Source organism: Duganella sp. BJB476 (assembly GCF_003416895.1).
Lineage (GTDB): Bacteria > Pseudomonadota > Gammaproteobacteria > Burkholderiales > Burkholderiaceae_D > Rugamonas.
In genome coordinates this window covers 1-53404 of sequence record NZ_QVIO01000002.1, presented here as the reverse complement: position 1 = coordinate 53404, position 53404 = coordinate 1, and the positions used below count along the sequence as shown (strand labels likewise).

72 protein-coding genes and 1 pseudogene (1 of these 73 cut by a window edge) are annotated in these 53404 nt (G+C 60.7%); 62 read left to right on the top strand and 11 right to left on the bottom strand.

Annotation, left to right across the window (positions count from 1 at the left end; genetic code table 11):
- The 8 genes and pseudogenes from D0T21_RS09665 to D0T21_RS09635 all read right to left on the bottom strand — a co-directional run.
- Positions 1 to 279 carry the beginning of an SUMF1/EgtB/PvdO family nonheme iron enzyme gene (locus tag D0T21_RS09665; RefSeq protein ID WP_116994383.1) on the bottom strand. Its footprint begins 456 nt before the window's first position, so the window shows 279 of its 735 coding nt (coding positions 1-279); the start codon lies at positions 277 to 279; its stop codon lies off the left edge, out of view.
- A 411-nt stretch (positions 280 to 690) separates the two neighbouring features.
- Positions 691 to 1575 (bottom strand): annotated as a pseudogene (locus tag D0T21_RS09660) (recombination-associated protein RdgC); the annotation flags it as partial.
- 191 nt (positions 1576 to 1766) lie between these two features.
- On the bottom strand, positions 1767 to 2036 hold the full coding sequence (locus D0T21_RS09655) for a hypothetical protein (protein WP_116994381.1): 270 nt from the start codon (positions 2034 to 2036) through the stop codon (positions 1767 to 1769).
- Between the two features lie 130 nt (positions 2037 to 2166).
- A complete protein-coding gene (locus D0T21_RS32040) occupies positions 2167 to 2316 on the bottom strand; it encodes a hypothetical protein (RefSeq protein ID WP_158567991.1) in 150 nt (49 codons plus the stop codon).
- Between the two features lie 73 nt (positions 2317 to 2389).
- Complete coding sequence (locus D0T21_RS09650) at positions 2390 to 3289, bottom strand: hypothetical protein (protein WP_116994380.1); 900 nt, start codon at positions 3287 to 3289, stop codon at positions 2390 to 2392.
- Positions 3290 to 3662: 373 nt separating this feature from the next.
- Positions 3663 to 4388 (bottom strand): hypothetical protein, encoded by a 726-nt coding sequence (locus D0T21_RS09645; RefSeq protein ID WP_116994379.1) that lies wholly within the window; start codon positions 4386 to 4388, stop codon positions 3663 to 3665.
- Between the two features lie 192 nt (positions 4389 to 4580).
- Complete coding sequence (locus D0T21_RS31650) at positions 4581 to 5447, bottom strand: hypothetical protein (RefSeq protein WP_147328076.1); 867 nt, start codon at positions 5445 to 5447, stop codon at positions 4581 to 4583.
- Between the two features lie 924 nt (positions 5448 to 6371).
- A complete protein-coding gene (locus D0T21_RS09635; protein WP_116994377.1) occupies positions 6372 to 6872 on the bottom strand; it encodes a helix-turn-helix transcriptional regulator in 501 nt (166 codons plus the stop codon).
- An 89-nt stretch (positions 6873 to 6961) separates the two neighbouring features.
- Between D0T21_RS09635 and D0T21_RS09630 the strand changes: the two genes are divergently transcribed.
- From D0T21_RS09630 to D0T21_RS09580, 12 genes are all read left to right on the top strand, one after another.
- Entirely contained in the window at positions 6962 to 7222 is a 261-nt protein-coding gene (locus tag D0T21_RS09630) for a helix-turn-helix transcriptional regulator (protein ID WP_116994376.1), read from the top strand.
- On the top strand, positions 7219 to 7557 hold the full coding sequence (locus tag D0T21_RS09625) for a hypothetical protein (RefSeq protein WP_116994375.1): 339 nt from the start codon (positions 7219 to 7221) through the stop codon (positions 7555 to 7557). Before D0T21_RS09630 ends, D0T21_RS09625 begins: the two co-directional genes overlap by 4 nt.
- A gap of 74 nt (positions 7558 to 7631) precedes the next feature.
- Positions 7632 to 7937 carry a hypothetical protein gene (locus D0T21_RS31645; RefSeq protein ID WP_147328075.1) on the top strand — a complete coding sequence of 102 codons (306 nt, stop codon included), beginning with the start codon at positions 7632 to 7634 and terminating at the stop codon, positions 7935 to 7937.
- A gap of 49 nt (positions 7938 to 7986) precedes the next feature.
- Complete coding sequence (locus D0T21_RS09615; protein ID WP_116988729.1) at positions 7987 to 8166, top strand: hypothetical protein; 180 nt, start codon at positions 7987 to 7989, stop codon at positions 8164 to 8166.
- 60 nt (positions 8167 to 8226) lie between these two features.
- Positions 8227 to 8925 (top strand): phage regulatory protein/antirepressor Ant, encoded by a 699-nt coding sequence (locus D0T21_RS09610; RefSeq protein ID WP_147328074.1) that lies wholly within the window; start codon positions 8227 to 8229, stop codon positions 8923 to 8925.
- A gap of 77 nt (positions 8926 to 9002) precedes the next feature.
- Complete coding sequence (locus tag D0T21_RS09605; protein ID WP_116994372.1) at positions 9003 to 9224, top strand: hypothetical protein; 222 nt, start codon at positions 9003 to 9005, stop codon at positions 9222 to 9224.
- A gap of 42 nt (positions 9225 to 9266) precedes the next feature.
- Complete coding sequence (locus tag D0T21_RS09600; protein WP_116994371.1) at positions 9267 to 9512, top strand: hypothetical protein; 246 nt, start codon at positions 9267 to 9269, stop codon at positions 9510 to 9512.
- A 35-nt stretch (positions 9513 to 9547) separates the two neighbouring features.
- A complete protein-coding gene (locus D0T21_RS09595) occupies positions 9548 to 9841 on the top strand; it encodes a hypothetical protein (protein WP_116994418.1) in 294 nt (97 codons plus the stop codon).
- Positions 9838 to 9960: a hypothetical protein gene (locus tag D0T21_RS32720; protein WP_301546332.1), complete on the top strand. Its 123-nt coding sequence runs from the start codon at positions 9838 to 9840 to the stop codon at positions 9958 to 9960. Before D0T21_RS09595 ends, D0T21_RS32720 begins: the two co-directional genes overlap by 4 nt.
- A gap of 83 nt (positions 9961 to 10043) precedes the next feature.
- Positions 10044 to 10226, top strand: a complete 183-nt coding sequence (locus tag D0T21_RS09590) for a hypothetical protein (RefSeq protein WP_116994370.1) — start codon at positions 10044 to 10046, stop codon at positions 10224 to 10226.
- A gap of 104 nt (positions 10227 to 10330) precedes the next feature.
- A complete protein-coding gene (locus D0T21_RS09585) occupies positions 10331 to 10681 on the top strand; it encodes a hypothetical protein (RefSeq protein ID WP_147328073.1) in 351 nt (116 codons plus the stop codon).
- Positions 10678 to 12906 carry a DNA cytosine methyltransferase gene (locus tag D0T21_RS09580; protein ID WP_116994368.1) on the top strand — a complete coding sequence of 743 codons (2229 nt, stop codon included), beginning with the start codon at positions 10678 to 10680 and terminating at the stop codon, positions 12904 to 12906. The genes D0T21_RS09585 and D0T21_RS09580 overlap by 4 nt, the downstream gene beginning before the upstream one ends.
- Before the next feature lie 5 nt (positions 12907 to 12911).
- Here the strand turns inward: D0T21_RS09580 and D0T21_RS09575 are convergent, their stop codons facing one another.
- Positions 12912 to 13223 carry a hypothetical protein gene (locus tag D0T21_RS09575; RefSeq protein WP_116994367.1) on the bottom strand — a complete coding sequence of 104 codons (312 nt, stop codon included), beginning with the start codon at positions 13221 to 13223 and terminating at the stop codon, positions 12912 to 12914.
- A 33-nt stretch (positions 13224 to 13256) separates the two neighbouring features.
- On the opposite strand from D0T21_RS09575, the gene D0T21_RS09570 reads away from it, so the two are divergent.
- The 45 genes from D0T21_RS09570 to D0T21_RS09380 all read left to right on the top strand — a co-directional run bounded on the left by D0T21_RS09570 (position 13257) and on the right by D0T21_RS09380 (position 46951).
- On the top strand, positions 13257 to 13691 hold the full coding sequence (locus tag D0T21_RS09570) for a hypothetical protein (protein WP_116994366.1): 435 nt from the start codon (positions 13257 to 13259) through the stop codon (positions 13689 to 13691).
- Between the two features lie 50 nt (positions 13692 to 13741).
- Entirely contained in the window at positions 13742 to 14041 is a 300-nt protein-coding gene (locus tag D0T21_RS09565; RefSeq protein ID WP_229211426.1) for a DUF1064 domain-containing protein, read from the top strand.
- Between the two features lie 135 nt (positions 14042 to 14176).
- Positions 14177 to 14563 (top strand): hypothetical protein, encoded by a 387-nt coding sequence (locus D0T21_RS09560; RefSeq protein ID WP_116994365.1) that lies wholly within the window; start codon positions 14177 to 14179, stop codon positions 14561 to 14563.
- Between the two features lie 65 nt (positions 14564 to 14628).
- Entirely contained in the window at positions 14629 to 14961 is a 333-nt protein-coding gene (locus D0T21_RS09555; RefSeq protein WP_147328072.1) for a hypothetical protein, read from the top strand.
- Positions 14951 to 15796: a hypothetical protein gene (locus D0T21_RS09550; protein ID WP_116994363.1), complete on the top strand. Its 846-nt coding sequence runs from the start codon at positions 14951 to 14953 to the stop codon at positions 15794 to 15796. The genes D0T21_RS09555 and D0T21_RS09550 overlap by 11 nt, the downstream gene beginning before the upstream one ends.
- Positions 15783 to 16556 carry an ATP-binding protein gene (locus D0T21_RS09545; protein ID WP_229211425.1) on the top strand — a complete coding sequence of 258 codons (774 nt, stop codon included), beginning with the start codon at positions 15783 to 15785 and terminating at the stop codon, positions 16554 to 16556. The genes D0T21_RS09550 and D0T21_RS09545 overlap by 14 nt, the downstream gene beginning before the upstream one ends.
- Positions 16557 to 16632: 76 nt before the next feature.
- Complete coding sequence (locus D0T21_RS09540; protein WP_116994362.1) at positions 16633 to 17709, top strand: site-specific integrase; 1077 nt, start codon at positions 16633 to 16635, stop codon at positions 17707 to 17709.
- A gap of 72 nt (positions 17710 to 17781) precedes the next feature.
- A complete protein-coding gene (locus D0T21_RS32205) occupies positions 17782 to 18345 on the top strand; it encodes a dATP/dGTP diphosphohydrolase domain-containing protein (RefSeq protein WP_199539635.1) in 564 nt (187 codons plus the stop codon).
- Positions 18342 to 18599, top strand: coding sequence for a hypothetical protein (locus D0T21_RS09530; RefSeq protein WP_116994361.1), 258 nt, complete (start codon positions 18342 to 18344; stop codon positions 18597 to 18599). Before D0T21_RS32205 ends, D0T21_RS09530 begins: the two co-directional genes overlap by 4 nt.
- Entirely contained in the window at positions 18596 to 19177 is a 582-nt protein-coding gene (locus D0T21_RS09525) for a hypothetical protein (RefSeq protein WP_199539634.1), read from the top strand. The genes D0T21_RS09530 and D0T21_RS09525 overlap by 4 nt, the downstream gene beginning before the upstream one ends.
- 236 nt (positions 19178 to 19413) lie before the next feature.
- A complete protein-coding gene (locus D0T21_RS09520) occupies positions 19414 to 19752 on the top strand; it encodes a hypothetical protein (protein ID WP_147328071.1) in 339 nt (112 codons plus the stop codon).
- A 260-nt stretch (positions 19753 to 20012) separates the two neighbouring features.
- Complete coding sequence (locus D0T21_RS09515) at positions 20013 to 20429, top strand: hypothetical protein (protein ID WP_116994359.1); 417 nt, start codon at positions 20013 to 20015, stop codon at positions 20427 to 20429.
- A gap of 109 nt (positions 20430 to 20538) precedes the next feature.
- Positions 20539 to 20871, top strand: coding sequence for a hypothetical protein (locus D0T21_RS09510; protein ID WP_199539633.1), 333 nt, complete (start codon positions 20539 to 20541; stop codon positions 20869 to 20871).
- Positions 20872 to 20904: 33 nt separating this feature from the next.
- Positions 20905 to 21069, top strand: coding sequence for a hypothetical protein (locus tag D0T21_RS32200; RefSeq protein ID WP_199539632.1), 165 nt, complete (start codon positions 20905 to 20907; stop codon positions 21067 to 21069).
- A 180-nt stretch (positions 21070 to 21249) separates the two neighbouring features.
- The gene (locus D0T21_RS31640) at positions 21250 to 21474 is read left to right on the top strand and encodes a hypothetical protein (RefSeq protein ID WP_158567990.1); all 225 of its coding nucleotides are present in this window, start codon (positions 21250 to 21252) and stop codon (positions 21472 to 21474) included.
- A 9-nt stretch (positions 21475 to 21483) separates the two neighbouring features.
- Positions 21484 to 23202 carry a hypothetical protein gene (locus D0T21_RS09505; protein ID WP_147328069.1) on the top strand — a complete coding sequence of 573 codons (1719 nt, stop codon included), beginning with the start codon at positions 21484 to 21486 and terminating at the stop codon, positions 23200 to 23202.
- 22 nt (positions 23203 to 23224) lie between these two features.
- On the top strand, positions 23225 to 23629 hold the full coding sequence (locus D0T21_RS32195; RefSeq protein ID WP_199539631.1) for an HNH endonuclease: 405 nt from the start codon (positions 23225 to 23227) through the stop codon (positions 23627 to 23629).
- Complete coding sequence (locus D0T21_RS31635) at positions 23626 to 24165, top strand: hypothetical protein (protein ID WP_147328068.1); 540 nt, start codon at positions 23626 to 23628, stop codon at positions 24163 to 24165. The genes D0T21_RS32195 and D0T21_RS31635 overlap by 4 nt, the downstream gene beginning before the upstream one ends.
- Positions 24166 to 24395: 230 nt before the next feature.
- Complete coding sequence (locus tag D0T21_RS09495) at positions 24396 to 24893, top strand: phage terminase small subunit P27 family (protein WP_116994356.1); 498 nt, start codon at positions 24396 to 24398, stop codon at positions 24891 to 24893.
- An 8-nt stretch (positions 24894 to 24901) separates the two neighbouring features.
- Positions 24902 to 26605: a terminase large subunit gene (locus D0T21_RS09490; protein WP_116994355.1), complete on the top strand. Its 1704-nt coding sequence runs from the start codon at positions 24902 to 24904 to the stop codon at positions 26603 to 26605.
- Between the two features lies 1 nt (position 26606).
- The gene (locus D0T21_RS32035) at positions 26607 to 26762 is read left to right on the top strand and encodes a hypothetical protein (protein WP_158567989.1); all 156 of its coding nucleotides are present in this window, start codon (positions 26607 to 26609) and stop codon (positions 26760 to 26762) included.
- Positions 26763 to 28343: a phage portal protein gene (locus D0T21_RS09485; RefSeq protein WP_116994354.1), complete on the top strand. Its 1581-nt coding sequence runs from the start codon at positions 26763 to 26765 to the stop codon at positions 28341 to 28343.
- 74 nt (positions 28344 to 28417) lie between these two features.
- A complete protein-coding gene (locus tag D0T21_RS09480; protein WP_229211424.1) occupies positions 28418 to 29377 on the top strand; it encodes a S49 family peptidase in 960 nt (319 codons plus the stop codon).
- 146 nt (positions 29378 to 29523) lie between these two features.
- Positions 29524 to 30822: a phage major capsid protein gene (locus D0T21_RS09475; RefSeq protein WP_116994352.1), complete on the top strand. Its 1299-nt coding sequence runs from the start codon at positions 29524 to 29526 to the stop codon at positions 30820 to 30822.
- A 54-nt stretch (positions 30823 to 30876) separates the two neighbouring features.
- Entirely contained in the window at positions 30877 to 31323 is a 447-nt protein-coding gene (locus D0T21_RS09470) for a hypothetical protein (RefSeq protein ID WP_116994351.1), read from the top strand.
- Positions 31324 to 31369: 46 nt separating this feature from the next.
- Entirely contained in the window at positions 31370 to 32218 is an 849-nt protein-coding gene (locus D0T21_RS09465) for a phage head-tail connector protein (protein ID WP_116994350.1), read from the top strand.
- Entirely contained in the window at positions 32218 to 32559 is a 342-nt protein-coding gene (locus tag D0T21_RS09460) for a phage head closure protein (RefSeq protein WP_116994349.1), read from the top strand. The genes D0T21_RS09465 and D0T21_RS09460 overlap by 1 nt, the downstream gene beginning before the upstream one ends.
- A complete protein-coding gene (locus D0T21_RS09455) occupies positions 32552 to 33061 on the top strand; it encodes an HK97-gp10 family putative phage morphogenesis protein (RefSeq protein ID WP_116994348.1) in 510 nt (169 codons plus the stop codon). Before D0T21_RS09460 ends, D0T21_RS09455 begins: the two co-directional genes overlap by 8 nt.
- On the top strand, positions 33058 to 33456 hold the full coding sequence (locus D0T21_RS09450) for a DUF3168 domain-containing protein (RefSeq protein WP_116994347.1): 399 nt from the start codon (positions 33058 to 33060) through the stop codon (positions 33454 to 33456). Before D0T21_RS09455 ends, D0T21_RS09450 begins: the two co-directional genes overlap by 4 nt.
- Positions 33453 to 33860, top strand: coding sequence for a hypothetical protein (locus D0T21_RS09445; protein ID WP_116994346.1), 408 nt, complete (start codon positions 33453 to 33455; stop codon positions 33858 to 33860). Before D0T21_RS09450 ends, D0T21_RS09445 begins: the two co-directional genes overlap by 4 nt.
- The gene (locus tag D0T21_RS09440; RefSeq protein WP_116994345.1) at positions 33860 to 34078 is read left to right on the top strand and encodes a hypothetical protein; all 219 of its coding nucleotides are present in this window, start codon (positions 33860 to 33862) and stop codon (positions 34076 to 34078) included. Before D0T21_RS09445 ends, D0T21_RS09440 begins: the two co-directional genes overlap by 1 nt.
- Complete coding sequence (locus D0T21_RS09435) at positions 34075 to 35235, top strand: hypothetical protein (RefSeq protein ID WP_116994344.1); 1161 nt, start codon at positions 34075 to 34077, stop codon at positions 35233 to 35235. The genes D0T21_RS09440 and D0T21_RS09435 overlap by 4 nt, the downstream gene beginning before the upstream one ends.
- A 109-nt stretch (positions 35236 to 35344) precedes the next feature.
- On the top strand, positions 35345 to 35743 hold the full coding sequence (locus D0T21_RS32405) for a hypothetical protein (RefSeq protein WP_229211422.1): 399 nt from the start codon (positions 35345 to 35347) through the stop codon (positions 35741 to 35743).
- A gap of 68 nt (positions 35744 to 35811) precedes the next feature.
- A complete protein-coding gene (locus tag D0T21_RS32400) occupies positions 35812 to 36105 on the top strand; it encodes a DUF1799 domain-containing protein (protein ID WP_307720715.1) in 294 nt (97 codons plus the stop codon).
- 45 nt (positions 36106 to 36150) lie between these two features.
- Positions 36151 to 41637, top strand: a complete 5487-nt coding sequence (locus tag D0T21_RS09425) for a phage tail length tape measure family protein (protein ID WP_116994342.1) — start codon at positions 36151 to 36153, stop codon at positions 41635 to 41637.
- Positions 41634 to 42698 (top strand): hypothetical protein, encoded by a 1065-nt coding sequence (locus D0T21_RS09420; protein WP_116994341.1) that lies wholly within the window; start codon positions 41634 to 41636, stop codon positions 42696 to 42698. The genes D0T21_RS09425 and D0T21_RS09420 overlap by 4 nt, the downstream gene beginning before the upstream one ends.
- Complete coding sequence (locus D0T21_RS31630; RefSeq protein WP_147328067.1) at positions 42699 to 43523, top strand: hypothetical protein; 825 nt, start codon at positions 42699 to 42701, stop codon at positions 43521 to 43523. It abuts the gene before it with no gap.
- Positions 43523 to 43975 carry a hypothetical protein gene (locus D0T21_RS09415; protein WP_116988828.1) on the top strand — a complete coding sequence of 151 codons (453 nt, stop codon included), beginning with the start codon at positions 43523 to 43525 and terminating at the stop codon, positions 43973 to 43975. Before D0T21_RS31630 ends, D0T21_RS09415 begins: the two co-directional genes overlap by 1 nt.
- 71 nt (positions 43976 to 44046) lie before the next feature.
- A complete protein-coding gene (locus D0T21_RS09410; RefSeq protein ID WP_116988830.1) occupies positions 44047 to 44580 on the top strand; it encodes a hypothetical protein in 534 nt (177 codons plus the stop codon).
- Complete coding sequence (locus tag D0T21_RS09405) at positions 44580 to 44906, top strand: hypothetical protein (RefSeq protein WP_116988832.1); 327 nt, start codon at positions 44580 to 44582, stop codon at positions 44904 to 44906. Before D0T21_RS09410 ends, D0T21_RS09405 begins: the two co-directional genes overlap by 1 nt.
- Positions 44903 to 45361 carry a glycoside hydrolase family 73 protein gene (locus D0T21_RS09400; protein WP_116988834.1) on the top strand — a complete coding sequence of 153 codons (459 nt, stop codon included), beginning with the start codon at positions 44903 to 44905 and terminating at the stop codon, positions 45359 to 45361. The genes D0T21_RS09405 and D0T21_RS09400 overlap by 4 nt, the downstream gene beginning before the upstream one ends.
- Before the next feature lie 45 nt (positions 45362 to 45406).
- The gene (locus tag D0T21_RS09395; RefSeq protein ID WP_116994340.1) at positions 45407 to 46015 is read left to right on the top strand and encodes a hypothetical protein; all 609 of its coding nucleotides are present in this window, start codon (positions 45407 to 45409) and stop codon (positions 46013 to 46015) included.
- On the top strand, positions 46012 to 46296 hold the full coding sequence (locus D0T21_RS09390) for a hypothetical protein (RefSeq protein WP_116994339.1): 285 nt from the start codon (positions 46012 to 46014) through the stop codon (positions 46294 to 46296). The genes D0T21_RS09395 and D0T21_RS09390 overlap by 4 nt, the downstream gene beginning before the upstream one ends.
- Positions 46293 to 46667, top strand: coding sequence for a DUF1353 domain-containing protein (locus D0T21_RS09385; protein ID WP_116994338.1), 375 nt, complete (start codon positions 46293 to 46295; stop codon positions 46665 to 46667). The genes D0T21_RS09390 and D0T21_RS09385 overlap by 4 nt, the downstream gene beginning before the upstream one ends.
- Before the next feature lie 65 nt (positions 46668 to 46732).
- Positions 46733 to 46951, top strand: a complete 219-nt coding sequence (locus D0T21_RS09380; RefSeq protein ID WP_116994337.1) for a hypothetical protein — start codon at positions 46733 to 46735, stop codon at positions 46949 to 46951.
- Between the two features lies 1 nt (position 46952).
- On the opposite strand, the gene D0T21_RS09375 is transcribed toward D0T21_RS09380, so the two are convergent.
- Together D0T21_RS09375 and D0T21_RS09370 are read right to left on the bottom strand one after the other, a co-directional pair.
- Positions 46953 to 47171, bottom strand: a complete 219-nt coding sequence (locus tag D0T21_RS09375) for a hypothetical protein (protein WP_147328066.1) — start codon at positions 47169 to 47171, stop codon at positions 46953 to 46955.
- 8 nt (positions 47172 to 47179) lie between these two features.
- Positions 47180 to 47872, bottom strand: coding sequence for an SOS response-associated peptidase (locus tag D0T21_RS09370; protein ID WP_116994335.1), 693 nt, complete (start codon positions 47870 to 47872; stop codon positions 47180 to 47182).
- Between the two features lie 814 nt (positions 47873 to 48686).
- Between D0T21_RS09370 and D0T21_RS09360 the strand changes: the two genes are divergently transcribed.
- From D0T21_RS09360 to D0T21_RS31620, 5 genes are all read left to right on the top strand, one after another.
- Positions 48687 to 49892, top strand: a complete 1206-nt coding sequence (locus tag D0T21_RS09360) for an integrase arm-type DNA-binding domain-containing protein (protein ID WP_116990028.1) — start codon at positions 48687 to 48689, stop codon at positions 49890 to 49892.
- A gap of 884 nt (positions 49893 to 50776) precedes the next feature.
- Positions 50777 to 51394: a YdeI family protein gene (locus tag D0T21_RS09355; RefSeq protein WP_116994075.1), complete on the top strand. Its 618-nt coding sequence runs from the start codon at positions 50777 to 50779 to the stop codon at positions 51392 to 51394.
- Between the two features lie 513 nt (positions 51395 to 51907).
- A complete protein-coding gene (locus D0T21_RS09350) occupies positions 51908 to 52282 on the top strand; it encodes a YajD family HNH nuclease (RefSeq protein WP_116994076.1) in 375 nt (124 codons plus the stop codon).
- 96 nt (positions 52283 to 52378) lie between these two features.
- Positions 52379 to 52690, top strand: a complete 312-nt coding sequence (locus D0T21_RS31625; protein ID WP_147328065.1) for an ABC transporter — start codon at positions 52379 to 52381, stop codon at positions 52688 to 52690.
- 73 nt (positions 52691 to 52763) lie between these two features.
- Positions 52764 to 53123: a hypothetical protein gene (locus tag D0T21_RS31620; RefSeq protein ID WP_147328064.1), complete on the top strand. Its 360-nt coding sequence runs from the start codon at positions 52764 to 52766 to the stop codon at positions 53121 to 53123.
- Positions 53124 to 53404 lie beyond the last annotated feature (281 nt).

The following is a 53404-nucleotide window of genomic DNA, read 5'->3' as shown; positions in this document are numbered from 1 at the left end:
GATGTCGATAGCCAGGGCCAGATACTGGCGCTCGGTGATCAGCGTCAGGCCAGCGCCTGCGGCTGCCGCCACGGCGTCGTGGTAGTTGATCTCGACCCACGGCGCGGCGCTGGCGGAAATCGTCGGCGTGCCGTCTTCGCCTTTGCTGGTCAGGTAGGTAGCCACCTGAAACGATGGCTCAACGCTGCCGTCAGGAAAGGTTACGGCGGGTACGGTGGCGAACAGGGCCGCAACGGCGCTGGCCAGGGCGGTGGTTTCTGCAGAAGTTGCTGTATTCATGATTCTCCTCGGTTGGTACTGCAATAAATTCGGTTATGCGGGTTGGGAGGTGCCTAGGCCTTGACCGTTCACGGTGCGCTGTGCGCGCACCGGCTCGTCGCCAGCGGCAGGCTTCTCGCTCGGCTCCAGAATCTCGACGGCGGCCACCAGAAGCATCTGGCTGGCAGTGGATCCAGCCGGCCGCGCCTTCGCCAGTTCCAGTGCTGCCTTGACCGCGCTTTCGCCGGTGGCTGCCATGCGCTCGTGCACGTGCACGATGTAGGGCTGCACGCTCTGCGTGTAGAGTTCATTCAGCACTTCACGGTGCAGGGCGCGGACCTTGTATAGTTCGGCGCTGAGGCCGACGGCGCGTTCGAGCTTTTTCTGGCTGCGGGTAGCCGGAGTCGACTTCTGCTCGCCCGGATCGGACATCGTCGCCGCGCCGCCCAGCGCATGGACTAGGTCGGCCAGCAGCTTGGCCGTCTCGCCGGCGAACAAGGCGAAGTCGCCATCGAAGCGCTCGGCGTCGTCCTTGGCATAATCCTTCTCCTTCAGTACGTCGAGCAACTTCAACGACTTGACGGCCAAGCCCTGGTCCAGCACGAAGCTGATCTTGCTGTCCCACGTCATGGCCAGGCGGATGCACTGTTTGCCGGCGGCGATGTGGCGGCCCAGTTCCTCGGCGTTCAGCGTGTGGCGCTTCCACTGCACCTGCGCCTTGCTCTCGCCGGTCGCCTGCAGGGTGGCGTCCATGTCGACCGTGAAGCCGGCTGGCGCCTCATCCGATTGCAGCCAGTCGGTCATCACGCCCACCGGCGAGCGCTGAACGCGCAGGCTCTCGACCGGAAACTTGTCGATCGTCTTCAGTAGCAGCTTGATCGCGGTATCGGCCTTTCCGGCGCCGGCGGCGTCGACCACCAGCCAGGCGTTCTTCGGATCGATCCAGACCCAGGTGCTGTCGCGCGTTGAGAACGCACGCGGCAGCAACTCGTCGGCGACCCGCTCGCGCAACTCCTTGTAGGCCTTCTTGCCAGGGCAGAAGCCTTGTGCCTCTTCCATCTCGGCGGCGCGCGCTTTCGTCACCTGGTTGATGACTGCCGCCGGCAGCACCTTGGATTCGGTCGTCAGCTTCAGCAGGAACTGGCCGTTGACGACGTGCACCAGGTCGCCGTCGGCGCGCGGCGGCGCCCAGCCCTCGCGCAGTAGTTCGTTGCTGGCAGCCGGCGCGAACGCGGCTTGCGCAAGCATGCGGTTGAGGGACTCAGCTGATGCCAGGAAGCCGGGCAGGCGGTAAATTTGTAAATTTCTAAACATCATCTGTCCTATCAATAACCGCGCCGCGGCGCTTTGAGAAATTCATTTGAAATCGGCATTCTGGAGTGCATTTCATTTTTGTTTTGTGTCAAGGCGGAGCCTGCGCATCGCGGCAAGCGCTTTCGGTATCTGCATGGGCCATGTAGGCGTAGCTTAGGCCGACGAACAACAGCATTGCGGCGACGGTCAACCATTCACGAAATCGCATGCTCATCTCCTTTTTCTGCGCGCATCAGGGTGAGTCGGTCGCGCTTACGCTGGATGGCGCCTTCAATCTCAGCGCGGATCTGCGCTGGTGACATGCCCAGGCCTTCGAGGATGATCGCGAAGGTGCGCAGTTCATGGCTGCTCATGCGGTCGTTTTCGTAAAACAGGCTGACGACACGCCAGAGTGCCTTTTCGGCCAGCGTCGGGTTGTCAGCTTCCAGCAGCATCGTCATCAGGTTGCGTTCAATGGCGCTCATGGCATCACCGGCGGTATTGCGATGTCGACCAGCCACTGTGACAGCAGCACCAGCAGGCAGACGGCGCCGATCATCAGGCGAGGGTGGCGGCTAGTCCAGCAGCAGGGATCGCCGAAGAGGAAGCGCGCGATCACGCTGCCACCGCGTGGTTGTTGCGCAGCAGGTTCCAGCCAAGTTGCTGGCGGAACTGCTCCGGCGACAGCGGCGGTGTACCGGCCGCGCGGTGCTGCGCCATCAGGTCACGGACTTGTTGCTTGGTGGGGTGCGTCGTTTGCGTCATGAACTTCTCCAAAGAGAGGGAAGGGCGCCGCCGCTGCGCGGTGGCTTGTGCCCTGTGACCCGGGGCCAGAGACCTACGCGGGTTTGGTGCAGCGGAAGCCGACGAAGTCGAGCGAGTCGCGCGGGACCGAGTAGCCGAGATAGAACACGCCGGCGCGGTCGCCGCCGTCCCAGTAGCCGCCACGGATGAGCGCACGGCCAGACCAGTCGCAATCGCCATCAGTGCGGTAGCCCATGCCCTTTTCTTTCGATGCGTACGGCGCGGTGGTCAGCGAGATTGAATCTGACTTCATGCGGCCTGCGACCAGGCCGCGCTCGTCGCCCTGCACGTCGTCATGCGTCCAGGTGTAGATGTTCCCGGCTACACCGTAGACACGCTCCCCGCCCGGCAGCACATGCCAGTTGCGCTCGTCGTCGTTGGCCTTGTGGTCGGCGGCCTGGGCGCTGCTCACGGTGCCACGGCGCAGGCCCTGATACACGGTGCCTTCGCCGACATTGCCGCTGGTCCAGTTTTCCGGCTGCAGGCAGATCAGGTGGCGGACGGCCAGCTCTTGCGTTTCGCGGGCGACCTGCATACCGGCTTCTACGGCGGCGGTGCCGGCCTGTTCGAAATTCACGTTGACCCATGGCTTTGAGCTGATGTCGTGGACCAGCTTGCCGACGGCATCTTTGCTGGCTGGGTAGCGGGCGTACCAGAACGCTTCCACCACCAAGCCGCCCGGCAGCGTCGTTTTCGGGATCAGCACGAAATGCTCGTTGGACAGCAGACCCAGCGTCGACAGCAGCGCCGGCGTGCCGGTGACCACGCGTTGCTCGGCGTCCAGAACGATCAGATGCGCGCCGGCGGCGTTCGCGTACATGGTGAAGCCGCGCCATGCGTCGGCGACAGCCAGGCCAGCGACGGTGCGGCCGCCCAGCTGCGCGCTGAACGTGCGCTCTTCGGTGATGGTCAGTGCTGCGGATGCTTTGGGCATTTGAGGCTCCGGGTTCGGTTGTGGGGTGCTGTGGTACTGGAAAGGCCCGCTCGAGGCGGGCAGTGGGCGGATATCGGCGGCGATCAATTGATTACCGGCAGGCGCGACGACTTCCAGATTTCGTAACCGATGAAGACGAATCCGATGAAGTACATGATGGTGATGGCGTAGTACATAGCTGCCTCCAGATCAGCCGAGCGAAGCCGGAATGGCCACGGTCGAGAAATCGAACAGCGGAACAACGTCACCAGCTGCTGCTGCAGTGGCGGACAGGGCTCTGATTTCAGCTGCGGACATTTCGTTCTCCTCGACTTTGGTTTAGCGTGGCCGCCGCTCTGCGGTGGCCTATGACCTGGCACCGGGGGCCAGAGACCTATGCGGGTTTGGTGCAGCGGAAGCCGACGTCGCCGTACGAGTCGCGCGGGTGCGCGTAGCCGAGAAGGAACACGCCGGCGACGCCGCCGTCGAGCCAGTAGCCGCCACGGATGAGCGCATTGCCAGACCAACCGTCGCCGGCCGAAGGTCGCCAGCCCATGCCACGCTTCATCGAAGGGAAGGGCGCTGCCGCAATCGACAGCGAGTCGGCCTGAAACTCATCCTTAATCAAGCCCTTTTCGTCGCCCTGTACGTTGTCGAAGACCCAACTGTAGGCATTGCCGGCGACGTCGCAGATGCGCTCGCCGTTCGACAGGGTGAACCAGCGGTCTTCGTCTGCATCATCGGGCACGACGTCGCCTGCTTGCGCTTCGTCGAAGTCGCCATTGCGCAGGCCTTGCTTCAGGTTGCCTTCGTGGACGGCGCCGCCTGTCCAGTTTACGGCCACGCTGGCGATGTCGATGGCCAGAGCCAGGTACTGGCGTTCAGTGATCAGCGCCAGGCCGGCGCCGGCGGCGGCCGCCACGGCGTCGTGGTAGTTGATCTTGACCCATGGCGCGGTGCTGGCGGAAATCGTGGCCGCGCCGTCTTCGCCCTTGCTGGTCAGGTAGGTCGCCACCTGGAACGATGACTCGATGCTGCCGTCTGGGAAGGTGACGGCCGGTACGGTGACGAAAAGCTTTTGTTCGATCGATGCTGCGGGGTCTTGGACTACTGCGTTCATCGTGTTCTCCATCGTGGTTGGTGTGTCGATGAAGTGAACTATACGCGAACGGATAGATAAGTCAATACGCGAATGGATAGATGTGGATAATTTTTTGCGAGGGCTGTGAGACCTAGTTGCTCCCTAATTACCGGCGTAAAAAAAGCCCGCGTTTGCGGGCTGGGAATTGGGGATAGGGCTAAAGACGGTCGACTAAAATTCCGTAGTGTCCAGAATTCTTCCGGTAGTGGTGTCATAAAGCACTATCTTTGATAGGTGAATCACAATCGCATCTCCTGAGTAAATTAGCTCAGTCGGGCTATCAATTGTTGGCTTCATGTATTCGCCATAATGAACCAAGAATGGTTGCTTAATTGGGCCGACGTATAGCACCCCAATACTATCCTTCAGCGTTCTTGCGTAGATCGCCGGAACCTTGAAGCTGAAGCTTGTTGGGAGGGCTACCCTTCTTGTGATCGAATCGACATTGGCGAAGGCAACAGCACAAGCGTTGTAACTAGTCCTGCGGACAGCAACTTTTTTCCCATAGCTGTTCTCCCCGACATATTCGCTGTTGTCTGTGGATTGTGATTCGATAAGCGCTGACCTAACATATGATCCACCAACCTTAGTCGAAAGACTTCCTATGGTCAGAAAATTCACCCTTGCGTCCTCGGTATCTGCATTGTAGGTGAGCGATATCAAAGGCCTTTCAGCAGCAAAAGCAACAACACTTTGTCCGGTGATGTTGCCATAAATTATGTCGTCAGCCAAATGGGCAACTCGCCCAGCGTAGGCGGCGCTACTTTCGAACTCATCTTTCTGAGGATTGGACGGCTTCAGTTTCCGAACGATTTCCCTGCAACTATGCCCCGCGTAACCGGGCGCAAGGGCTTTATCCTCCAGGTCAAAAGGTTCTTTGGAATACTTGGCCAGAGTATCGGTGGATGGCAACTTCACTGGATTGGAAGTTGCCGGCGCACTTCGCTTCAACGCCGTCTTCGCACTGTTTGTTTGGCCGAAAGCAGGTGACGCTGCGGCAACGATAAGTGCAATAAAGGCCGGCAACAATTTAGGCATTTGGAATGTTCGCAGAACGTTAGAAGTTCCTAAATTATATAAAAATTGACAACTGGAAATCTATCGAATTGTCTCACTCTGGGTTTTGAAGCCTCTCGACCAAGGCTTTGAGCTGTGATACTTCGCCGGTGAGGTTACGCAACTGCTCTAGGATTGGGCCAGCGCGAAGGCGGTAATTGATCTCGGAGTTGACCGACCAGGCCTGCGCCGCGGCGTCGATTTCAAGTTGGGCGTAGAGTTCCAGGGGAAGCCGGATTGTGATGGGTTTCGTTTTTTGTGGCGGCTTTGATATTCTCATCGCGCGATGATTGCGCGACTCTTTCAGAAAGTGTTGTTTTTGATGTCAAATGACATCACTCTCTTTCGTCCAATGCCATCCATAATATTTAACAATTGTATGACTCAGGGAGAGGAGTCAGCTTTGCGATAGGAAGATGCCCACTGATATTTACGAGCAATAGTAATTCCCACTGTGCATTAGTGTTACATTCCGCGTATATTGAAATGACCTCAACAATCACAAGGAGCATCAAGATGTCATGCAATGATCCGAGACATTCGGATGAACAAAGGGCGCGAGCTGCGCTACAGCAGATGAATGACGAGGCCTTGGCCGCGATGGTGACCATGATGGAGGACGTGGCAAAGAAGAACCCGCGGCCGCCACGGGCCGGCTTAAAAATCGTGTCACCACTAGGCGACCAAGATACCTAAGTGTGAAATCCTTGATCCGCCCAAACCATGCAGATCAACTATTACTGAAATAAATAGTAAGCGCGTGACAATTGGTTAGTTTGCGCGCCGCAGTTTGAGCGTATTGTTGCTCTTCGAATACTTGAATTGCCGACAATGACAGATTTTGAAAGAGCCATGACGGCATACCGCGCGATGGCCGACGAATGCCAGGTCGAAGTCTTGCCGGTTCTACAGGCCGTTGCTGTTGCCTGCCCCCGGAGGGTGGTCTTGCACCTTGTCGTCGACAACAGCCGCGAGGTGCGGCTTGGGCGCACCGAGCGCGGTGCCCTCGATCATGTTCTTTCCGTTATCCGTCGTAATGCGGAATTTTCGTAAGATAGCGGCTTCCCGCTCGCTGATCGCATTAATCATCACCAGCTTTTCCAAGGTCAGGGAATAGCTCTCGGCTGTTTGCACAGGGTGCTGTTGATATGGCGCCTCGGGCTGTCTAACGCTGGATGACGTAGGCGCCCGGCTAATCTGGCCAATCCCCTCATGTAACCATTCAAACGTGACGTTGCAGGCTGCAGCCAGCTTGGCAATTGTCGCCGTCTCCGGCCCTTTTTTGCCCGGACCTTTCAGTATTCGATTGATCGTTGGCTGCGGCACGCCTGACGCGCGCGCCAAGGCGGACTGCGATGTAATTCTCGCTGCCTGCATCGCCTCGTCAAGTCTTGTCGCAATAGTCATGTCGAAATTATCCGCTCGTGTATAGGTTATTCATACTTTCTATTCGTTCGGGTATTGACTGTCTATCCATTCGCGTATAGAGTGCGTTCATGGACAAGAAAATTTCGACACTCCTCACGGAGATCAAGGACGCCACCGGCTGGAGCGAAGTGAAAATCGCTGAGGAGCTTGGCACGTCCCAGCCGACCGTCAATCGCATCCTGAATGGCCAGGACGATTGCAAGGGCAGCACGCTCCGCGCAATCACGGAGCTGCACCGCATTTCGTGCTCCGAACGGGCGAAACCATCAAACCCCAATCCTCAGCGCGCCGCCGTGACTCCGCGCAAACCTGCGAAGGAAGTCGCATGAGCAACCACGCCAACTTGAGCGCCGCACTGCTTGTCGCGTTCAACCTCGATACCGACAACGCTGATCCTGCTGCTGTCGCCGATGCCGCGGCAACCGTGCTTGTCGCGTTCGCCGACCTGGTGCGCGGCCCGGCGCCGGTGGTAAGCGAGTTGGTCGCCGCTGAGCTTGCGCCGCTGCCAGGCCATGGCGAACTGATCGCCGAAGTGCGCAATCTGATCTGCGAGATTCGCGCCGACCGCCAGGCGTTTGCCGAAGAGCGCAAGACCAACAACCGGCTGTTCCGCTCATTCGTCGGCGGCATGCCTGGAGCTGAGCACAGCGGCCTGCCGGGCTGACGGCGCTCACCGAATTTGCATCACCCGTACCACACCTACCCAAACCTCGTAGTCCGAATCACAGGAGCCATACCATGAAAACGAACGTCCGCCACAACTGCCTGGAAGTGCCGCTCAGCGATGCTGAGAAATCCCGCATCGACGCCCATTGCATCGCGTCCGGCCTCGCCCGCGCTGTCTTTGCCCGCTTCTCGATGCTGCAAGCCATTGAGTCGAATCTTACGGCCAACAAGCTGCCGATGGAATCCCTACCTTGTCGGGATGCGCCGATCGCCAGCAGGGCCTGGCTGGGCATCACCAGTGTACGCCAACACCACCGCCGCGTTGCACTGCCGGGCCGGAGTGCTTTCGGCTCTCGAACGCCGAAGCGATTGCTTTGAAGGCTTTCGGTTGCGCAGCGAAATTCCAGGCCATCAATAAGGAGAGGTGATGCAGGACCAGAAAGAGCAAGGCGCGAAAGACGCCGTGGTGCATTACGCGAAGGCGCACGTTGGCGCGCGGGATCGCCGGCGTGATGCCAGAACGACAGAAGAGAAAAGCCAGGCCCAGCGCGAGGAGTACCGCACCGGTCGCGAGCTGGACAAAGCGGTGCGGCGGCTGCCGCCATGACGGCGCCAAGGGCAGATTGGCGAAGCGACTTGACTTAATTGAATTTACCAAGGGGATGCGATGGAAATGACTGTACCGCCGGGTGGACTGCTGATGACCAGTCGCGAGATTGCGGACTTGACTGGCAAGGCTCATTTCAATGTCGCCATCGACATACGGAAAATGCTCAGCGAACTCGGGGAAGATGTCTTGACGTTTCAAGGTATCTATCTGGACTGCATGAACCGCAAGCAGACTGAATATCTGCTTGACCGCGAGCTGACGGACACGCTGCTGACCGGCTACAGCGCCGTGCTGCGTCGTAAGGTCATTGCCCGCTGGCGCGAGTTGGAGCAGAGCGTCGCCGCCCCGGTGCTGCCCGACTTCACGAACCCGGCCGCCGCCGCCCGCGCCTGGGCGGACCAGGTCGACGCGCGCCAGGCGCTGACCGCAAAGATCGCCATTGACGCGCCGAAAGTCCTCTTTGCCGAAACGATTCGCGCCATTGATGGCCTCTGCCACATCGACAGGGTCGGGAAGATGATCGGCATCGGGCGAACCAAATTATTCGCCCGTCTGCGGGAGGACAAGATTCTCATTAATGGCAGCCGCATGCCATTCCAAAAGTACATCGACAAAGGCTATTTCTCCGTGGTCGAGGGAAACCCGTACACGGACAGCAAGGGCATATCGCGCCCCACATTCACAACTATGGTGACGGGCGCCGGCCAGATATTCCTGGTACGCCGTTACGCCAAGACCGGGGATGCTGAATCGTGAATGCTCGAACAGATAGCGCGACATCGTCGCCGAACGTTGCGTGCCTGATAGCGCTGGCCAATATCGGCGAATTGGCGATGACGCATCACCGTGCCGTCAACGCCGCCAATGCGGCCAAACACCAGTACCACGAGGCCATCCGGGAATACGAGGGCGGCGACCACACCCCGGTTGGTGGGCCGGGCTGGGATGAGCTGCAGATCGAGACCGCGACAGAGTTCGCCGCCTACCGCGCCGCGCTGCGTGCCGCCTACAACATCAAGCGCCGGTTGGACAACGCCTGCCGGAAATTCACCTGACGGAGACACGATGGAAAACGAAGCGAACGCTGGTGCACCGCCATGACACCAGCAACCGAACGCGGCACCGTCGCCAAGTTGCTCGACTTCTTGCTCACAGAGAGGGAGCTTGAGAGCGATGCGGAACTCGGTCGGTTGTTGAACAAAGACGGTGCCTACATGAGCAAGCTGCGCAATGAGAAATTGGCGCTGTCAGCGAATTTGATCCTGCTAATTCACATCATTTTCGGCGTGGGCGTGCGGGAAATTATCGAGCGCGCCGGGCTGCAAGCCCGGTGGCGCAAATAGAAAAGCCGCGCCGCGGCATAACCAAGGAGCTTTACATGCAATTGAACTACAACCCGAACCACCTGCTCGACATCCTGCTCGGCAAGATGCAACTGAAGAACGATGCGGCCCTGTCGCGCCTGCTGGAGGTAGCGCCGCCGGTCATCAGCAAGATCCGCCACCACCGTTTGCCGGTCGGCGCCTCGCTGTTGATCCGCATGCACGAAGTGACCGGCATGAGCATCCGTGACCTGCGCGATTTGATGGGCGACCGCCGCACCAAGTACCGCATGTCGGATGCCCAGGGCCGTCCAAAGGCCCAACTGCGCCAAGGCGAAGCGGCGGCATGACTCAGCAGCAGCCCAAGCACGACGACGAGCCACTGCCAGTCGATCCCGGCCATGTACGTCAGCGGCAGCACTACGAGGCCATGCTGGCGCAATACCGCGAAGAACAGAAGCAGAAATAGAAAAGCCGGCGTGCAGGCCGGCTTGGCAAAACAACTACAGAGGACGCAATGATAGCACAACGAAAAATCTCGGCGGTGAACCCATGACGACCACCACCTACCAGAACACGAAGGTTGTCGAGGATGCCAAGGACTGGCGCGTCACTGACAAGAAGATCACAGCCGCGCCGGCAGCCAAGGACCAGGCCCTTACCGAGCACCGTCACAGCGAACAGAAGCTGCGCGCCGCCGTCGACGAGTTGGCGGAGAAAGTAGGGCAGCCATGAGGCTCCCACTCCGATCCCAGCATCGCGTCGAGGCGATGATCAACCTGGTTGCCGAACTCGGGCGCCGCCCAATGACCGTCCAGCAGGCCGCTGACTTCTTAGGCATGACGCACGCAGGCTCCAAGAACTACATGCGCGACTTGCGCCATGCCGACCTGGTTGCAGCGCACGAGTCCACCGCCGGCAACGTCGGCCCGCGCGCTCCGATCTACCACCTGACCACCGATATCCAGCGCATCGAGACTTTCATCGCCGACCTGAAGGCGCAGAAACCCATACCGCGCAATCGGACGCGCTACGGCACTCTGCTGGAGCGGGCAGAGAAAGACCCCTCGCGACATCTGCATGTCATGCAGGACGATACCCACTACCAGCCGCCCATGCACCGCTTCAAGCCGTTCCGCGATGGTTTGGTCGCTGCGTTGTTCGGCCCGGCAGCGGGAGCGCACGCATGAGGCGCGATGACTTCACCATGTCGCTGGACCTTGGCCACGAACTCATCATCGACAACTTCGCCGGTGGCGGGGGGACCAGCACAGGACTGGAGGAGGCTTTCGGCCGACCGGTGGATATCGCGATCAACCACGACCCCGAAGCGCTGGCGCTGCACGCCGTGAACCACCCGCACACGAGGCACCTTTGCGAGAGCGTTTGGGACGTCGATCCGATCAAGGTGACGAACAACCAGCCGGTCGGCCTGGTCTGGCTGTCGCCGGACTGCAAACACTTCAGCAAGGCCAAGGGCGGCACGCCGGTGGCGAAGAACATTCGCGGCCTGGCCTGGGTGACGCTGCGCTGGGCGGCGAAGTGTAAGCCGCGCGTGATCATGTTGGAAAACGTCGAGGAATTCAAGACCTGGGGGCCGCTGCTGGTGGACGCCGAGGGCAACTTCCGCCCCGACCCCGCAAAGAAGGGCAAGACCTTCGAGAGCTTCCTGCGTCAGCTGCGCGGCCACGGCTACAAGGTCGACCACAAGGAGCTTCGCGCCAGCGACTACGACACTCCCACGATCCGCAAGCGCTTCTTCCTCGTGGCGCGCCGCGACGGTCTGCCGATCCGCTGGCCGGCTCCCACCAACGGTGCGCCGACGTCGGCCGGTGTGCTGGCTGGGAACCTGGCTCCATGGCGCACAGCCGCCGAGTGCATCGATTGGTCGATCCGTTGCCCGAGCATCTTTGAGCGCAAGCGCCCGCTGGCCGAGGCGACCATGCGCCGCATCGCCAAGGGCATCATGCGCTATGTGGTGGACTCGGCCGCGCCGTTCATCGTGGGGCAGGGCGGTCCAATCTACTCCGGCAAGCCGGTTTCGTCGGCCCAGCCGTTTGGCACCCTGACCACTGAGAACCATCGTGCCGTCGTCGTGCCAAGCATCGTGCCAGTAACGCACCAGGGCGGGGATCGCAGCGAATCGGTGAATGAGCCGTTTCGCACCATCACCAGCGCGCAGCGCGGCGAGAAGGCGCTAGCGACGGCCACTCTGGTCCCGGTAATCTCATGCAACTGTGGTGAGACATTCCAAGGGGCGCTCGACATGCCATGCCCGAAATGCGGAGAAATCACCTCCGGGCACGTGAGCTATGTAGAGCGTGAGAAGGCGCTGGCCGTGGCGACGATGGTGCAGACCGGGTACGGTGAGCGCGATGGCCAAGCGCCGCGCGCGCTCGACATCGAGAAGCCGCTGGGCACGGTGGTTGCTGGCGCCAGCAAGGCGGCGCTGGTGACCGCGTTCCTGAACGAACACGCCAACGGCAGCAATCAGCGCGTGATGCCTGCGAACGAGCCGCTGCGCACCATCTGCGCCCAGGTGAAGGGCGGCCACTTCAGCGCCGTCTCCGCGACGCTGGTTGGCGTCGGCGGGCGTGCCGGGGAAAGCCGTCCGCGCGGCGCCGATGAGCCGGCGGCTACTATCACGGCTAAGGGCGATACCGCCCTGGTCACGGCCCATATCACGAAGTTCCGCACCGGCGCCACGGGCAGCGACATGAACTTGCCGGTGCCGACGATCACCGCAGGGCCGAAGGAGAACCCGGCCGGCGCGCCGCACGCGCTGGGTATCGTCACCGCGAACCTGGTCCATATGGGACACGGAGAGGGCACAGCCGGCGGCAAGCGCTTCAGCCACGGCATCCGCGATGTCGAGCAGCCGCTCAATACGGTCACGGCCAGCGGTGTCCCCGGCGCAATCGTGACCAGCAGCCTGGTCAAACTCCGCGGTACCAGCAGCACGGCCAGCATGGACGAGCCGCTGCACACGGTCAGCGCCGGAGGCCAGCACCACGCTGAAGTGCGCGCCTTCCTGGTGAAGTACTACGGCACCGACCAGGACCCGCGCCTCGAAGAGCCGCTGCATACGGTGACAACCAAGGACCGCTACGGTTTGGTGACCATCCAGGGCGTGGACTACGTGATCGTTGATATCGGCCTGCGCATGCTGGAGCCGGCTGAGTTGTACCGCGCCCAGGGCTTCCCGGCCGACTACGTCATCCGCGAAATCCCAGATCCGAAGCTGCTGTTCGTGGACGGTCACCAAGCCGAGGGTAATCCGTTGGACCTGCCGCGCGTGCCGCTGACCAAATCAGCGCAGGTGCGCATGTGCGGCAACAGCGTGTGCCCGCCGATGGCGCGGGCGCTGATCCACGCGAACTTCATGCACGAGCGTGAGATTGCGAGGGTAGCTTGAAAGCGCTACTGCTGCGCCGCGCCGACCAATCGGAGCGCGCCATTCACTTCCAGTTGGTCTACCCGGCAGTACTGTTTTTCGCCAGCCATCAGCGCATCTGTTCGATCGAAATGCGAAAGAGCGGCATGCGCGTAGCGTTCCTGCGTTGTCTCGCTGTTGAAGTCTGGCGGCAGCGGTGGCTCGAATTTGTATTCGATCTGGTGAGTAGCGCCGTGGCTCTGCTGCGGTTGCCACTCGATTCGAACAACGACACCTACGTCGGTGTTGTTCACCGTCGCCAGCGCTAGGCCATGGCTTGTTTTGCAGTTAAAAAACATATCGCCTCCAGTTATTAGAAAGGCAAATATACCATGCATTACACCCTGAATCAGGTCGACCGCCACCACCAGGTCAACATCAACGCATCGGCGCCGCCGGTGCTGATCCCCAAGCGCTGCGCCTGCGGCAACCGCGCCTTCGCCAAGCAGCTGGCCCAGCACGGGAAGTGCGTTGCCTGCCAACTGGCCGACCGCGTAGCCACGCTGCATGAGGGGGATATCGAGAAGCTGAAGCACGCCCTGGGTGCCACGTCGCACCGTCCGCAGTCGAAGTGGGGCTTCCGCAACTACTACTGCGCTGGGCGCGGTGGCGCGGCCGAGGAAGCGATGCGCCGCCTGGTCGCCGCCGGCTTCATGTGCGCTGGCCATGAAGGCGAGAACCAAGCCTATTTCCACGCGACGAAGGCTGGGTGCAAGCTTGCCGGCCTGAATTCTGCCGGCGTACGCCGCGCGACCGAGGACTGCTGATGGCGATGCAAAAGCAGTTGCAGGCGCTTGGCCGTCTAACGGTGGGCGTAATGAACAGGACGGAAGCCGCCTACGCCGCCACGCTGGAACTGCGTCGCGCCGCCGGTGAGGTGCTGTGGTTCAAGTTCGAGGGGCTGAAGTTCCGCCTGGCGGACAACACGTTCTACACGCCCGACTTCGCGGTGATGCTCGCCAGCGGTGCCCTGGAGGCGCACGAAGTCAAGGGCGACTGGGAAGACGACGCGCGCGCCAAGATCAAGATCGCGGCCGACATGTACCCAATTCAGTTCATCGCGGTGCAGGTGCAGTCCAAGAAGGATGGCGGCGGCTGGAAGATCGAAGAATTTTGAAGCGAAGCCCCGGCCGGCGGCAACCGGTCAAGGCCTCTATCACACAAGCATGAGGACATATATGAATACTAAGATTCTATTGGATTTCGAAAGCATTCTTCGGCGCGCCGTCGCCGAGATCAATTGGGGGGGGGCATGACTATGGGTGCCTTCTGCGTATTTGGAATTAGCCGCACCGTCTGCAAAGCTGCTGCCGCAAGGAAGGTGCCAACCCATGAGGGTAAGCGCAATCTGACGCTTGAGGAGTGGACGGGAAGGCGCGATGCGCTGGCCGAGCAGATGTATGCAGACTCTACACGCCGCGTGAAGATCAGCCCCGAGTTGGATACGCCTCACTTCTGCCGCGATTGGTTGCTCACCGACCCCGGCCATGTCCGCGATGCGGTGGTTATGGTTCGCGGACCGAAGCGAGATAAAAACGGCGAAGTAATCGTGAAGGACGGCGCGCCGGTCGAAACTTGGCTTGAGTATAGCGCGGAGTGCGCTCGACTTGGAATCGAGGTTGCATCATGCCACCCGTAGGATATAAAGCCAAGGTCACCGCTGCCATGCCAGGTACCGTACCTGAAGTTATGGCCGCTTCCGGCATGACTGAGACCACAGTCAAGCGCTGGATTCGCATCATGCGCGCCGCCGGCGAGACACACATTGGTAGCTGGAGACGATGCGAGGGGTCGGGCGGCTTCCAGCCTATTCATGTGCTTGGCCCTGGTGCTGATGCACTTTGCCGCCTTAAGCCGTTCACTGGCGCTCAGTGCAGCAAACGGTCTCGTCGCAACGCCAAGGCAGACGGCCGCGCCGATGTCGCGCAGGCGCGCCGCAGCGCGAAGTACTACGCCAAGAAGGCCGCCAGCACACCGCATAACTGGGCGGCCGCGCTGTTCATGCCCAAATGCACGGAGGCCCGCCATGGCAGGTGACTGGCTTAAATTTGAGGCGAATACACCAGAGAAGCGCGAGGTCTTCGGTATTGCTGTCGCGCTGGGGTGGCCTGACCCGGACCTGGTTGTTGGGAAGCTGCTCAAAATCTGGCGATGGTTTGATCAGCAAACTGTTGATGGTAACGCTCAGAGCGTTACCTTGGCGTTACTGGATAACGTGTGCGGCGTTAGCGGGTTCGCGAAAGCGATGTGTGACGTCGGTTGGCTGGTGCAAAACGATGGGGGTGTCAGCCTGCCGAATTTCGGCTGGCACAACGGAAAGACTGCAAAAGCGCGGTGTCAGACCGCAAAACGTGTCTCTTCACACAAAACTAACGCTAAAGGTAACGCTAAAACTAACGCTGACAGCGTTACCCCGGCGTTACCTAGAGAAGAGAAGAGAAGAGAAGATAAAGACACTAAAACCTCGTCTGGGATAAGCCCTGCCGAGGCGGCAATAGTCGTCCCGCCCGGGGCGACTGACACGACGCCCACGCACCGCTGGACGCCAGATGACGAAAAGTGCGCCCGCTGGCTCTTCAGCCGGGTCTTGGCGAATAACGCTGCAGCTCGGGCACCGAACTTCGATAATTGGTCGGACGATGTCCGCCTGCTGCGGGAACGCGATATGCGGACGCACACCCAGATCTGCGAGCTGTTCCAGTGGGCGCAGAGCGATTCGTTCTGGTGCTCGAATGTCCTGTCGCCGGCGAAGTTGCGCGACAAATGGGACCAACTGACGATGAAACGCGGCTCTCCGCCGAAAGGACAACACCATGGAAACTTTGGCAAGCAGGATTACAGTAAGGGAGTTGGCCCCGATGGACAATTCTGAAAGCCCGAAGCGGTATGTGAGTGCGGTGGCGCAGACCTGCACGCAGCACGGCGAGTATGTTTCGATGCTGATCCACGGCACATGGTCGAACTGCGTCGCCTGCGACTTGGCAGCCGAAAATGCCGCCATGGCCGGAGAACGTGAGGCATGGCGCAAGGAGCTGTCGGCCCGGGCCTGGAATGCCAAGCTGGGGCGCGCCGCTATCCCGCCGCGCTTCGCCGACAAGCACCTTGGGAACTACGACCCGCTGTGCGCGGAGGCGGAGCAGGCACTGCTGATCGCCAAGCGCTACGCTGCCAGCTTCCCAGCGGTGCGCAAGGCCGGCACCTGTTTGATCTTCGTGGGCGATGTCGGGACCGGCAAGACGCACCTCGCGGTCGGCATCGCACACCAAGTGCTGGAGCAAGGGGGGCAGGCCATTTTTGCCTCGGTGCGCAGCGCAGTAGGATCGATCAAGGAAACGTGGGAGCGCACCTCTACGAAGAAGGAGGCGCAGGCGCTGCGCGACCTGGTCGAGCCCGACCTGCTAATCCTTGACGAGGTGGGTGTGCAGTTCGGCAGCGATACCGAGAAGCTGATTCTATTCGACATCATCAACGGCCGCTACGAGGCGACCAGGCCGACTATCGTCATCAGCAACTTGGCGGTGGCGGAACTGGAAGGCTACCTTGGCGCCCGGGCGTTTGACCGGCTACGCGAGGGCGGAGGTCGACTGGTGGTTTGTAACTGGGAATCTTACCGCGCTCGGAGGGCTGCTTGATGCGCCCATCCATCCATCTTGCCGTCATTTTTTGCGCGCATAAGCGCGGCCCTGTTCAAGCGATCGGCAACCTCACATGAGCTACGCACTTTTCAAAGTCGAGGGAACTTGGCACTACCGCTTTCAGATCGATAATATCCGGCGCCAGCGCAGCACCAGGGAACGGGCGAAGGGGAAGGCCGATACAGTGGCCCTCAGGGCTTATGAGGAGGCCGTCAGAGTCGCGCAAGGAGGAAAGCCCATACCCACCTTGCGGGAGCTCGCCATCGCGTGGCTGGCGGTCCATAAACAGGTCGCAAGCCACGCTCACCTGCGCAGCGTGGACACGTTCAATAGGCTACACCTCTACGACCTGGGCGAACTTCCCGTCAACCTGATCACGACCCAGCTGGTCGAGCTGGCGCGCAACACTCACCTCGCCACGCACAAGCCGGCATCGGCGAACCACTGGTTGCGGATCCTGAAGTTGCTGGCCAACTGGGCGGTCAAGCGCGAAATCATCCCGGCGCTTCCGTGGCGCGTGAAGATGCTCAAGCTGCAAAAGCGACCTCGCTCCATCCTGCCGGTCGACGTCGCCAAGGCATGGTTCGTCGCCGTCGATGTCGCCGCCCGCGGCGAACCGTCGGCGGCGACCGCCATCCGGATGATGTTCGGCTTGGGGCTGAGGGAGGGCGAGGCGGCGGGCGCGCGCTGGGAGTGGATCGATTGGCAGCGCGCGACGTACACGCCGGGTGTGACCAAAGGCCGTGAGGCCGAGCCGGTGCCGCTGCCGGATTGGCTTGCCGAGCACCTGGCCCCGCATCGAAAGGCCGATGGCTTGATCGCGGCCAAGCGCAACGGGCGCCAGCATCCGCCAGGCTTCGCTCGGACTGTGATGCTGCAGGCGAACGCGGCATGCGCCACCAAGGGCATCACGCCGCACCGGCTGCGCGGCACCTTCGCGACGATGCTGTCGGAGGCCGGCGTGCCAATCCAAACGATCCAGAAGGTAATGCGGCACAAAAGCCCGATGACCACCATGGCCTACCTGGAGAAGGATCTCGACACCGCCGTGCACGCGCAGCACGACATCGCCGAGAAGATTGGATTTTCGTCCCGGCGAGAAAGTGGCGAACGACCGGCCGCAACCCCGCATGAATCCTCACTTCGATGATTATCATCAGTCATCGGTATTTGGGCTTTTGGCGGAATTTTCACAGAAATTAGACTTTGAATGGAATGCAATATGACCAAGAAAAACAGTACTTTCGATGAGCGCGCGCAACTGGCGCGCCACGCTGTTGCCGCCGGCGTCACTGCATGCGTCACTGGCTTGATGTCCGGCGACTTCAGCATAAACGATATGCGCCGGGCGCGAGCTGAAGCGTCGGCGCCGGCCGTCAGCAGCGGCATACCACCGGACCTGCTGTCTGCGCTGCAGTACCCACGCACGGCGTCGACCGGCGTCGGCGACGTGCTCAGCCAGGAGAAAGGTTCCGGCGCGCGCTTCAATGGTGGCAAGCCTGATTTTGCGCTGATCCCGCTGTGCACCTTGGAAGACGAGGCGCGCGTCTGGGAATACGGCCGTGCGAAGTATGCGGCGTGGAACTGGACGAAGGGCATGGCCTGGTCGATCCCATTCGCTTGCGCGATGCGCCACATAGCCGCCTGGCAGCGCGGCGAAGAGTGCGATCCCGAATCAGGGCTGCCGCACCTCGCGCACGCGATGTGTAATCTCCGCATGCTCACGCTGTACACCCAAACTTACCAGGTCGGCGACGACCGCCCAGTGAAGGAACTGCAACCATGAACCAAACCCGCCTCGGCTCGCTGATTGAGTCCCTCATCAACGTGGTGGTCGGCTTCTCGATCAACTTCACTGCCAACATGTTCATCTTCCCGCTTTTCGGCTTCCACATCACGGCCGGCGCCAACCTCGCTTTGGGGCTCGTCTACACGGTGATTAGCGTAGTGCGCTCCTACTGCATCCGCCGTTGGTTCAACGCAAAATTGCACCACATGGCGCAGGCAGCAGCATCCGCCCTCACACGGAGTGCGAGATGATTCATTATCACGGCTTGCCGATCACGCCTGCGACAGCTGCCGTGCGCGCGGTCAGCTCCGGCCATGCCTTCGTGTCGTTCCGTCACCCGGAGCAGTTGACCATCGCGCTGGAAGTAGCGCAGTCGTTCGCGCTCGATAACGGCGCGTTCTCGGCCTGGCGCAGCGGCGCGCCGGTGCTCGACTGGTCCGAGTACTACGAGTGGATCGCTGAGTTGCACCGGTACCCGAACTTCGATTTCGCGGTCATCCCTGATGTGATCGACGGCGATGAAGCGGCGAACGACGCGCTGCTGGACGAATGGCCTTGGCGCGAGTCGGCGCCACACGTAGGCGCGCCAGTATGGCACCTGCACGAATCGCTGGAGCGCCTTGATCGGCTGGTCGCAGGCTGGCCGCGCATCTGCCTCGGCAGCTCGGGCGAGTACGCCAAGATCGGTACATCGGCCTGGTGGACACGGATGGCCGAGGCCATGGATGTCATCTGCGACCGCGCCGGCCGGCCGGGCGCAAAGATTCACGGCCTTCGCATGCCTTCTGGGACCGTAAGACAGCGCCAATCCAAGGCCAGCTCTTCATGAATGCGATATGAGTGCCTCACGTAAAAATGCGACCTCATGGCGAGAAAGTGGCGAGCGACTTCGTATATCGCCTTTAGGTACGCCACTCCATGATTATTATGAATCATCGGTAATTGGTATGTGAACTGCAATTTCAGGAGATTGGACAGATGGCTAAAACAAAGAAACCTCGGAAGGCATACCGGCCGAAGCCCTGCGTACTGCCGCTCGGCATGCGCAAGGCCATTGCCTTCGAGATGCCTGGCTTTCAGGCCAGCGTAGCGCTGGGCATGGCTCACCTGGACGAGCAGCATATCTACGACCTGCTATCGAACGCCGACATGGTGCGTCGCATTGCACCTGACGGCCACGAGATTCTACCGATCGCCAACGACATGGTCCAGGCTATCGCCGAGATTCAGGCGCGGGCGCAGCGCCTGGGCAAGTTCGGTGTCAATGGTGACGAGATGCGGGTGCTGCGCGACGGCATCGGTAAGACGATGGTCTACCTGCGGGCGGTGCCGAACGTCGACATCAGCCGCGCGGCGTCGGCGGCGCTGGCCGAGTTCGACCGGACCGGAGTGCTGCGGGTATGAGCGCGCCGATGTCTCCGGAGGAGTACTTGGCCGTCCTGCTGGCGCCAGCGCGCCGCGCCCCCGAGCCGAGCCGCGCGCTGCCGGCAGCAGCCTACCGCGACCCTGCGCAAAGTGTGCAGATGGCGGCCGAGAAAGTGAAGCCGGTGCGAAAGAAACCCAGGCCACCAAAGGTGAATAAGAAATGGCGATAGTTGTACGTTTCACCAATTCATTTTTGATTTTGCTGTGTTAACCTTTGGCTTTACAACCGGAGCGCGCCCATGGATGATCGCCTGCTGAATCAATACTGCTTGGACTGGGTGCATTGGTGCTACACGCGCCGCTACTACATAGCGCCTGGTGGCAAGTCGGCACTGGCGGCGATGCAGCCCAGTAAGACTGGCCTGCCGCCGAATGCGCGGCTCGACCCGGACATGCAGTTCTTCAATATGGCGATTCACACGCTGGCCGACATGAAGGATCACCGCGATGCGATGGTGTGCTTCAACCTGTTCTATGTGGAGCAGGCCGACAACGTGAAGCGCTTGGCTGACAAATTGGGTATCAGCCGCCCGACCTACTACAACCGTGTGAAGTCGTTCGCGCGCAGGGCTTTTATTCTGGCGCAGAGCTTGAAGAAGGCGCACGTCACTGCGACGGTTGCGGTCGAACCAGAGTCGCCGACACCTCCGAATTAGTGTAAAGGCCAGCTTAGACAAAATAGGCCGTGACATGCCTTTACACTTTGGGCGAAAATAGCCTCAGTTTTGGTAGTCTGAAAAATTGACTCTACCGATTTAGCTCACTTTGCAGATAGCTCTGGAGCAGCCCGAAGCCACCCTTGCGGTGGCTTTTTCTATTCTGGCGGCGCTCCGCCAATCAAACGAGGTAATCGACATGCACTACCGCAATGGCCGCGAGGCAAAGAATGGCGACAAGATCGTGAGGCTGGAAGGCGGCAAGGTCGTCTCCTACGGCGTGCTGCACAGCGCAACGCCGGGCAACGACTACTGCAACGGCAATATCGCGGTGGTTCAGCCGCCCAACGACTACGCCTGCATGTGCGACTGCCTGCACGTCGACGACGTCGCGGCGGTACTCGCTGAACAGGGCCTCGACAAGCGACCCGCCGGGAAATAACCAGAACGCAGCCCAGCTACTCGCGAGGTATCCATGACCAATACGACCCACCCGACGAAAGAGACGGTGCGCGAGTACATGGAGCGTCGCACGCATGCACCGCTGGACCCGCCACCAACCGGCGATGAAATCCGCAGGCAGCTCGGCTGGTTCATGCTGCCGCAGAATCGCCGTCCGGATCAGACCGACCCAGAATGACGGTAGCGGCGCGCAATCCCGCGCGTTCATCCGCCGTTGGTGCATGCAGGCGCCCAAGTTAAGGCATGCCGGGCTGCGCACGAAACGCGCTCACGAATTTAAGTGTCTCCGCCGACGCCACAAGCGTCGGCCTTCGCCTCGCCTTCGAAAGATCGCGGGGCTTTTTTATTTGAGGTCTACATGCCCGGTCCAACATTCGACGCCGCAAACGTCCAGATTGTCGATGCGAATGGCGATGGCAATACGTACTTTGGCAATGCCTCACCTGGCACTGCTACTTCGGCAGCTGCATGGCAAATCCAGCGCATGAGTGTCAGCGGCACTGCGCAAACGTTTAAGTACGCCGACGGCGATGTTGGCTATGACAACGTCTGGGATAACCGCACCAGCTTGGCATACGCATAAGGCCCACAAATGCGAAAAATTGCGGCCATCGTTCAGGAAGCTATTGCGGCCGGCTTGGCGCGGGTTTCTTCAGACGGAACAAGCCTGGTAGGACCATCCAATAAGACCTATGCGCTCGCGCAACGTACACTGGCGCGGCCACCTGATGTGACGGACCACGCAGCACGTGGTTTCACGTCTTCTTCCATCTGGCAGGCACTCGGCAAGATCTGGCAGCCAGTCGCGGCACCGGACGCCACGTCGGCGGCTTGGGGCGAGTTGCCAGTCCCCGGCGGATGCTTCACCGACATCGTCGGCACCACCAATACGATCTTCGCCGGCGGCTTCGTCGCCATGAAGGCGGGCTACACCGGCGCGGCGGTCGACATCAGCGTGACCATCGCTACGACGCCGACGACCTTCACGATCAATATCCTGGCCTCGGGTGAGATTGATGTGATCGCCTTGCAGAGCGCGATTGCGCAGGCTGACGCCGGCACCGACGTCACCTGCACCAAACTCTACGACCAGTCTGGCGCCGGCAACCACTACGTCAAGTCTGCCTCGTACCCAGCGCCGTATGTGACCTTCGACGACGCCCTCGGTCGCTATTGCCTGGCGACGAATGGCCCATACGCTGGCGCACCACGCACGCTGAAGGCGCCGGTCGGCGTCATCACCACCGGCGCGCTTAGCTCGGGCTACGGCGTTGTCGGAAATGCCTACAGCACGCTCACCATTGGTCGCGGTGTCTCCTCGGCCAGCAACGGCCTGCCAGCTCTGTATGCCCTGGGCGACAACACGAATGCAACGACCGCAGACCGCCGCTTCTGCAGCGCGATAGCTGGCGTCAACGGCAAGTTCAACGTCTGGCGCGGGTTTGCAAAATGCAACCATTCTCCGGATCAGTTCGTTGACTCGCAGCCATCCGTAGTCGTCACCGTCTCTGCAACTGCGAATACTTACCTGTCGGTCAACGAGAGCGTGGGCGTCGCGACGACCACCAACGACACCGCGGTCTACACCAGCGGCTGGTTGTTCACCTACGACCCGTCAGCTAACGACCAGGTTGGCTCACACCGCATGGTGGCGTTCGCCGTGGCCAATGTCGCGCTGAGCACCACGCAGCAGGCCCGCCTGCGCCAGGCATCCTACGCCCGTTTCGATATCCGCCCGCAAGCGCTCGACCAGATCGTGCTCTGCGGCGACAGCCGCACCTCGTCCGCTCAGCCAACGAACAAGCGCTTCGACTCGCTTGCGCTCCAGCTCGCATCTCGTCTCGGCAAGGTCGCGCGTGTGATCGGCATGGGGAACGGCGGCTACACCAATGCCCAGATCTTGGCGAACCAGATCCCGACCATCGTCTCGATGTTCAACCCGAACGTCAAGAATACAGTGTTCTATTTGGCCAGCGTGAATGATGGCTCAGCCGGCGCCACCCCAGCGCAGATGGTCGCATCGATACAGGCCAGTCTGGCGCCATTGAAGTCAGCCGGATGGCGCGTGGTGCTGATCAACGAGCTCGCCACCACCAGCACTACGAACTCCGTCAATACCCAGTTACCAATCTTGCGCGGGCTGGTCGCTGCTGCTGGGCCTGCCGGCATGGGGTGCAATGCGATTCTGGACCCGCTGCAGTATTCGCCGCTGGCTGCGCCTGCCAACACTGCCTACTACGCGGACGGTCTGCACCTGACGCCTGCGTGTGATGCGCTGCTGGCCTCGGCGATGGTACCGCTGTGCGCCTGACCGATCACAGCGTTGGCTAGCTGTGCCGCCGCGCCCTAAGTCCATCTGCCGCCAAGCAGGCTGCGGCAAGACCATCGCAGAGCCTGGCTACTGCGACAAGCACCTGAAGGCCAAGCGCAAGGACGAGGACGAGCAGCGCGGCACGGCTCAGGAGCGTGGCTACACCAGCGCCTGGACCAAGGCCAGGGCTGCATGGCTGCGCAAGTACCCACTGTGCGTGTACTGCATGCGTGCCGGCCGAGTGCAGGCGGCCAACGTGGTCGATCACATCATCGCTCACAAGCTGAAGGAAGCGCTCGACAGCGGTGATGAGGCGAGGATCGCAAGGGCCAAGGCGCTGTTCTGGGATAGCGAGAACAACTGGCAGTCGTTGTGCAAGCCTTGCCACGACAGCGTGAAGCAGGCGGAAGAAAAGGCGGACAGATGAACCTCAAACGTATCAAGTGCATGATCGTCGGACACGAATGGGTGGTGCATGGGTTCGAGGCAGACATCGCCTCAGCCAGAACCTGCCGCCATTGCGCTGCGCACATCCCGGCCGTGGTTTGGCCCCGGTTGGGGCAAGTTCCTCCGCTTCGGAATCCACCGCCTCCCGTAGCCGAATGCAAGCCGCTGAAGTCCAGCCCACACGACACACGTGCCCGCGTCCTCGGCTGGGGCATCAGCATTCCGGAGATGCAGCGCGTGCCACCACCGCCAGTGCCGCCGCCGGCACGGCATGATCCGCGCCTGGTATCCGAGTGGGAGAAGCAGCACCCAAAGCTGTCTCGCCGAATCCAGATCGATGACTCACGTGACGTGGTAACGGTGGATGGTCATCCGATCAGTGGCGAAGCACTTACGCACATGCTCACCGTGCAGCCAGAGGGAAGGTGGTTCCGCGTGGCCGATGTGCAGCCAGGCGGGGCGATAGTCATCACGACCAAAACGATTACCGAAGTCACGGCCCAGCCAGAGCCATAGAACGCTGTTTGGACGTGTTTGTTCCGTAAGCTGCTCAGGCGGCGCGCTTGGTCGTGATCGATGCGTGGTGAGCCTTGCGGATGGCATGCTGGGCATTCCCAGAGGGGGAGGGGGATGCAAATCCCTGCGGCAGACCGTCGAAAAGACCGGCCATGCAAGCTTTTTTTTATTTCCGCGAAATTAAAAGTTAAAACGGTTTCTCAGAGGAAATCAGTAAGGCAAGGACGTTTATGAGCGGAATTGCAACTATTCCGGGGCGTGGTCGAAAAGCCAAGCCGACCGCCCGGAAGAAGGCCGCCGGCAATCCGGGGAAGCGAGCGCTCAATGACGACGAACCCGATTTCGGGATGGTGGTCAACATCGATCCGCCGGAGTGGATTGTCGGTACCGCCCGAGACATGTGGCTTCGCGTCACCCCGCTGCTGTGCAAGCAAAAAATCCTGCAGGTGACAGATCTGCATAACGTTGAAGCGTTCTGCATGGCATATGGTAATTGGCGGATGGCCGCCATCGACGTGGCAAAAAATGGTGTTGTGGTCGAGGGTGCAACCGGCGGTCCGATCAAGAACCCAGCTCTCACCGTGATCAACGAATCGGCCAGGCAGTTTGCGACCTTCGGCGCGATGCTGGGCCTGGACCCCGGCAGCCGAGCTCGTCTTACTGGTGTTGGCAAAAAAAAGGAAGATAACCCATTCGCCAAACTCATCAAGAAGAAGGGTGCTGAATGAGGTAGCGCATGGAACACCCACACGTCAATGCAGCCAACAAATATGCGCGGGATGTCGTCGCCGGCAAGATATTGGCGTGCACATGGGTGCAACTGGCGTGCAAACGTCACCTGGACGACCTGGTAGCCAACAAGTCGCAGCGCGCGAAATTCATATACGACCCGGACGCGGCCGAATTAGTCTGTCAGTTCATCGAGATGCTGCCGCACACGAAGGGTAAGTGGGGGCAGAAGAAGCAGTTGATCGTTCTCCAGCCGTGGCAGTCGTTCATCTTCTGCGTGCTGTTCGGCTGGAAGCATCGGGTCAAGAAGACGAAATGCGGCCGTCGCCGCTTTCGCAAGGCATACATCGCCGTGCCGCGGAAGAACGGCAAGTCGATCATCGCTGCCGGTGTCGGGCTGTACATGTTCGCCGCCGACGGTGAGTTCGGCGCCGAGGTCTATTCGGGCGCGACCACCGAGAAGCAGGCCTGGGAGGTGTTCCGCCCGGCCAAGCAGATGGTGGAGCGCACGCCGGAGCTACGCGAGCTGATCGGCGCCGAGGTCTGGGCCAAAATGCTGGTTACGCCGGAAGACGGCAGCCGGTTCGAGCCGGTCATCGGCAAGCCGGGCGACGGTTCTTCGCCGTCCTGCGCGATCGTGGACGAATACCACGAACATGACACGTCCGACCTGGTCGACACGATGGAGACCGGCATGGGCTCCCGCGACCAGCCGCTGATGGTTGAGATCACGACGGCCGGTTTCAACATCGCCGGCCCGTGCTACGACCAGGAGACGGATTGCAAGAAGGTGCTGCAGGGCGTGATGGTCGAGGACGAGCTCTTCGCCATCATGTACACGATCGACGACGGCGACGCCTGGGACGATCCGAAGGCGCTGCGCAAGGCGAACCCGAATATGGGCGTCTCGGTCGATGCCGAGTACCTGCTGAGCCAGCAGCGCCAGGCGGTGAACAGCGCCGCCAAGCAAACCCGGTTCAAGACCAAGCACCTGAACGTATGGTGCTCGGCGAAGTCGGCCTGGCTGAACATCCTCGACTGGAACCGCTGCGCGGATTACACGCTGCGGCCGGAGCAGTTCGCTGGCTGCGAGAACTGGCTCACGCTGGATCTAGCCAGCACGTCGGACGTCTGCGTGGTCATGCAGGTTTTCAAGAAGCGGATCGACGGCAAGGATCACTATTATCTTTTCGGCAAATACTTCCTGCCTGAGAACGCAATCGAGAACGACCCGAAAAACCGGGATGCCTACCGCAAGTGGGTGATCGAAGGCTTCCTCGAGCAGCACGACGGCGCCGAGATCGATTACGACCTGATCCGCGAACACACCGAGGCCCAGCTGACCACGTACCAGCCGATCGAGGTCGCTTTCGATCCCTGGCGCGCCGCGCACATGGCGCAGCAGCTGATGAAGGACGGCGCCGAGTTGGTGGAGTTCCGCCAGACGGTCCAGAACATGAGCCTGCCGATGAAGGAGCTGGAAAGCGCGGTCAAGGCCGGCCGCCTGCACCACGACGGCAATCCGATGCTGACCTGGATGGCGTCCAACGTCGTCGCGAAGCTCGATGCCAAGGACAACATCTACCCGCGCAAGGAAAAGCCTGAGCAGAAGATCGACGGCATTGTGGCGGCGATCATGGGTATCGGCCGTGCGATGTCCGGCGATGGAACTCCGCAGATGCCTGACGATTACACTTTATTGGTGGTATGACATGAATGCAATTACCTATAACGCTTCGATGGCCGCCGGCCTGGCGCTGATCGGCGGCGGCGTCAGCATGGTCAGTGTGCCGGCCGCCTTGGTTGTCGTCGGGGGACTGGTCATCGGCCTGACGCTGACCGCCGCTTTCCTGTCCCGGAAGGGCTAAATGTTCCTATCCGCACCCAGCGCCGACAGCGGCGATCGCTCGCCATGGGGCGGCTTCTGGTTCAATCCAGTGCCGTTCAACGGTATGAATGTGACGGCCGACTCTTCCCTGCAGCTGACCGCAGTCTATGGCTGCGTGCGCGTGCTCGCGAATGCGGTTATGACGCTCCCGTTCGTTCTTTATGAACAAATGGACAACGGCGGAAAGAAAAAAATTACCAAGCATTGGCTCTATAAGCTGTTCGCCAAGCGTCCAAACGACTTTCAGAACCCGGCGGAATTCCGGGCGATGATGCAAGGCCACCTCACTCTGCGCGGAAACGCCTTTGCGCGCATCTTCGGCAATGGCCGTGGCGAAGTCACCGACCTGATCCCGATCCATCCCGACCGCGTGACTATTGAGCTGCTGGGCGATACCAACTGGCGCTACCGCATCCAGAACAATGATGGAACCACAACGCCGGTAGCGCGGCAGGATATGTTTCACTTGAAGGGTATTTCCGGGGATGGAATCCTTGGATATAGCCCTATCCAGTTGGCCCGCAACGCCTTGGCTGGCGCTATCGCCGCGCAGAACTACGGCACGCGATATTTCCAGAATGACGCCTCGCCGACAGGTGGCTGGATCGAGCACCCCGGGAACTTTAAAGACACAGAGGCTCGCCGTCTGTGGTCGGAATCATGGCAAGAGCAGCAGGGCGGAAAGAACAAGGGGAAGATAGCGGTACTCGAATACGGCCTGAAATTCCATCCGGGTGTGCCGATCAAGAACGGGGATGCTCAGTTTATCGAGTACCGGAAATATTCCATATCGGATATTGCGCGGCTCTTCGGTGTGCCGCCCCATATGATAGGTGACCTGGAAAAGGCAACCTTCTCCAACATCGAGCAGCAGAGCATCGATTTTGTCATCCACTCGTTGACGCCCTGGCTCGTGTGCTGGGAAGAAGCGATTCGGTACAACTTCCTTGACCCGGACGACGATACGTTGCAGGTCGAATTCCCAACCATCTCCTTGCTGCGCGGCGACTCCGCAGCGCGCGGCATCTATATCAATACCCGGATCATGAATGGTTCGATGACGCGCAACGAGGCGCGCCTGATGGAGGGAGATAACCCTCTTGATGGGTTGGATGAGCCGCTGCGCCCGCTGAACATGATCGCCGACAGCGCCGCTGAAGAGGAAGACACGAATGTACTGGACGACGATGAGCTCCCGGCCAACGCGAATCCCAACGCGCCGTCGGATAATCCGCCGGAGGATAGTAAATCAAAGAAACCCGCTTCGGCGGGTTTTTCATTTCCGGATGACCGACTGCTCGCGCTGGCCGGCGCCGCCGCCGAACGCATCGCGCGCCGCGAGGTGGAGATCGCCACCAAGGCCTACAGCTCCGGCGGACCGGATGCGCTGGCGCGCGCCTATGCCGCACATGCCCCATTCGTTTCAGCGGCGCTTGGCGTGAGCATGGAAAGCGTGAAGGCATATTGCGATGAGCAAATCGCAATTGTCTGCGCGGTCAGCAGTGATGAATTGGCAGAAATCGCCCGCTGCAAACTCGAACGACTCGCACTCAAAGGATAAATATGCGCGGCTCCCTCATTCTTTCCGCCCTGGCTTCGCAGCCTTGGGCGCTGGACCAGAACTACCTGGCAACCATGTCTGGCGTATTGCGCCGGTGGTCCGCCGGACAGCCGGCCTCGCCTGAAGTCATGGCTGAAGTCGAGGCGGCGCAGGCCGCGCGCGGCGCCCGCGCCAAGGCGACAGCGAATGTCGGCGGCGGCATTGCCGTGTTGTCGCTCTATGGCGTCATGAGCCAGCGCGCATCGATGGTCGATGATATCTCTGGCGCCGGCGGCACGTCGACGCAAGCTTTCACCCAATCGTTGCGCGCTGCGCTGGCCGACGACTCGATTAGCGGCATCATCATCGACATCGACTCGCCTGGCGGCTCGGTATTTGGCACCGCCGAGCTGGCGGCAGAAATCATGAGCGCACGCGGCACCAAGCCGATCTACGGCTTCGTGAACTCGCTGTGCGCCTCGGCCGCCTACTGGACTGGCAGCCAGTGCGAGCAGCTGTTCATCACGCCCGGTGGCCAGGCCGGCAGCATTGGCGTCTACATGCAGCACGTCGACGAGTCGGCCGCGCTGGATGCCGAGGGCTACAAGGTCAATTACATCTCGGCCGGCAAGTACAAGGTCGAGGGAAACAGCCTGGGCCCGCTTGATGACGAGGCGCTTAGCTTCCTGCAAAGTCAGGTCAATTCCTACTATCAGTCGTTCACCTCGGCAGTGGCCAAGGGCCGCGGCGCGCCGGTGGCGTCGGTTCGCGACGGAATGGGGCAGGGACGTTGCCTATTGGCCGCCGATGCGCTGGCCGCCGGCATGGTCGACGGAATCTGCACCATGGACGACGTCATCAAGAAAATGCAGAAAGCGATCAAGGGCACCGCTGGCGCGCGCGCTGACGATGTGGCGTTGCCGGTTGCGGCTGAGATTCAAGCCCCGGCCGCGCCGGTAGCTGCCGATGATCCTGTTGCGCCTTCCGGCGCGCCAGCAGCACATGCCGCCCGCGCCGCGGCACGCCGGCGCGCACTGGAGTTGGCCGGCCTCTAATTTCCTACCTTTTTTGGGCCAGCACAGGCCCGCCGCTGCCGGTCCATCGATCGGCGGCGTCCCGGCCCATCGGTCGATTTGTGCAACCCAGCAGCAACCCAGGACCCGCCACCGAGCGGGTTTTTTCATTTCTGAGAAAGAAAACCATGACCATTCGTATCCTGCAACAGAAAAAAGCGGCTGCGGTTGCTAAGGCCAAGGGCATCAACGACGTAGCGGCCGCGGCTGACCGCGACCTGAATGCTGACGAGCAAGCGGCGTATGACGCGGCGATGTCCGAGGCATCCGGCTACGATGCCCGTATCGCGCGCGCCCAGGAGCTGGCAGCTGCCGACGTGTCGGACGGCGTGCAAATCGCGGACAATGCGCGCATCAGCGTGACCGACAACGCGTCTTCCGATCCGAAGGCCGGCTTCAAGTCCGCCGGCGAGTTCTTCAAGGCGGTGCGCGGCGCGGCTCTGGCTGCATCCACAGGCCAGGCCGTCGACCGACGCCTGCTGATCGGCGCTGCCGCACCGACCACCTTCGGCAACGAAGGCACGGGCGCCGATGGCGGCTTCCTGATCCCCGCCGAGTTCTCGAAAGAGATCTGGCGCCTTTCGCTCGGCGAGGGCTCGCTGATCCCGATGACCGCGAACACCGAAGTTTCCGGTAACTCGATGGTGTTCCCGAAGGATGAAACCACCCCTTGGGGCGGCGCTGGCGTCCAGGCTTACTGGAAGGGCGAAGCGACCGCCGGCAACCAGAGCAAGATGGCGCTGGGCACTGAAATGCTGCGCCTGAAAGAACTGATGGTGCTGATCCCGGTCACCAACGAGCTGATGGATGATGCTCCCGCTCTCGGCAGCTATCTGTCGCCGCTGGCCAGCGACCACATCATGTGGAAAGCGAACGAGTCGATCTTGTTCGGCACCGGCGGCGGACAGCCTTACGGCTGTATGAACAGCAACTCGCTGGTTGTGGTGGCAAAGGAAACCGGCCAGGGCACCGGCACGCTGTTGCAGCCGAACATCTCCAAGATGCGCAGCCGCCTGAAGACTGGCGAGCTGAAGAATGCGATCTGGATCGGAAACCCCGACATCCTGCCGGCCTTGGAAGGCATGACCATCGGAAATCTGCCGATCTTCCTGCCACCTGGTACCGGCCTGCGCGAGGCCTACGACGGCACGCTGAACGGTCGCCCAGTGATCCTGTCGGAGCATGCTGCCGCTTTCAGCGCGCAGTCCGACCTGTCTCTGATCGCGCTGTCCGGCTACCGCACCATCACCAAGGCCGGTGGCATCCAGACCGATACGTCGATGCACCTGTTCTTCGACGCCAACGCGACCGCCTTCCGCTTCATTTTCCGCATGGACGGTCAGCCGATCATGGGCGCGCCGATCACCCCGCCTACCGGTAAGAGCACCAATACCCGGAGCTACTTCGTCACCCTGGGCGCCCGCTAATTGTAACCGGGCGGCAGTGCTGCCCGTTCGCATCCAACTCCACAAGGAATAGACATGAATCCGAACACCAAGTTTAACGAGCGCGTCGCCATCCTGGCGACCTTGGACCCTGCCAGCGTTGCCGCAAGCACTGTTGTTTCCGGCTGGGTTTCGATGGCGAACTTCCATTCCATCGCTGCCCTGATCCAGACCGGCGTGCTTGGCGCATCGGCAACCATCGATGCCAAGCTGCGCCAGGCTACCGATTCGTCGGGAACTGGCGCCAAGGACATCACCGGCAAGGCGATCACCCAAATCGTCAAAGCCACCGGCGACAACAAGCAGGCCATGATCGAGGTCCGCGGGGAAGACCTGGACGTCAACAATGGTTTCACCTACGTGGCCCTGTCGGTCACCGTCGGTACGGCCGCCTCGATCTTCAATGCTGCACTGATCGGCAACAACGCGCGCTTCCTGCCCGCCTCCGCGCTGAACCAGGCTGCCGTCGCTCAGTTGGTGTAACAACACGCGCCCGGCTCCGGCCGGGCGCACCTCCAGGATATAAAAAATGCCCGAAATCTGCTTGATCCAACCGTCTGGCGAACCGATTCATCTCATCGAGGCGAAGAACGACCGCCGTGTAGATGATTTCGCCGACGACAGCAAGATCAAGTCGCTGATCGTGGCCGCGCGCCAAGCGGTTGAGTCGAAGACTCGCCGCCAGCTGCTGCACGCTCGATTCCAGCTTGTGCTGGACCGGTTTCCTTGTGGCGCCTACCCAGCGCTGCCCAACGCCGTCAATCTTCCAGGCTACGCCATCCAGTTGCCGCGCTCGCCGGTGGTCGACGTCGTCTCGATTCAGTACATCGACATGGCCGGCGTGTTGCAGACGATGCCACCGGCCGATTATGTCGTGAATTCGGCCATGGAGCCGGCCATTATCACGCCGTGCTTCGGCAAGATCTGGCCGATTCCGCTGCCGCAAATCGGTTCGGTGTTGGTGACCTACGATGCCGGCTATGCGTCACCGATGACGGTAGCGCATGCGAGCGACACTACCCACCTCAAGGTTTCAGGCCCGGTGGTGTGGCTGGTGGGCGCGCGCGTGCGCGTCTACAACAGCGGTGGCGCGCTGCCGAGCCCATTGGATGGCGACAGCACCTATCTGGTGGCCACCGCCGTGAATGGCGCCTATACCCTGACCGACCTAGCCGGTTCTGCCATCACGTTCACCGACGATGGGTCTGGCCGCAACTTCATCGGCGTGGTGCCGGAAGGCATCCGTAGCTGGATGCTGTTGCGCGTTGGCTCGTTGTATGAGAACCGCGAAGAGGTGGCCATCCTCAATCGCGGCAAGGTTGAGCTGCTGCCATACGTCGATGGCCTGCTAGATCCATACCTGCCGAGTGTGTACTGATGCGTGCCGGAAATTTGCGCCATCGCTTGACGATTCAGTCACGCGATACCGGCGTTGACGTGCTGAACGGGCAGGTCATGACCTGGTCGAATGTCGCCACAATTTGGGCGGACATACAACCCTTGAGTGGACGTGAAATTTTAGCGGCGGCGGCAGTCAACACCGAGATAAGCCACGTAATCCAGATCCGGTATCAGGTGCAATTCGCCAACCCGAAAGCCATGGCCGCGATGCGCTGCTTATACGGCACTCGAGTTTTCAACATCTCTTCGGCGCGCGATATCGACGAGCAGCATCGCACTATCGAATTGACGTGTCTGGAGGGCATGAACGATGGCTGATCTCGTCGTCACAGGTCTGGAGGCCTTGGCCGCATCGCTGAACGCCATCACGCCGCGTCTGGCCAAGAACGCGCTGGCCGCCGGCCTGCGCCAGGCCGCCAACATCATCAAGGACCAGGCGAAGGCGAATCTGGTTCCTGTCTCGCCCGAAGATCAGCTGACCGGCGCCCTGAAAGCGTCGATTCGCACGGTGCAGCGGCGCGGCACGCCCGATCGCGTTGTCTTCAACGTGGTGGCCGGCACGCTGACAACCGCACAGGTGAAGAAATTCGGCCCGGACTCACCGTATTACGCGCTTTGGGTTGAGAAGGGCCATATCAACCGCAAGATGCACGACGCCCTATTCGGCACGCGCCGGTTCAAGGCCTATCAGCGCCAAGTTTCCGAGTCCAACACGCCAGCGCACCCGTATATGGCGCCGGCGGCGGCCGAAAAAGGGCAGCAGGCGCTCGATACGCTGGTTGAAACGGTGCGCAACAACTTTGCAGGGATTGCTGGATGAACGGACACCTCGCTGTAGTTGGCCTGCTCAAGCGGGCGACCGGCCTGACTGCGCTCGTCGGCCAGCGGATATCCCCAGATGTCATGCCTGACAGCCCGACGCTTCCGGCCATCACATACCAGAAGATGAGCGGGTCCAGCGCGCGTGGCGCGGTGGCCGACCCGCCGCTGATGACGGCGATATTCCAGATTTCCAGCTGGGCGAAAACGCGTAACGACGCTGCGGCGATCGTCCAGCAGGTGCGCGCCGCCATGGACCGCCAGCGGCAGCAGACGGTCGGCGGTGTCTATGTGGACGACACGTTCTACACCGATGACGTCGACATGTACGACCCCCCGACGAAGACCTACTTCAACCACTGCACGTTCCGCATCCACTATCGAGATCCCGCATGACGACCAAGACACAGAGCATCGTTGCTGCAATCGCCGCGACGCTGACCGGCGCCGGCATCTCGGTGCGAGAGGATACCGAGGCGCTGTTCAGCTTCGAAACCAAGCCGTGCATCGTGGTCGACTGTGGCGATGAAATCTGCCAGCCGGTCGTCGGATCGATGGTGTATTGGGACTTAACCGTGACGCTGATGATCGGCGCCGACGGCCCGGTGCCGAAGTTGGCGCCTGAGCCCACCCGCGCCGCCGCGCACGCGGCGCTGTACGTCGACCGCACGCTTGGCGGCCTGGCCATCGATATCTCGATCGGTCAGGTCAATCGGGCCATCGATGTTGAAAACCCAGCGGCCGGCATCACGCAGGCCACCTACCTTGTGAAATACCGCGCACTTGAAGGAGTTGTTTGATGGAAAACGAATATGCAGGGCAGGGCGGCAGTTACGCCATTGACGAAGACGGCCAGCGCAAACTGATCCAGCGCACCGAGGACGCGCCGCCCGCGCGCGCGCCGGCGCCGCCCGACGAACCAGCAGCACCAGACCAACCCGCTCCGGCGGGTTTTTTTACGTCCGTCAGCCCGGCCACTCCGGATGACCAATCCAATCCAACCCCGGAGAAAACATGAGCCTTCTTTTCCGCAAGCGCGCCATTCTGGCCAAGATCGAAACCACGTATGGAGTTGACCCGGTACCCACCGGTGGTTCCAACGCCATCCTGATGAGCAACATCACCGTCTCGCCGATGGAGATGAACCTGGCCCAGCGCAACAACATCAAGGCCTACCTCGGCAATAATCCGTCCGTGCTGGCAGCGATCTACGCCAAGGTATCCTTCGACGTTGAGGTAGCCGGCTCCGGCACCGCCGGCACCGCGCCGGGCTATGGCCCGCTGCTGCGCGCGTGTGCGCTGTCGGAGACGCTGCTGGGTACGGCGCTCACCGGCACTGCCGCCGCCGGCGGCGCGAACACCATCCAGTTCGTGGCCGGCGCATCGGCGACGGACGGCACCTATGTTGGCATGACCGTCTACATCACTGGCGGCACCGGGGCGGGGCAGTCTGGCGTGGTCCAGTCCTACGTTGGCTCGACCAAGACCGCCACCATGACCGCCGCCTGGGCCACGCCGACCGATGTGACCAGCGTCTACAACATTCCCAAGCAGGTTGTCTACCAGCCGGTCTCGTCCGCGTTCGAGTCGATCGCCATCTACTGCAACGTGGACTCCGTGCGCCACATCCTGTTGGGCGCGCGCGGCACCGTCGCTATCAAGGCGTCGGCCCAGGGCGTCCCGATGTTCAGCTTCACGTTCACCGGCCTGTTCCTCACGCCAACCGACGTCACCATGCCGAACGTCACGCTGTCGGCATTCCAGCAGCCGCTGGCCATCAACAATACCAACACCTCGGGCCTGGTCGTCGCCGGCTATGCCGCCGCTGTCGGGAGCGACTTCTCGTTCGATCTCGCCAATACGGTCGTCTTCCGTTCGCTGGTCGGCGGCTCCGAGAACGTCGTTCTGACCGACCGCAAGCCTTCCGGCTCGATCACCCAGGAGGCGACCACCGTCGCCGCGAAAGACTGGTGGACCCAGATCAAGAACGTGACGCTGGGCGCCTTCTCCATGACCCACGGCACGGCGGCCGGCAACAAGGTAAAGATCGACGCTCCCGCGATGCAGTTGACCACGCCGGCGTACAGCGACAAGGATGGCATCACGATGCTGGGCACCAAGGCCGACCTGATCCCTGTCGTTGGCAACGACGAAATCACGATCTGCATCCAGTAATCCACCCCTGAAGTTTCGGCGCAAGCCACCCCAGCACCGGCCGGCCGCTGTCGCCTTCGCGGGCGCGGCGGCTGGCACGGGCACTCATTCACCCGCGAGAGGAAATCACATGTTCATCATCCCATCCAGCAAGCCCAAGTCAATCACCTGGCCCGTCTTCGTCGACGTACCGGACGATGGCGGAAAACTCCGCAAGTTTGAATTCACCGGCACCTTCAACCTGCTGGACGACGATGCCAAAGACGCGATCGCCGCCGAGTCGCGCGCCGCCGCGCCGGCCGAGGACGGCAGCGAGGAATCCGTCAACGCCTGGAAGGCCGTATCGGTCGACCGCATCATGAACTTCATGACCGACTGGAAGGGCGTTGTCGACGAGGAAAAAGTTCCGGTCCAGTTCAGCAAGGACAATCTGCTGTCCGTGGCGCGCACCTCGTTGGGCGTGAGCCTGCTGCGCGGCATCAATACCGCCATCAACGAAATCAACGTCGGTGCCCGCACAAAAAACTAGCCGACGCCGCCGCGTTCTGGGCGCGCGGCGGTAAGGATGACAGCGCCGGCGCCGAAGATGATCTCGCGCTGTTCGGGGTCGACCCTGACATAGCGGCGGAATGGGTCGGCCAGGACGACGAGCCAGAGCAGTTCGAAGTCTGGCCGGAAAACGCCCGGACCTTCAGTATTTTCATGTCGATGTCGACGCAGTGGCGCTGGATTCCCGGCATGGAGCCGCAGCGCGATGGCCTGGACTTCACGACGTTCCAGCTGGAGTTGGCGACGGCCGGCGTCAAGAAAAAGCAGGTCACAGAGGTTTTTCAGGGCGTAAAGGTGATGGAGCGCGCGGCGCTCAACACATGGCGCGCAGCGCAAAAGTAGGCCGCCCGGTTTATTCCGGCCGGCCTTTTTCATTGGGAGTACGGTATGCCAGGTGCAGTTACAGTCGGTCAGTTGATCGTGAATTTGTCGGCGAACACCGCCGATCTGAAATCCGATCTAGCCGGCACCACTGCGACCGTCAAGCAGTCGGCACAGGAAATGACCAATGCGTGGGCTGGCGTCACCACGTCCACAGGAAACGTCAACGCCGCAGGGAAGGCGCTGATCGCCACCCTGAAAGAGCAGATCGCTACCTTCGGCATGACCGATCAGCAGTTGGTCCAGTACAAGGCAAACCTGGCTGGCGTCGGCGGCGAGGTTCAGGCTCTGAATGCCCGTCTCACCGGTATGAAGGACGCTGCCTCGGCCTATGGCGAAGAAGCGAAGAAGGCCGGTGCCCACACCGAACAATTTAGCTTGTCGACCGCCGGCGCGCGTCGCGAGCTGATCGTGCTCGCGCATGAGATGAGCCAGGGGAATTACTCCAAGTTTGGCGGCTCGCTGCTCGTGCTCGCGGAGCGCACGAACGCCGCTTCACTTCTGTTTTCTGCCGCCGGGTTGACCCTCGGCGCCCTAGCCGCCGTAGTTGCCCTGACCGGCTACGAGCTGTACAAGATGCACGACGAGATCGATGGGTTCAATAAGTCGATCCAGCTCACCGGTAACTTCGCCGGCGCCACGCGAGACAGTCTGAATTCGATGGCTACCAGCATCCAATCATCAGCCACCGGCGGTGTGCGCAAAGCCACCGAAGTCCTGGAAGGCCTGGCTGCAACCGGACACTTCACCTCCGGCGCTATGCTGGCCACCGGTGAAAGTGCGCTGCAGTTCGCGCGCCTGACAGGCAAGTCATCGGAGGATGTCGTCAAGTTCTTCGACGGCATGAGTAATGGCGTGACAGCCTGGGCCGAGACCGCGAACAAGTCGTATCACTTCCTCAACGCCGCCCAGTATGAGCACATCGCCACCCTGGACAAGGAGGGGCATTCCCAGCAGGCCGTCATCGAGGCGATGCATCTGATGAACGCCGGCCTGGACGAGAATGCGAAGCACCTCAGCTACTGGCAGAAGAACGCGCAGGGCTGGACCATGATCCTTGACGCCGCGTCGGAGTCGATGCGCAAGTTCGCATTCCCTACCATTGATGAGAAGGTTGCATCGCAGGTCGCGAAGCTGAACGAATTGCAGGACAAAATGCGTCGAATGACTGCGAACGGTACCGCCGACTCCGGGCCCGGCAACAATATTCGAGCTGAAATTGAGGCGCAGCGCAAGATCGTTCATGATTTGATTGCCCAATCGAACAAGGCGGAAATCGACGCTTCTGCCAAGCAGGAGCGCGACCTCGCGAACATGAAGGCCGTCGCGGCCCAAAAGGACCTGGATCAGATCAAGGTTGGCCTGAAGACCCGCGATGAGCTGCGTGCAGACGCTGAGGCCAAGATCCGCAAGGATGCCGCCCTCGTCAATGCCAACGCCGTCGCCAATGGCAAGGCGATCGTGGAGACGGCCGACAACGTTGCGCGCCTGGTCGCTGCCTCGAACGCCAAATATGTCGAGAAGGGTTCCGATGACCGCGCGAAGGTGCTGGAGAATGGCCTGAATAATGCCAAGGCCATGCTGGATGGCGAAAAGTCGATCTATGACGCGCGTATCAGCATGCTCACCCGTTTCCACACGAATTTCGGCACGTCTGACGAAGACTTCCTCGCCGGTCGCACCAATGCGCGCGCTGAATACATTGCCTCCGAGGCAATTGCCTTTGCGAAGGAGTCATCGCTCCTGCAAGCAGCTGCGGCGCACGCAAAGAACCCCGAGGAAGTGGCTGCGGCCAAAACGAAATACGACCAGATCGCGGCGGCGCACCAGAAGTTTTTGGATGAAATGCGCAACACCGCCGGCGGCGATACTGTCACGCCCCTGGAGGACGAGAAAAAATCCTACGACGCAATGATCAAGGCAATGATTTCCGGCGGCGACGCGGAAATAAAGAAGCTCGATGAACAGATCGCCAAACAGCGTTTGCATAATGCTGAAATCGGCAAGACGAAGGAGCAAATTGAACTCGTTCGCCAGGCCGCTGTCAGCAGCGATACCGAGCAGATGGCGGCTGATGCCGACTTCCTGCGAACCGGAATGCAGCGATGGGACCTGGATGAGAAATCGCGGGCGGCGTACGCGATTCGTCTGAGCCAGCTTGACGATGAGATTGCTCGTCGCAAGATCCTGGCTGGCCTGAATGGCGAAGCTGCGGCGGCCGAGGCGGTGGCGCATGATCTTGAAGTTTCTAAGAAATTGGCCGATCAAACAATTAAAGACTGGAAGAATGTTGGCACCAGCATTTCAGAGGCACTGACCAGCGCATTCGGTTCCGCCGGCAAGGCGGCGGGCGGTATGTTCAAGGCTTATGCTGACAATGCCGCCCATCAACTTCAGATCAATAAAGATCTGGCTATTGCAGCCACGAAGAAAGACGGCGACCCGACAAAGTTACGGGAAATAGATGAGTTGAACCGTCAATCTGCCCAGTCGCAGATCCAGGGCTATGCCGGCGTGACGTCCGCCGCGCAGGGTTTCTTCGCCGAGGGTTCGCGCGGCTACCAAGCCATGCACGCGGCCACAGTGATGCTTCAAGGGGCTGAGATTGCGCTGAGTCTCGTCAAGGGCGTGAATGCGGTGCTGACGCAGGGCGAGGGCGACCCGTACACGGCGTTCGTCCGTATGGCAGCCATGGCGGCCATCGTGACCGGCCTGGGCGTTGCGCTCAGCGGCGGCGGAGGCGGTGGTGGCGGGCAGTCGGCCGCCGACGTGCAGAAAACGCAGGGCAGCGGCTCCGTGTTCGGCGACAGCTCCGCGAAGTCGGATTCGGTGCGCCGCTCAATCGAGCAGATGTCGGCAAACTCCGACCTGTTGGTCCCGATCAACCAGGGCATGCTGACATCGTTGCAGGCGATCGAGGCTTCAATGGTTGGCCTGACCAACCTGGTCGTGCGCACGCCGGGCCTCACCGATGGCACCAACATGGGCATTGCCACGGGGACGAGTGGCCTGGGCGGAATCGCGGGAACCGTTCAAAGCATCGTGGGCGCAATCCCTCTAATTGGTGGCGTCCTCGGAAAGGTTACCTCGCTGTGGGGCAAGACATCGACCAGCATCGTCGACTCCGGCCTCCAGTACGGCGGCAGCGTGCGCGGACTGCAATCGGGCAATGGCTTCGACCAGTATGCCAGCGTGGACACCACGAAGTCCAGCTGGTTCGGGCTGTCGAAGAGCACCAGCAATTCGGTGCAGACGCAGGGGCTGAGCGACGAGCTGTCGAAGCAGTTCGGCCTGATCTTCACGAACCTGGACAAGTCGCTGCAAGTGGCTGCGGTGGCGCTGGGCGGTTCGGCCGCCGATGTGACCAAGGTGATCGACGGCCTGACGCTGGAAAGCACTAAGGTCTCGCTCAAGGGCCTGACCGGTACCGCGCTGACCGACGCGCTGAACTCTGTCATCTCGAAGTCGATGGACGATATTGCGTCCGCCGCATTCCCGCAGATGGACCAGTTCCGCAAGGTGGGTGAGGGCTATGCCGAGACCGTGATGCGCATTGCTGGCGATTACGCCAAGCTCGACTCGATCCTGGCTGCGACCAGCACAACTTTCGGCGCCACTGGCATGGCCAGCATCGCCGCGCGCGAGCACCTGATCGAGCTGGCGGGCGGTATCGACCAGCTGAACAGCCAGACGAACTCGTTCGCGCAGAACTTCCTGTCGAAGTCGGAACAACTGGCGCCGGTGCAAAAGTATGTCACCGACCAGCTGGCGGCCATGGGCCTGCAGAGCTTGACCACGCGAGACCAATTCAAGGACTATGTGCTCGGCCTGGCCAACTCCGGCAAGCTCGCCACCGACGCGGGTGCGCAGCAATACACGTCGCTCCTGGCGCTGGCTGACGCCTTCGCGAAGACCCATGCCGCCACGGTCGACCTGACCAAGTCGGAGCAAGAAATTTCCGATGAGCGCAAGGGCCTGCAAGACCAGTTAGATGCCCTGACCATGACGCAGGCCCAGCTGGCGGCGAAGGCGCGCGCGGCGATCGATGGCCACAACTTGGCGCTGTACGACCAAGTGCAGGCGGCGCAGGCCGCGAAGGACTCGCTGACTGAAGCTGCAGCGATCCTCGACCAGCAGGGGCAGATGTACGCGGCCACCGGCGACAAGGCCGGCCAAGCTGCCGTCCTGCTTGCTCAGCACCAGGCTGCGCTGGTCGGCCTGACGCCGGCGCTTGCTGCCGCAACCGAGGCTACATGGACAGCGCAGGCAACGCAGAAGGCAATCGCCGATGCTACCACTGAGCACAATGCAGTCCTAACGCAGCTGGCGGATCTATATGCAGCCACTGGTGACAAGGTTGGTGCCGCCGCAGTGCTGGAACAACAGCATCAAGCCGCCCTCGTCGGCCTGACGCCAGCGGTATCAGCCGCCACGCAAGCTACCTGGGCCGCCCAGGCGGCGCAGAAGGCCATGGCCGACGCCACGTCCGAGCACAACGCGATCCTGACTCAGCTGGCCGGCCTGTACGCCGCCACCGGTGATAAAGCGGCAGCGGCTGCCGTGCTTGAACAGCAGCACAACGCGGCGTTGGTCGGTCTGACGCCGGCACTGGCTGCGGCAACGCAGGCGACTTGGGACGCCCAGGCAGCCGAGCAGGCCAAGAAGGATGCGCTGACGGAATCGAACTCGCTGTTGGCCGTTCAGGCGCAAATCTACGACGCAACCGGCGACAAAGCCGGAGCGGCCGCCGTCTTGCAGAAGCAGCATGCTGCAGCTTTGGCGCTGCTGAGCCCAGCACTACAGGGCGCCACGCAGGAATTGTGGGCAGCTCAGGAAGCGGCGGGCGCGATCGCCAATGCGAAAGCCGCCACGCAATCCTTCGGCGATGCGCTTGCCAGCAGCATGACTGCCGCGACGAATGCCGCCGCAGCGTTTCGCGCCTTGAACGATACGCTGCTGATTGGTAGTTCGTCCGCACTGTCTCCGAAGCAGCAATATGCCGCCGCCCAGCAGCAATTTTCCACGGCAGATGCATCGCATTTGCAGGCTGCCGAAACAGCGCTGCTGGCTGCGTCCAAAGCTGTCAACGGAAGTGGAATCGGGTATGCGCGGGACTTTGCGGCGGTCATCGCACGCAATAGCGCCGAGGCAGCATCTTCCGACGCTAGCGCAGCAGCAGCTCCCGGCATATGGAAAAGTTTCCTGGCGAGTCTCCCCGCACATGCTGGCGGCGGGATCGCTTCTGGTTGGTCGGTGGTTGGGGAGCAGGGGCCGGAGTTGGCCCACTTCAGCCAGCCAGCCCGTATCTATACCGCCAGCCAGACGCGCGAAATGATGGGGGGCGGCTCTAGCGATGCGGCCGTGAAGGAAAACACCGCCGTGCTGCGCCAGGTGCTCGCTGCCACTGTGGAAAACACGAAGCACGTCCGCAAAACCGCCGACATCTGGACTCGCGTCACTCGTGACGGCAATTCTCTGAAGACATCCACATGAGCATGAAAGTTATCCCGCCGCTGGCGATTACCGACGCCATGCTGACAAGCACGAGCGCAGTGGAGACGGCGCCGGCCCTATATGCCGGCGGCACCACCTATGCGCTGAACGCAACCGCTGGCGTGGCTGGTGCCGCCGGATTGATCACGATCTACAAGTCGCTCCAGGGCTCCAATACCGGTCACGCACCGGCCAGCTCTCCTACTTGGTGGGTGAGCATTGGAACGACTTATCAGGTCTATGCCGGCGGCACCACCTATGCTCTTGCTGATCGTGTCATCGACAACGTCGCACACCTGGTCTATGAATCACTGATCGGGGGTAATGTCGGCAACGTGCTGTCCGATGGCGCGAAGTGGAAAGCGATCGGCCCGACGAATCCATGGGCGATGTTTGACACGTTGCGAAACACGGCGACGACGGTCCCGGCCGGCACGCTCACAGCCACAATCACGCCTGGGGTGCGAATCGACTCCTTGGCGCTTCTTGGTCTTTCGGCAACCTCGGCCACGATCACGGTGACAGTTGCTGGGGTGACGCAATACTCCAAGACCGTCAATCTGAATTTGCGATATGTGGCCAACTGGTACGACTACTACTTCGCTCCATTCAAAACGCAAAACAGCCTCGTGGTGTTTGATATTCCGCCATATTCCAATGGGGTAATAACTATCACTCTGACGAACTTGACTGGAAATGTCGCCTGTGGCGCTTGCGTAATGGGCATGCAAGTGGATATAGGCGATGTGCAATATTCCGCAGAATCGGACGCGTTGAATTTCTCTACGGTCGACCGTACCACTGACGGGACCGCCACTCTTATTCCAAGTCGAAACGTCCCCAAGACCATCTCAAGTATTTGGCTGGACAAGAAATTCGTCAATCAGGCGCGCAGCTTGCGCGATTCATTGAATGGTTCGACAGCGGTCTGGGCAGGCCTGGACGACGATACCCAAGAATATTTCGAGGCATTGCTGATCCTGGGCTTCTACCGTCGCTTCACGATCAATTTGCAGTACCCAGATTTCGCCATCATCTCTTTAGAATTAGAGGAAGTTTAAATGTCCCAGACAGCTCCTACCCCAGTTGACGCTCTGCCTACGCCGCCGTCCACTTCCAGTCCCGCAACCTTTCCGACCGATGGGGATAATTGGGTTGCCGCGCAGCCTAATTTTCGCAGTCAGCTCAACGCACTTGGCAGCGTAACCTACAACAATGCGGTCGATGCCTATAACAACTCCGTGATCGCAAGCGCGCAGTCAGCGGCTGCAATCGCTGCTGTGAACGCTCCTGCTTGGGCAGCTGGCACCTATGTTGCAGGAAACGTTCGATATAGCCCAGCCGACGGCCGTACCTATCGCTGCTATGTTGGAGTGACCGGGTCTACCGATCCATCGGCAGACCCGACGCATTGGTCATGTGCTTCCGCCGGACAGTTCCCATATCTGCACGTACGCGAAGAGCAATCAAGCGGGACAGCAGGTGGGTCTTCGGGGGCAACAACGACCCAAGTCCGAACGCTGAATACTGTGGTTGGCGCCAATACCATCCCTGGCGCATCGCTCTCAGCCAACAAGGTTACCCTGCCGGCTGGGACATATGAATTCGTCGCGAAGGCTCCGACGAACCAAACGGGTGTTACGCGCCTTACTCTGCGGAATGATACCGACTCATCCGACATCATGATTGGCGACAACAACAATGCCGGCAGCTCAAGCAGTTTTGTGATCTGGAACAGAGTCGAGGGAAAATTTACCATTTCTGCGACGAAGGATATTAAGCTCAATCACTATACCCAATCAGCAGTTTCATCAGTCGGCCTTGGATCTGCAACGTCCCTGGGAACTGAGGTTTATTCATCGCTTCAGCTTTGGAAAGTCGCATAATGGAATATGTAACCTACGCGCCAGATGGCGCACTTACTGGCAGCTATAGCCAGGATCTGGCGCCCGAGCATGCTGAATGCTTCATCGAGGTTACTTCGGAACAGCGCGCCAACTGGACCCTTTTCCGCGCCAATGCCGCGCGGAATGGAATCGAACTGATCGGCGCACCTCCTGTCCCGTCGATCACGATTGAGCAGTGCACTGCTGCCATCCAGGCGATGCTGGATGACGAGGCCAAGACGCGGCGCTACTACGGCATCATCTCGGCATGCACCTACGCCACCAGCACCAATGCCACATTCAAGGACGAGGCGCTGGCATGCGTCGCCTGGCGCGACTGCGTGTGGGCGGCGGCGTATTCCATCCTGGCTGAGGTCCAAGCTGGTACGCGTGCTGCTCCGACAGTGTCCGAACTGCTCACGCTGATGCCCGCCATGACCTGGCCGACCTGATTTTAACCATCCTCATACTCATCCCCATCGAACCCGCTCCGGCGGGTTTTTTTACGTCTGGAGAAAAATCCATGATAGCTGTAACGCAAGATCACGAGCAGCGCGAGACACTGGCCGTCGAGTACAACATCCCAGGCCATGATCCGCGCGGCGCGGCATCGGCGCTCTTCACGCGCACGCGCCTGGCGCTGATCGAGCGCGAGGGCGGCAAGTGCTGGCTGTCCAGCCTCACCGCGGCCGACCTGGGCCCACTGGAGGCCCACCACTATCCGATCGAGCGCTGCTTCGCCGAGGGTGTCGACTGGCCGCGCTTCTCGAATGACTGCAAGTTCGGGCTGTGGGGGCCGCATGCGCAGACCTTCGACTGGGAGGCCTTCTTCGCCGGCGCCGCGCCGGATGCATCCGGCCGCATGGTACCGGTTGACCCGTATCTGTTCGTAGACGACATGACCGTCAATGGCCGGCTGCTGGGCAAGCAGTACCACACCGGCAAGGACGAGGGCGTGCACATGCTGCCCGAGCCGATCTGGCTGGCGCAGAAGTACATGGTGGAGGGCTACCAGTTCTCCGGTGCTGAGGTGATCCACCACGCGCAGGAGGCCTGATGGACAAAGATTCCTTCGAGCTGGTCCGCCTGATTATCGAGTTGGTCGTCGGCCTGCTCGTCACGCCGTTCGCCCTCGTGCTGTGGTGGATGCTGCGCAAGCTAGTCGCCGACGTGGCGACACTGGAGCGCGCAGGCCAGGAGCGCCATGCCATGCAGGAGCAGCGCTTGGCCGAATACAAGCTGCATGCTGCCGAGAACTTCAGCACAAAAAACGACCTGGGCGCCGCGATGTCCCAGGTGAGCCGTTCGATTGATGCGGTCTTCGGGAAACTGGAGCGCATCGAGGACAAGCTCGACGGCAAGGCCGACAAGGCGCACTCATGAAGCCGGCCGACTTTATCGCCGCCATCGCGCCGGCCGCGCGCGCATCGATGGCGCTGACCGGCATCCCAGCTTCGTTCACGATCGCTCAGGCCGCGCTGGAATCGGGCTGGGGCTCGTCGAAGACGGCCGCCAACGCGCGAAATCTTTTCAACATCAAGGCGGATGCTGGCTGGCATGGCCCTTTCTGGGAGATGGCCAGCACCGAGGTAATCAACGGCAAGAGCATGCTGGTGCCGGCCCGCTGGCGCCTGTATCCGGACTGGCAGGCGTGCTTCGACGACCGCGCGAAGTTCTTCTCCACGAACAAGCGGTACGCGGCCTGCTTCAAGGCCGTTGGCGGCGAAGCCTGGGCGCGCGTGGTGCACGCGGCGGGGTACGCCACCGATCCGGCCTACGCCGACAAGATCATCGCGACCATGCGGTCGCGAAACCTCCAGCAGTTCGACAAACCGTAAAGGGGCATCACCATGAATCGTCAATGGGCAGTTCAGATTTTTTCGTTGCTTGCTATCGCAGCAGGCGTTTTCATTTCCTACTTCCCGCCGGCGCACAATGCCGAGGCGATGTGGACGCTGATCGGCAGCTTCCTCGGCTATGGCATCCGCGACCTGTTCGCACCGGGCGGCCTGGCTGGCTCGATCCTGGTGCCAGGCGCGTCGTCCACGCCGCCGGGCGGGCAGGGCGGCTTCGCCCGCGCCGGCATGCTGCTGGTGATCGCCATGCTGGCAGCCGGCGCCATGGCGCTGACCGGGTGCGCGACCCCGGCGCCCGGCGCGCCGAAGGCATCGCCACAGCAGGTACTGGCCCAAGTCTGCCCGGCCGCCCAGATTACCGTCGCCTCGCTGTCGGTGCTGCGCGGCTTGTCGACCGAAGCCCATGACGACCTGGCAGGGGCATTGCCCATCGTCGACGCGGTATGCGCCGCCGGCGCGACAGTCGATATCGCCAGCCTGAAGGCGCTGAACGACACCGCGCTGCCGGCGCTGATCAAGATCGTGGAGACGGCGCCGCTGCAACCGGGCGTGCACGACCAGATTGTGTTGGGCCTGACCGTCGGGCAAATTGTGCTGGCCGGCGCCCTGCAGGCGACGGGGTCGGTGGCGCCGTGAAAGCTGTCGCCATCCTGCTGCTGGCCAGCGTGGCCGGCTGCGCCAGCGTCCAGCAGGCCGTCAATGGCTACGAGTCCGCCGCCGGCGTGTCGCTGCGCGCCGCCCAGGACAATGCCATCGCGGTCTGGACCTTCGCCGGCTGCGCCACGCCGTACAGCGCCGTGCTGCGCAACCCGCAGATCCTGCCGGCCCTGCGCGCCCTGTGCGGGCCGCTGCCGATGTTCGACCAAGTGCCGGCCGCGCCGGCCTATGCAATTCCACCCAGGAGCCTGACGCCATGAGCCGATTCCTCACCAAGTTGCAGCTGGAAGTGGCCGACAATACGGACGACGGCAAGTGGGTGCTGACGGCGGCGCTGATCTACCAGTCCGACGTGGCCGGCCGGACATTCGTCGTCCCGCGCGGCTTCCAGACGGATCTGGCCAGCGTGCCGCGGCTGCCGGTGATCTTCCTACTGACGGGCGACACGTCCAACCAAGCGGCTGCGGTGCACGACTACCTCTACAGTTCGCATGAGGTGACGCGGGAAATGGCGGACGCGGTGCTGCGCGAGGCGTCGGAGGTGACCGGCGTGCCGGCCTGGCGCCGGTGGCTGATGTGGGCGGGTGTGCGCGCCGGCGGCGCGTCGCACTGGGAGCCGGCCGGCACGTAGCTTGTTGACCGGGCAGAATTGATTAATATCAATATCGAAGGCCCGGGCGGGCATACTATTGTTGCATGGTCACTGCATCCCGCCTCGCGATTGTTGAACAACCCCACTGCCGCCGTAGCGATCGGCTGACGGCGCAGAAGGTTGAGGTGGGCATTGTGTTTCAGGAGATGCTTGGCGTAGAGGATGCGGCCGAGTACTTCGCCACCTACAATTTGCCGTCGCAGATCGTCGAGCGGATTTTAGGCGGCATCAAGCGCCGCCGAAATGTTGACTGCTGGCGTTAGACTAGCCGGCGGCGCGCTCGACCACCACCAGGTCGCCGGCGCGGTAGACCTCGAACCGCTCCTCACCGTTCTCCTTCCAAGTGCAGTACACTCCGTTGCGGACGCCTTCCCAGTCGTGCTGATCTCCCAGCTCTGAGGCCTCGACCAGCATCTTCCTGCCAGTCGGGCAGCCGCGCTGGCGCACGATATCCCCATCCCTTGGTGGTTTTGCATCCATCATCTTCTCCGTCACAATCCCAAAGCCAATGTGTCCGGCGCCGGCGCGGCCTTCTTCGAGCGCGGCGGCACCGGGTATTCCCACGACGTCATCAGCTCGGAGGGGTAGGGGCGCAGGAAGCTGCGCGCTCGCTCAGGGTCCGTGCATTCCAGCCAGTCATCCCATTCCTCCTGCGGCACGATCACCAGTGCGCGCTTCTCGTCGCCCGGCTTGTGGAAGCGCCGCATCAGCGGGTGGTCATCGGCGTTCATCGTCAGCTGGGTGAACGACGCGGCCCTACCTTCTTCACCTTCCCACTCCCGCCACAGGCCGGCCACCGCGAACATCGACTGGTCCGCCATCCCAATACCCCACCGCACCGCTTTGCCGCTTTCGTAGCAGGGCTCGTAAAACGCAGTCATCGGCACCAGGCACAGCTGCGTTTTCTTCCAGGCGCCAGAGAACGAGCGCAGCTGGCCGACGGTCTCGGCGCGCGCATTCATCGTGTCGAACGGCCGCACGCCGGGCGGTATCCTGTCGCGCGGCACCATGCCGTAGGTGGCCAGCACGCCCTCGCGCACGCCGTCGGCGCCGCGGCGAACCACCGGCGCGGCGTAATCCTTCCAGGTCTCAGCCTTCCAGAATCCGCTGTCGTGCAGGTCGATCACCACGCCCATGACAGCGTTGAGCATTTCAGGGTCTGGTGGGCGGAAGTTGACGCACATGATAATCAGCCTGTGTTGTATGAATCGCCAATAATAGCGCTTTTTTGATCTGGCTATTATACTGTATGAATGTACAGCAAAATTATTCAATTCCGGCAGCGAGGCGTACGTCGCCCTGATCGCGACCTATCGAACGACCCAGGTGTATCCGGTGCAGTGACGATGCTCGATGTCGGCGGGCACTTGCGACTTCGGGTCGTAGAATGGGGCGTACACCGCGCGGGTGCTGAGTTGTTGCCTGATCTTTGGGACGCTCGCTGCGTCAGCTGGAACCAAGGGCGCATGCTCTGGCACGGGTATCAGTATGGACGACTAGGTGACCAGAAAGGCCAACCAGTCTATTTTCAGGAGTGGTGCCTGGAGGTAGTTGACATGTATCCGCCTCAGGACAAGATGAAATCGATCTTCCATGCGCGGAATGGCGCGCCGGCGGACGTCGCCGAACAGGTTCCGCCCGTTGCCTAAATATCGCATAAATCCGTTCCGCAAAATCACCTGCAAATTCCGCCATGCCCGGAGGATATAGGGTTATTTTTCGCCGAGTGCGGAACGAAAAACATACCTAAGTTGTTGATTCGAAAGAAATGCACATCAGACTTAAAATCTCCCGCCGCAAGGCGTGCCGGTTCGATTCCGGCTCGGAGCACCATTACCTCATCCGCAGACGTCCACGCATGTCGCGGTTTTTCTCCTTCTCATAGGAGAAATCTCAAATCTGAGTCCCCCAAAAGCTGCTGAGGTCTGTTGACAGCTCGCGGTTTTGGAGGCATTTTTGGGGGCAGTTTTCGGGATGCCCCCTTAAAATGCCCCCATCATGCCGATCCCCGTCGTACCGTTGAACGATACCCAGATCCGGAAAGCCAAGCCCCGGGAGCGGACCTACAAGCTCTTCGATGGTGGCGGGCTCTACCTTGAAGTGATCCCGTCCGGTTCCAAATTGTGGCGCATGAAGTTTCGTCAGGCGTCGGGCAAGGAAAGCCGGCTCTCGTTCGGTCCATATCCGGAAGTGTCGCTCAGTGAGGCGCGTGCTCGCCGCGACGAGGCGCGCGCACTTCAGCGGGGGGGCAAAGATCCAGCGCAAGCGCGTCGCAGCGCCAAGGCTGTGCGACAGATGGCGGCGTCCAACACCTTCGAGGTGGTGGCCCTCCTGTGGCTTGAAAAGACCAAGGCTGAACGGGCCGAGGGCACGCGGCGGAAAATCTTCAACTGGCTGCGCAAGGATATCTTCCCTGTCATCGGCGCGATGCCGATCTCGGAGATTCGTCCACGCCAGGTCCTCGGCGCGCTGCGACACATCGAGGATCGCGGCGCGTTGGAGACCGCTCATAACGTCAAGCGCGCGGTGGGGCAGGTGTTTCGCTTTGCGGTGGCCTGCGAGCTCGCAGAACGCGATGTGACGCGCGATCTGGGCGACGCCTTGGCCTCCGTGCCAGAGGGGCATTACGCGGCCATCACGGAGCCTGAAAAGGTCGGCGCGCTGCTGCGGGCCATCTACGGATACGAAGGGCATCCATACACCATGGCTGCGCTGAAGATCTCGCCGATGCTGTTCCAGCGACCTGGCATGATCCGCGCGATGGAGTGGTCGGAGCTTGATTTTGTTAAAGGCGAGTGGCGTGTACCTGGCGCCAAGATGAAAATGGAGAATGACCATATCGTGCCGCTTCCCACTCAGGCGGTCGACATACTGCGACAGGTGCATCGATTGAGCGGGAAGGGCAGGTATGTGTTCCCAGGTATGCGCACGCATGACCGCTGCATGAGCGAGAACACCATCAACGCCGCCTTGCGCAGTATGGGCTACAGCAAAGAGGTCATGACAGCTCACGGCTTCCGCGCGATGGCGCGCACGATCATGGACGAAGTTCTTGGCGAGCGCGTTGACCTGATCGAGCACCAGCTGGCGCATCGCGTCAAAGACCCGAATGGGCGTGCCTATAATCGGACCGCTCATTTGCCGGCGCGCCGAGAGATGATGCAGCGCTGGGCCGACTATCTTGACGGACTGCGCGCAACGTAAAATAGCCTCGACTACAAATAAACCGAAGATAGTTTTATCCAAGTGATGCCGCCGCGAGCCGGATGGCGGACAATATACTTTTCGACGCGAGGGGATCGCCCTTCGCGCAACTTGGCATCGCGCCAAGCGTCTGCGCTCGTCACGCGCCCTTAGATAATGCATTCGTGCATAGCTTCATCTTAGATTGGCTTCGCCTTTGAACGAGCCTGCGATCAGCCTGGACTGGCTGCGTCCATATTGCGCATCCTTCCCCTGAAGACGTTGCGCGTCACATCGTGCGCATTTACGCACCGTCACCACCTCATGCGGCGATCTGCCGCCGCGTGCATGTCGATACGCCGCCCTAGTCCGCGGCGCAAACCGCGCGTCGTTACTGGCGGCCTGCTGCCAGTGACGACGCGCTAGCAACCAAGCGCTATATGGGCTCCGCCGCTGTTTTCTCAGTGACGGCGGCCAGTGACAGCGGATCTACCGCTATCAGCGCAGCAGAACGCTGCTTGCCAACCATGCCCCTCGTGGGCCGACAACGTGTGCGAGGCACACCCCATGGACCCTGGGTAACTGGTCCCACCGCGATCAGGCTTCTACAAGGAGCGGATCGCGGCGCCATACGCGCATGCGGCGCGGGCAAGCAGTGAACATACCGCATACACGGGAGTGGTGTCCCGGGGCCTTTACAAACCGTCCTTGCTGCGGCAAGCACGGTGGCCAGAAACACTGACCAGATTTGATTACACCATGTATGTTTGACCCAGCGATTCCTGCTGTGACAATTTGCGTTTTTTTCATATGGACAAGCTGTTATGCTGCCCCCGTAGATTAAGTCCGGTCAGGACCTAACGGCTAGATCCGTCAGCCTGACTAAAAAATATCGGAGTGATTCAATGGCGGAAGATGTTGAGATGATGCTGTTCCCATCCCAGGGAGCGTTTGCGCAATGGCTGGCAGCCCATCACGACGGCTCAGACGGGGTGTGGCTGCAGCACTCGAAAAAGGGAGCCCCGGTCCCTAGCGTAAGCTATCAAGAGGCATTGGAAGTTGCGCTGTGCTTCGGCTGGATCGACGGCCAGAAGCGTTCGCTCGACGCCCATCACTATTTGCAGCGCTGGACACCGCGTCGCTCACGCAGTCTATGGTCCAAGGTCAATCGTGAGAAGGTGCTGAGGTATATTGAAGAGGGTAAGATGCAGCCGAGCGGCTTGGCTGAAATCGAGCGAGCGAAAAAAGATGGTCGATGGGATGCGGCATACGAATCGGCTAGCATGGCGAGCGTGCCGCCAGAACTTCAAGCTGCATTCGCTGACCACCCCGGCGCAGCCGAATTTTTCGCCACTCTCAATTCGCAAAACCGCTATGCAGTGTTGTTCCGGGTGCAGACAGCAATAAAGCCTGAGACCAAACTACGCAAGGCACAGGAGTATGCAGCCATGCTGGCTCGGCATGAGACGCTTCATCCGGTCATGGCGAAGAAGCGGAGCAAGGCCGACCAGGACGCGACATAAGCGTAAGGGCGCGACTCATCGCGATGACGAACGCAAGCGGCCAAGTACAGCCATTGTTGAGGTAAGCAGAGCGTTGACGGCCATTTGCCGCGGCGGTATTCTTAGTAACATATATTTCATTAATTAATTAACATGCAGATTGCAACGATTATTGGCTTGGCAGGTACGGTAACATGCGCAGGTCTCTTCATTAAACAAAAGAACTGGTTGCTCGCTACCGCTTTTGCTTTTTCTACGGTGTATCTGATATTGGATAAGGTAGTTCACATTCCGGTGGTGCCATATTTTTTGGTTCCTTGGTTTGCGTACTTGTTTTTTGCTCTTGTTGCGTATGAGATTTTTCGAACAGTTGTCCTCAAATAGGTTCATGTCGACTAGGAACAGTCACTATAAATATTCCTATTAAGCGACTGGTCTAACGCTTAGCGACGGCCTGGAACGGGCCGCCAGGGGCCGAGCCGGCCGACGGTGAGCGCTGCCGGCCAACATGTAACAACACTGGAAGGAATAAGCATGACAGTTGGGAAAAAACCGGACGCCGCGCGGCTGGACAAAATTGTGGCCGACGCACGGCGTGCGGCCGACCAGCGCGAGCTGGGCTATCGCGAGCGCTCGCTGAAAATGTACCCGTGGGTGTGTGGGCGCTGCATGCGCGAATTCACGCATACCAATGTGTCGCAGCTTACAGTGCACCATCGTGACCACAATCACGACAACAACCCGCCTGATGGCAGCAACTGGGAATTGCTGTGCCTTTACTGCCACGACAACGAACACTCGCGTTATCTGGAGGCCGACCGGGGACATGGTCTGAAATCGGCCGAAGTCGCGCCGGCCACGCATAATCCGTTTGCCTCGTTGGCCGGTCTGATGAAAAAGAAAGAGTAACGGTAGGGTGGACCAGTCGCGAGGCGCTGCAACCGGCGAGATGCCGCCGTTCGAACGGGTATCCTCTATCAAGATGCAGGATTTTTTCGGGAAATTATGAGTTATCAGTTGGTTCTACAGGTACGTGGCGAGTTGCTGTCTGACTTTGACGCAATGTTGAGTTTGGAGCAGGCGCTGGCTATTGAATTGGATGACATCGGTGAAGTTGATGGTCATCATATGGGTTGCGGTGAGATAAATATTTTCATATTGACTGTAAATCCGGAAGCAGCCTTCGAGAAAAGCAAGCCTTCCTTGATTAGTCATAAATTGCTGAATCGTGTAAAAGCTGGATTCCGATTGTTTTCAGAAGATAGCTACACAACCATTTGGCCTATGAACTCGGTCGACGAATTCTTGGTTGCATAGCTAACCGCAACCGGCCAGAGGCCGTCAGTCGCGCATGTGAATGTCGTCTGCCAAATTGCAACTTGTACATGACATGAATAACGACGCTTTATATGAACTGATTGTGAGTGCCTTTGCCAAATTCCTTGCTGCGGATTTGTCAGTCAGTCGTGCTCGGTTTGGCCTGTTCGGAACCTGGGTGGTCACTGAAGATGATGCACCCGTAACGATTACCGAGTCGCAATTGAATCGAGCGTCTGCGTCTTGCACCGACTGGTCAAGAAGGTTTCCGAATTCTCCGAACCCGTATGCTGACCTCGTAAATTTCTATGAGTCGGGTGCGAGCTTGGGGCGTTGGGAAAACAATATCCTCGATATTTATGGCCCTGACGGCGAAAAGTTGTGGGGTGTCCCTCTAAGCTCGCTGATCGAGTCTGCAAACAATTTGCGGTAAGGCGCACACCCTATCACGGCGGGTGCAGCCTGCAAACAATGACTCCCTGAAACTTTGCAATTTGGGAGTGGAGGCGACTACGGCTAGCACCGCAACCGTCGAGTACAATCGGTAGGGACCGGCCAGCAGCAGTCGTCCAATTGGAAGTTTATCTGTAAGCGTCTTCCCAGTCACGTCTGTACGATCTGATCCGCTGTCCGCATGATTGAATAGGGTGCGAAATGAATTGTGCCCACAAATTCAATCATGGACACAAAAATTCAACCAGTCATTTCGTCGCC

Excerpts from the sequence above, each read along its gene's own strand:
- D0T21_RS09655 (WP_116994381.1), bottom strand. The coding sequence starts at position 2,036 with ATGAGCGCCATTGAACGCAACCTGATGACGATGCTGCTGGAAGCTGAC.
- D0T21_RS32040 (WP_158567991.1), bottom strand. The coding sequence starts at position 2,316 with ATGACGCAAACGACGCACCCCACCAAGCAACAAGTCCGTGACCTGATG.
- D0T21_RS09650 (WP_116994380.1), bottom strand. The coding sequence starts at position 3,289 with ATGCCCAAAGCATCCGCAGCACTGACCATCACCGAAGAGCGCACGTTC.
- D0T21_RS09645 (WP_116994379.1), bottom strand. The coding sequence starts at position 4,388 with ATGAACGCAGTAGTCCAAGACCCCGCAGCATCGATCGAACAAAAGCTT.
- D0T21_RS31650 (WP_147328076.1), bottom strand. The coding sequence starts at position 5,447 with ATGCCTAAATTGTTGCCGGCCTTTATTGCACTTATCGTTGCCGCAGCG.
- D0T21_RS09635 (WP_116994377.1), bottom strand. The coding sequence starts at position 6,872 with ATGACTATTGCGACAAGACTTGACGAGGCGATGCAGGCAGCGAGAATT.
- D0T21_RS09630 (WP_116994376.1), top strand. The coding sequence starts at position 6,962 with ATGGACAAGAAAATTTCGACACTCCTCACGGAGATCAAGGACGCCACC.
- D0T21_RS09625 (WP_116994375.1), top strand. The coding sequence starts at position 7,219 with ATGAGCAACCACGCCAACTTGAGCGCCGCACTGCTTGTCGCGTTCAAC.
- D0T21_RS31645 (WP_147328075.1), top strand. The coding sequence starts at position 7,632 with ATGAAAACGAACGTCCGCCACAACTGCCTGGAAGTGCCGCTCAGCGAT.
- D0T21_RS09615 (WP_116988729.1), top strand. The coding sequence starts at position 7,987 with ATGCAGGACCAGAAAGAGCAAGGCGCGAAAGACGCCGTGGTGCATTAC.
- D0T21_RS09610 (WP_147328074.1), top strand. The coding sequence starts at position 8,227 with ATGGAAATGACTGTACCGCCGGGTGGACTGCTGATGACCAGTCGCGAG.
- D0T21_RS09605 (WP_116994372.1), top strand. The coding sequence starts at position 9,003 with ATGACGCATCACCGTGCCGTCAACGCCGCCAATGCGGCCAAACACCAG.
- D0T21_RS09600 (WP_116994371.1), top strand. The coding sequence starts at position 9,267 with ATGACACCAGCAACCGAACGCGGCACCGTCGCCAAGTTGCTCGACTTC.
- D0T21_RS09595 (WP_116994418.1), top strand. The coding sequence starts at position 9,548 with ATGCAATTGAACTACAACCCGAACCACCTGCTCGACATCCTGCTCGGC.
- D0T21_RS32720 (WP_301546332.1), top strand. The coding sequence starts at position 9,838 with ATGACTCAGCAGCAGCCCAAGCACGACGACGAGCCACTGCCAGTCGAT.
- D0T21_RS09590 (WP_116994370.1), top strand. The coding sequence starts at position 10,044 with ATGACGACCACCACCTACCAGAACACGAAGGTTGTCGAGGATGCCAAG.
- D0T21_RS09585 (WP_147328073.1), top strand. The coding sequence starts at position 10,331 with ATGACGCACGCAGGCTCCAAGAACTACATGCGCGACTTGCGCCATGCC.
- D0T21_RS09580 (WP_116994368.1), top strand. The coding sequence starts at position 10,678 with ATGAGGCGCGATGACTTCACCATGTCGCTGGACCTTGGCCACGAACTC.
- D0T21_RS09575 (WP_116994367.1), bottom strand. The coding sequence starts at position 13,223 with ATGTTTTTTAACTGCAAAACAAGCCATGGCCTAGCGCTGGCGACGGTG.
- D0T21_RS09570 (WP_116994366.1), top strand. The coding sequence starts at position 13,257 with ATGCATTACACCCTGAATCAGGTCGACCGCCACCACCAGGTCAACATC.
- D0T21_RS09565 (WP_229211426.1), top strand. The coding sequence starts at position 13,742 with ATGAACAGGACGGAAGCCGCCTACGCCGCCACGCTGGAACTGCGTCGC.
- D0T21_RS09560 (WP_116994365.1), top strand. The coding sequence starts at position 14,177 with ATGACTATGGGTGCCTTCTGCGTATTTGGAATTAGCCGCACCGTCTGC.
- D0T21_RS09555 (WP_147328072.1), top strand. The coding sequence starts at position 14,629 with ATGACTGAGACCACAGTCAAGCGCTGGATTCGCATCATGCGCGCCGCC.
- D0T21_RS09550 (WP_116994363.1), top strand. The coding sequence starts at position 14,951 with ATGGCAGGTGACTGGCTTAAATTTGAGGCGAATACACCAGAGAAGCGC.
- D0T21_RS09545 (WP_229211425.1), top strand. The coding sequence starts at position 15,783 with ATGGACAATTCTGAAAGCCCGAAGCGGTATGTGAGTGCGGTGGCGCAG.
- D0T21_RS09540 (WP_116994362.1), top strand. The coding sequence starts at position 16,633 with ATGAGCTACGCACTTTTCAAAGTCGAGGGAACTTGGCACTACCGCTTT.
- D0T21_RS32205 (WP_199539635.1), top strand. The coding sequence starts at position 17,782 with ATGACCAAGAAAAACAGTACTTTCGATGAGCGCGCGCAACTGGCGCGC.
- D0T21_RS09530 (WP_116994361.1), top strand. The coding sequence starts at position 18,342 with ATGAACCAAACCCGCCTCGGCTCGCTGATTGAGTCCCTCATCAACGTG.
- D0T21_RS09525 (WP_199539634.1), top strand. The coding sequence starts at position 18,596 with ATGATTCATTATCACGGCTTGCCGATCACGCCTGCGACAGCTGCCGTG.
- D0T21_RS09520 (WP_147328071.1), top strand. The coding sequence starts at position 19,414 with ATGCCTGGCTTTCAGGCCAGCGTAGCGCTGGGCATGGCTCACCTGGAC.
- D0T21_RS09515 (WP_116994359.1), top strand. The coding sequence starts at position 20,013 with ATGGATGATCGCCTGCTGAATCAATACTGCTTGGACTGGGTGCATTGG.
- D0T21_RS32200 (WP_199539632.1), top strand. The coding sequence starts at position 20,905 with ATGACCAATACGACCCACCCGACGAAAGAGACGGTGCGCGAGTACATG.
- D0T21_RS31640 (WP_158567990.1), top strand. The coding sequence starts at position 21,250 with ATGCCCGGTCCAACATTCGACGCCGCAAACGTCCAGATTGTCGATGCG.
- D0T21_RS09505 (WP_147328069.1), top strand. The coding sequence starts at position 21,484 with ATGCGAAAAATTGCGGCCATCGTTCAGGAAGCTATTGCGGCCGGCTTG.
- D0T21_RS31635 (WP_147328068.1), top strand. The coding sequence starts at position 23,626 with ATGAACCTCAAACGTATCAAGTGCATGATCGTCGGACACGAATGGGTG.
- D0T21_RS09495 (WP_116994356.1), top strand. The coding sequence starts at position 24,396 with ATGAGCGGAATTGCAACTATTCCGGGGCGTGGTCGAAAAGCCAAGCCG.
- D0T21_RS09490 (WP_116994355.1), top strand. The coding sequence starts at position 24,902 with ATGGAACACCCACACGTCAATGCAGCCAACAAATATGCGCGGGATGTC.
- D0T21_RS32035 (WP_158567989.1), top strand. The coding sequence starts at position 26,607 with ATGAATGCAATTACCTATAACGCTTCGATGGCCGCCGGCCTGGCGCTG.
- D0T21_RS09485 (WP_116994354.1), top strand. The coding sequence starts at position 26,763 with ATGTTCCTATCCGCACCCAGCGCCGACAGCGGCGATCGCTCGCCATGG.
- D0T21_RS09480 (WP_229211424.1), top strand. The coding sequence starts at position 28,418 with ATGTCTGGCGTATTGCGCCGGTGGTCCGCCGGACAGCCGGCCTCGCCT.
- D0T21_RS09475 (WP_116994352.1), top strand. The coding sequence starts at position 29,524 with ATGACCATTCGTATCCTGCAACAGAAAAAAGCGGCTGCGGTTGCTAAG.
- D0T21_RS09470 (WP_116994351.1), top strand. The coding sequence starts at position 30,877 with ATGAATCCGAACACCAAGTTTAACGAGCGCGTCGCCATCCTGGCGACC.
- D0T21_RS09465 (WP_116994350.1), top strand. The coding sequence starts at position 31,370 with ATGCCCGAAATCTGCTTGATCCAACCGTCTGGCGAACCGATTCATCTC.
- D0T21_RS09460 (WP_116994349.1), top strand. The coding sequence starts at position 32,218 with ATGCGTGCCGGAAATTTGCGCCATCGCTTGACGATTCAGTCACGCGAT.
- D0T21_RS09455 (WP_116994348.1), top strand. The coding sequence starts at position 32,552 with ATGGCTGATCTCGTCGTCACAGGTCTGGAGGCCTTGGCCGCATCGCTG.
- D0T21_RS09450 (WP_116994347.1), top strand. The coding sequence starts at position 33,058 with ATGAACGGACACCTCGCTGTAGTTGGCCTGCTCAAGCGGGCGACCGGC.
- D0T21_RS09445 (WP_116994346.1), top strand. The coding sequence starts at position 33,453 with ATGACGACCAAGACACAGAGCATCGTTGCTGCAATCGCCGCGACGCTG.
- D0T21_RS09440 (WP_116994345.1), top strand. The coding sequence starts at position 33,860 with ATGGAAAACGAATATGCAGGGCAGGGCGGCAGTTACGCCATTGACGAA.
- D0T21_RS09435 (WP_116994344.1), top strand. The coding sequence starts at position 34,075 with ATGAGCCTTCTTTTCCGCAAGCGCGCCATTCTGGCCAAGATCGAAACC.
- D0T21_RS32405 (WP_229211422.1), top strand. The coding sequence starts at position 35,345 with ATGTTCATCATCCCATCCAGCAAGCCCAAGTCAATCACCTGGCCCGTC.
- D0T21_RS09425 (WP_116994342.1), top strand. The coding sequence starts at position 36,151 with ATGCCAGGTGCAGTTACAGTCGGTCAGTTGATCGTGAATTTGTCGGCG.
- D0T21_RS09420 (WP_116994341.1), top strand. The coding sequence starts at position 41,634 with ATGAGCATGAAAGTTATCCCGCCGCTGGCGATTACCGACGCCATGCTG.
- D0T21_RS31630 (WP_147328067.1), top strand. The coding sequence starts at position 42,699 with ATGTCCCAGACAGCTCCTACCCCAGTTGACGCTCTGCCTACGCCGCCG.
- D0T21_RS09415 (WP_116988828.1), top strand. The coding sequence starts at position 43,523 with ATGGAATATGTAACCTACGCGCCAGATGGCGCACTTACTGGCAGCTAT.
- D0T21_RS09410 (WP_116988830.1), top strand. The coding sequence starts at position 44,047 with ATGATAGCTGTAACGCAAGATCACGAGCAGCGCGAGACACTGGCCGTC.
- D0T21_RS09405 (WP_116988832.1), top strand. The coding sequence starts at position 44,580 with ATGGACAAAGATTCCTTCGAGCTGGTCCGCCTGATTATCGAGTTGGTC.
- D0T21_RS09400 (WP_116988834.1), top strand. The coding sequence starts at position 44,903 with ATGAAGCCGGCCGACTTTATCGCCGCCATCGCGCCGGCCGCGCGCGCA.
- D0T21_RS09385 (WP_116994338.1), top strand. The coding sequence starts at position 46,293 with ATGAGCCGATTCCTCACCAAGTTGCAGCTGGAAGTGGCCGACAATACG.
- D0T21_RS09380 (WP_116994337.1), top strand. The coding sequence starts at position 46,733 with ATGGTCACTGCATCCCGCCTCGCGATTGTTGAACAACCCCACTGCCGC.
- D0T21_RS09375 (WP_147328066.1), bottom strand. The coding sequence starts at position 47,171 with ATGATGGATGCAAAACCACCAAGGGATGGGGATATCGTGCGCCAGCGC.
- D0T21_RS09370 (WP_116994335.1), bottom strand. The coding sequence starts at position 47,872 with ATGTGCGTCAACTTCCGCCCACCAGACCCTGAAATGCTCAACGCTGTC.
- D0T21_RS09360 (WP_116990028.1), top strand. The coding sequence starts at position 48,687 with ATGCCGATCCCCGTCGTACCGTTGAACGATACCCAGATCCGGAAAGCC.
- D0T21_RS09355 (WP_116994075.1), top strand. The coding sequence starts at position 50,777 with ATGGCGGAAGATGTTGAGATGATGCTGTTCCCATCCCAGGGAGCGTTT.
- D0T21_RS09350 (WP_116994076.1), top strand. The coding sequence starts at position 51,908 with ATGACAGTTGGGAAAAAACCGGACGCCGCGCGGCTGGACAAAATTGTG.
- D0T21_RS31625 (WP_147328065.1), top strand. The coding sequence starts at position 52,379 with ATGAGTTATCAGTTGGTTCTACAGGTACGTGGCGAGTTGCTGTCTGAC.
- D0T21_RS31620 (WP_147328064.1), top strand. The coding sequence starts at position 52,764 with ATGAATAACGACGCTTTATATGAACTGATTGTGAGTGCCTTTGCCAAA.